Annotated in this window: 54 protein-coding genes and 1 riboswitch (1 of these 55 only partly in view); of the genes, 20 read left to right on the top strand and 34 right to left on the bottom strand. The window is 37.9% G+C overall.

Annotated elements, in window-relative coordinates; genetic code table 11:
• Positions 1-62 precede the first annotated feature (62 nt).
• The 11 genes from J7E57_RS14680 to J7E57_RS14630 form a co-directional block, all read right to left on the bottom strand.
• Positions 63-422: a hypothetical protein gene (locus J7E57_RS14680; RefSeq protein WP_215165267.1), complete on the bottom strand. Its 360-nt coding sequence runs from the start codon at positions 420-422 to the stop codon at positions 63-65.
• 161 nt (positions 423-583) lie between these two features.
• Positions 584-1057 (bottom strand): hypothetical protein, encoded by a 474-nt coding sequence (locus J7E57_RS14675; RefSeq protein ID WP_215165265.1) that lies wholly within the window; start codon positions 1055-1057, stop codon positions 584-586.
• 11 nt (positions 1058-1068) lie between these two features.
• A complete protein-coding gene (locus tag J7E57_RS14670; RefSeq protein WP_215165263.1) occupies positions 1069-1917 on the bottom strand; it encodes a WG repeat-containing protein in 849 nt (282 codons plus the stop codon).
• A gap of 120 nt (positions 1918-2037) precedes the next feature.
• Positions 2038-3819 carry a 7TM diverse intracellular signaling domain-containing protein gene (locus J7E57_RS14665; RefSeq protein WP_215165261.1) on the bottom strand — a complete coding sequence of 594 codons (1782 nt, stop codon included), beginning with the start codon at positions 3817-3819 and terminating at the stop codon, positions 2038-2040.
• Positions 3797-4432, bottom strand: coding sequence for a response regulator (locus tag J7E57_RS14660; protein ID WP_215165259.1), 636 nt, complete (start codon positions 4430-4432; stop codon positions 3797-3799). Before J7E57_RS14660 ends, J7E57_RS14665 begins: the two co-directional genes overlap by 23 nt.
• Positions 4433-4496: 64 nt before the next feature.
• Positions 4497-5171 carry a tRNA (guanosine(37)-N1)-methyltransferase TrmD gene (gene trmD / locus J7E57_RS14655; RefSeq protein WP_215165257.1) on the bottom strand — a complete coding sequence of 225 codons (675 nt, stop codon included), beginning with the start codon at positions 5169-5171 and terminating at the stop codon, positions 4497-4499.
• A gap of 102 nt (positions 5172-5273) precedes the next feature.
• Positions 5274-5708, bottom strand: coding sequence for a DUF4488 domain-containing protein (locus J7E57_RS14650; protein ID WP_215165255.1), 435 nt, complete (start codon positions 5706-5708; stop codon positions 5274-5276).
• A gap of 60 nt (positions 5709-5768) precedes the next feature.
• Positions 5769-5969 (bottom strand): helix-turn-helix transcriptional regulator, encoded by a 201-nt coding sequence (locus J7E57_RS14645; protein ID WP_317196552.1) that lies wholly within the window; start codon positions 5967-5969, stop codon positions 5769-5771.
• Entirely contained in the window at positions 5959-6423 is a 465-nt protein-coding gene (locus J7E57_RS14640; protein ID WP_215165254.1) for a hypothetical protein, read from the bottom strand. The genes J7E57_RS14645 and J7E57_RS14640 overlap by 11 nt, the downstream gene beginning before the upstream one ends.
• Before the next feature lie 130 nt (positions 6424-6553).
• Positions 6554-7081: a ribosome maturation factor RimM gene (rimM, locus tag J7E57_RS14635; RefSeq protein ID WP_215166143.1), complete on the bottom strand. Its 528-nt coding sequence runs from the start codon at positions 7079-7081 to the stop codon at positions 6554-6556.
• A 169-nt stretch (positions 7082-7250) separates the two neighbouring features.
• A complete protein-coding gene (locus tag J7E57_RS14630) occupies positions 7251-7823 on the bottom strand; it encodes a 30S ribosomal protein S16 (RefSeq protein ID WP_215165252.1) in 573 nt (190 codons plus the stop codon).
• A 143-nt stretch (positions 7824-7966) separates the two neighbouring features.
• Here J7E57_RS14630 and J7E57_RS14625 point away from each other — a divergent pair, with 143 nt between their 5' ends.
• Positions 7967-8488, top strand: a complete 522-nt coding sequence (locus J7E57_RS14625; RefSeq protein WP_251029925.1) for a 5' nucleotidase, NT5C type — start codon at positions 7967-7969, stop codon at positions 8486-8488.
• A 172-nt stretch (positions 8489-8660) separates the two neighbouring features.
• Here J7E57_RS14625 and J7E57_RS14620 read toward each other — a convergent pair whose 3' ends face one another.
• Positions 8661-11759, bottom strand: a complete 3099-nt coding sequence (locus tag J7E57_RS14620) for a VIT domain-containing protein (RefSeq protein WP_215165250.1) — start codon at positions 11757-11759, stop codon at positions 8661-8663.
• A gap of 177 nt (positions 11760-11936) precedes the next feature.
• Between J7E57_RS14620 and J7E57_RS14615 the strand changes: the two genes are divergently transcribed.
• Positions 11937-12260 carry a heavy metal-binding domain-containing protein gene (locus J7E57_RS14615; RefSeq protein ID WP_029274899.1) on the top strand — a complete coding sequence of 108 codons (324 nt, stop codon included), beginning with the start codon at positions 11937-11939 and terminating at the stop codon, positions 12258-12260.
• Between the two features lie 86 nt (positions 12261-12346).
• Here J7E57_RS14615 and pfkA read toward each other — a convergent pair whose 3' ends face one another.
• The 4 genes from pfkA to J7E57_RS14595 form a co-directional block, all read right to left on the bottom strand.
• Positions 12347-13330: a 6-phosphofructokinase gene (pfkA, locus tag J7E57_RS14610; RefSeq protein ID WP_215165248.1), complete on the bottom strand. Its 984-nt coding sequence runs from the start codon at positions 13328-13330 to the stop codon at positions 12347-12349.
• Positions 13323-15014: a protein-disulfide reductase DsbD family protein gene (locus J7E57_RS14605; RefSeq protein ID WP_215165234.1), complete on the bottom strand. Its 1692-nt coding sequence runs from the start codon at positions 15012-15014 to the stop codon at positions 13323-13325. The genes pfkA and J7E57_RS14605 overlap by 8 nt, the downstream gene beginning before the upstream one ends.
• Positions 15015-15164: 150 nt before the next feature.
• Positions 15165-15614, bottom strand: a complete 450-nt coding sequence (locus J7E57_RS14600; RefSeq protein ID WP_116250377.1) for a protein-disulfide reductase DsbD domain-containing protein — start codon at positions 15612-15614, stop codon at positions 15165-15167.
• Positions 15615-15621: 7 nt separating this feature from the next.
• Positions 15622-16398 (bottom strand): biotin--[acetyl-CoA-carboxylase] ligase, encoded by a 777-nt coding sequence (locus tag J7E57_RS14595; protein ID WP_215165232.1) that lies wholly within the window; start codon positions 16396-16398, stop codon positions 15622-15624.
• A gap of 44 nt (positions 16399-16442) precedes the next feature.
• On the opposite strand from J7E57_RS14595, the gene rsfS reads away from it, so the two are divergent.
• The 3 genes from rsfS (at position 16443) to J7E57_RS14580 (ending at position 19569) form a co-directional block, all read left to right on the top strand.
• Positions 16443-16817 (top strand): ribosome silencing factor, encoded by a 375-nt coding sequence (gene rsfS, locus J7E57_RS14590; RefSeq protein ID WP_057930976.1) that lies wholly within the window; start codon positions 16443-16445, stop codon positions 16815-16817.
• 27 nt (positions 16818-16844) lie between these two features.
• Positions 16845-18860: an ATP-dependent zinc metalloprotease FtsH gene (ftsH, locus tag J7E57_RS14585; protein ID WP_215165229.1), complete on the top strand. Its 2016-nt coding sequence runs from the start codon at positions 16845-16847 to the stop codon at positions 18858-18860.
• Between the two features lie 64 nt (positions 18861-18924).
• Positions 18925-19569 (top strand): lactate utilization protein C, encoded by a 645-nt coding sequence (locus tag J7E57_RS14580; RefSeq protein ID WP_215165215.1) that lies wholly within the window; start codon positions 18925-18927, stop codon positions 19567-19569.
• On the opposite strand, the gene J7E57_RS14575 is transcribed toward J7E57_RS14580, so the two are convergent.
• The 3 genes from J7E57_RS14575 to J7E57_RS14565 all read right to left on the bottom strand — a co-directional run bounded on the left by J7E57_RS14575 (position 19570) and on the right by J7E57_RS14565 (position 22318).
• On the bottom strand, positions 19570-20676 hold the full coding sequence (locus J7E57_RS14575; RefSeq protein WP_215165207.1) for a lipid A-modifier LpxR family protein: 1107 nt from the start codon (positions 20674-20676) through the stop codon (positions 19570-19572).
• A gap of 27 nt (positions 20677-20703) precedes the next feature.
• On the bottom strand, positions 20704-20994 hold the full coding sequence (locus tag J7E57_RS14570; RefSeq protein ID WP_215165204.1) for a hypothetical protein: 291 nt from the start codon (positions 20992-20994) through the stop codon (positions 20704-20706).
• A gap of 340 nt (positions 20995-21334) precedes the next feature.
• Positions 21335-22318, bottom strand: coding sequence for a hypothetical protein (locus J7E57_RS14565; protein ID WP_215165202.1), 984 nt, complete (start codon positions 22316-22318; stop codon positions 21335-21337).
• A 154-nt stretch (positions 22319-22472) separates the two neighbouring features.
• Between J7E57_RS14565 and J7E57_RS14560 the strand changes: the two genes are divergently transcribed.
• The 3 genes from J7E57_RS14560 to J7E57_RS14550 all read left to right on the top strand — a co-directional run bounded on the left by J7E57_RS14560 (position 22473) and on the right by J7E57_RS14550 (position 26158).
• A complete protein-coding gene (locus tag J7E57_RS14560; RefSeq protein WP_215165195.1) occupies positions 22473-24350 on the top strand; it encodes a 7TM diverse intracellular signaling domain-containing protein in 1878 nt (625 codons plus the stop codon).
• On the top strand, positions 24350-25003 hold the full coding sequence (locus J7E57_RS14555; RefSeq protein ID WP_215165193.1) for a response regulator transcription factor: 654 nt from the start codon (positions 24350-24352) through the stop codon (positions 25001-25003). Before J7E57_RS14560 ends, J7E57_RS14555 begins: the two co-directional genes overlap by 1 nt.
• Positions 25004-25081: 78 nt before the next feature.
• The gene (locus J7E57_RS14550; protein ID WP_215165191.1) at positions 25082-26158 is read left to right on the top strand and encodes a 3-oxoacyl-ACP synthase III family protein; all 1077 of its coding nucleotides are present in this window, start codon (positions 25082-25084) and stop codon (positions 26156-26158) included.
• Here the strand turns inward: J7E57_RS14550 and J7E57_RS14545 are convergent.
• The 3 genes from J7E57_RS14545 to J7E57_RS14535 form a co-directional block, all read right to left on the bottom strand.
• The gene (locus tag J7E57_RS14545) at positions 26155-27642 is read right to left on the bottom strand and encodes a tetratricopeptide repeat protein (RefSeq protein ID WP_215165189.1); all 1488 of its coding nucleotides are present in this window, start codon (positions 27640-27642) and stop codon (positions 26155-26157) included. The genes J7E57_RS14550 and J7E57_RS14545 overlap by 4 nt on opposite strands.
• 175 nt (positions 27643-27817) lie before the next feature.
• Positions 27818-28561, bottom strand: coding sequence for a zinc ribbon domain-containing protein (locus J7E57_RS14540; RefSeq protein ID WP_131526651.1), 744 nt, complete (start codon positions 28559-28561; stop codon positions 27818-27820).
• The gene (locus J7E57_RS14535; RefSeq protein ID WP_215165182.1) at positions 28561-29658 is read right to left on the bottom strand and encodes a Nif3-like dinuclear metal center hexameric protein; all 1098 of its coding nucleotides are present in this window, start codon (positions 29656-29658) and stop codon (positions 28561-28563) included. Before J7E57_RS14535 ends, J7E57_RS14540 begins: the two co-directional genes overlap by 1 nt.
• Before the next feature lie 109 nt (positions 29659-29767).
• Here J7E57_RS14535 and J7E57_RS14530 point away from each other — a divergent pair, with 109 nt between their 5' ends.
• Positions 29768-30292: a hypothetical protein gene (locus J7E57_RS14530; RefSeq protein WP_215165168.1), complete on the top strand. Its 525-nt coding sequence runs from the start codon at positions 29768-29770 to the stop codon at positions 30290-30292.
• Positions 30293-30442: 150 nt separating this feature from the next.
• Here the strand turns inward: J7E57_RS14530 and J7E57_RS14525 are convergent, their stop codons facing one another.
• Complete coding sequence (locus J7E57_RS14525) at positions 30443-30811, bottom strand: TM2 domain-containing protein (protein ID WP_029274914.1); 369 nt, start codon at positions 30809-30811, stop codon at positions 30443-30445.
• A gap of 5 nt (positions 30812-30816) precedes the next feature.
• The gene (locus tag J7E57_RS14520) at positions 30817-31119 is read right to left on the bottom strand and encodes a DUF2752 domain-containing protein (RefSeq protein ID WP_215165166.1); all 303 of its coding nucleotides are present in this window, start codon (positions 31117-31119) and stop codon (positions 30817-30819) included.
• A 230-nt stretch (positions 31120-31349) separates the two neighbouring features.
• Between J7E57_RS14520 and mfd the strand changes: the two genes are divergently transcribed.
• The 3 genes from mfd (at position 31350) to J7E57_RS14505 (ending at position 36136) form a co-directional block, all read left to right on the top strand.
• The gene (mfd, locus tag J7E57_RS14515; RefSeq protein WP_215165163.1) at positions 31350-34688 is read left to right on the top strand and encodes a transcription-repair coupling factor; all 3339 of its coding nucleotides are present in this window, start codon (positions 31350-31352) and stop codon (positions 34686-34688) included.
• 90 nt (positions 34689-34778) lie between these two features.
• The gene (locus J7E57_RS14510; RefSeq protein WP_215165161.1) at positions 34779-35915 is read left to right on the top strand and encodes an ATP-binding protein; all 1137 of its coding nucleotides are present in this window, start codon (positions 34779-34781) and stop codon (positions 35913-35915) included.
• Positions 35915-36136: a DUF3820 family protein gene (locus tag J7E57_RS14505; protein WP_215165154.1), complete on the top strand. Its 222-nt coding sequence runs from the start codon at positions 35915-35917 to the stop codon at positions 36134-36136. Before J7E57_RS14510 ends, J7E57_RS14505 begins: the two co-directional genes overlap by 1 nt.
• 285 nt (positions 36137-36421) lie before the next feature.
• Here J7E57_RS14505 and J7E57_RS14500 read toward each other — a convergent pair whose 3' ends face one another.
• Both J7E57_RS14500 and J7E57_RS14495 read right to left on the bottom strand, forming a co-directional pair.
• The gene (locus J7E57_RS14500) at positions 36422-37138 is read right to left on the bottom strand and encodes a DsbA family protein (protein ID WP_215165152.1); all 717 of its coding nucleotides are present in this window, start codon (positions 37136-37138) and stop codon (positions 36422-36424) included.
• A 196-nt stretch (positions 37139-37334) separates the two neighbouring features.
• Complete coding sequence (locus J7E57_RS14495) at positions 37335-40031, bottom strand: M14 metallopeptidase family protein (protein ID WP_215165150.1); 2697 nt, start codon at positions 40029-40031, stop codon at positions 37335-37337.
• A 128-nt stretch (positions 40032-40159) separates the two neighbouring features.
• Positions 40160-40363, top strand: a riboswitch (cobalamin riboswitch).
• A gap of 198 nt (positions 40364-40561) precedes the next feature.
• Between J7E57_RS14495 and metE the strand changes: the two genes are divergently transcribed.
• The 3 genes from metE to J7E57_RS14480 all read left to right on the top strand — a co-directional run bounded on the left by metE (position 40562) and on the right by J7E57_RS14480 (position 44147).
• Positions 40562-42895 carry a 5-methyltetrahydropteroyltriglutamate--homocysteine S-methyltransferase gene (metE, locus tag J7E57_RS14490; RefSeq protein WP_215165149.1) on the top strand — a complete coding sequence of 778 codons (2334 nt, stop codon included), beginning with the start codon at positions 40562-40564 and terminating at the stop codon, positions 42893-42895.
• Positions 42896-43034: 139 nt separating this feature from the next.
• Positions 43035-43421, top strand: coding sequence for an acyl-CoA thioesterase (locus J7E57_RS14485; RefSeq protein ID WP_025141655.1), 387 nt, complete (start codon positions 43035-43037; stop codon positions 43419-43421).
• Between the two features lie 60 nt (positions 43422-43481).
• On the top strand, positions 43482-44147 hold the full coding sequence (locus tag J7E57_RS14480) for a class I SAM-dependent methyltransferase (protein ID WP_215165147.1): 666 nt from the start codon (positions 43482-43484) through the stop codon (positions 44145-44147).
• 119 nt (positions 44148-44266) lie between these two features.
• Here the strand turns inward: J7E57_RS14480 and J7E57_RS14475 are convergent, their stop codons facing one another.
• The 3 genes from J7E57_RS14475 to J7E57_RS14465 are packed head-to-tail and all read right to left on the bottom strand — an operon-like array spanning position 44267 to position 46234.
• Positions 44267-45076, bottom strand: coding sequence for a phosphatidate cytidylyltransferase (locus J7E57_RS14475; RefSeq protein ID WP_215165145.1), 810 nt, complete (start codon positions 45074-45076; stop codon positions 44267-44269).
• Between the two features lie 44 nt (positions 45077-45120).
• Entirely contained in the window at positions 45121-45327 is a 207-nt protein-coding gene (locus tag J7E57_RS14470) for a putative signal transducing protein (protein WP_029274925.1), read from the bottom strand.
• Complete coding sequence (locus tag J7E57_RS14465) at positions 45308-46234, bottom strand: CPBP family intramembrane glutamic endopeptidase (protein WP_215165143.1); 927 nt, start codon at positions 46232-46234, stop codon at positions 45308-45310. Before J7E57_RS14465 ends, J7E57_RS14470 begins: the two co-directional genes overlap by 20 nt.
• A 43-nt stretch (positions 46235-46277) precedes the next feature.
• On the opposite strand from J7E57_RS14465, the gene dusB reads away from it, so the two are divergent.
• Positions 46278-47285: a tRNA dihydrouridine synthase DusB gene (gene dusB / locus J7E57_RS14460; protein WP_215165141.1), complete on the top strand. Its 1008-nt coding sequence runs from the start codon at positions 46278-46280 to the stop codon at positions 47283-47285.
• 35 nt (positions 47286-47320) lie between these two features.
• Entirely contained in the window at positions 47321-47707 is a 387-nt protein-coding gene (apaG, locus tag J7E57_RS14455; RefSeq protein ID WP_057930994.1) for a Co2+/Mg2+ efflux protein ApaG, read from the top strand.
• Between the two features lie 531 nt (positions 47708-48238).
• Here the strand turns inward: apaG and J7E57_RS14450 are convergent.
• Positions 48239-48934 carry a zinc metallopeptidase gene (locus tag J7E57_RS14450; RefSeq protein WP_215165139.1) on the bottom strand — a complete coding sequence of 232 codons (696 nt, stop codon included), beginning with the start codon at positions 48932-48934 and terminating at the stop codon, positions 48239-48241.
• 83 nt (positions 48935-49017) lie between these two features.
• Between J7E57_RS14450 and J7E57_RS14445 the strand changes: the two genes are divergently transcribed.
• Positions 49018-50154, top strand: a complete 1137-nt coding sequence (locus J7E57_RS14445) for an NAD(P)/FAD-dependent oxidoreductase (protein WP_215165137.1) — start codon at positions 49018-49020, stop codon at positions 50152-50154.
• A gap of 162 nt (positions 50155-50316) precedes the next feature.
• Here J7E57_RS14445 and purU read toward each other — a convergent pair whose 3' ends face one another.
• Complete coding sequence (gene purU / locus J7E57_RS14440) at positions 50317-51156, bottom strand: formyltetrahydrofolate deformylase (RefSeq protein WP_215165135.1); 840 nt, start codon at positions 51154-51156, stop codon at positions 50317-50319.
• 118 nt (positions 51157-51274) lie between these two features.
• On the opposite strand from purU, the gene J7E57_RS14435 reads away from it, so the two are divergent.
• Positions 51275-52648, top strand: coding sequence for a DNA recombination protein RmuC (locus tag J7E57_RS14435; protein WP_215165133.1), 1374 nt, complete (start codon positions 51275-51277; stop codon positions 52646-52648).
• Between the two features lie 189 nt (positions 52649-52837).
• Here the strand turns inward: J7E57_RS14435 and thiL are convergent, their stop codons facing one another.
• The 3 genes from thiL to nadA form a co-directional block, all read right to left on the bottom strand.
• The gene (gene thiL, locus J7E57_RS14430; protein ID WP_215165125.1) at positions 52838-53878 is read right to left on the bottom strand and encodes a thiamine-phosphate kinase; all 1041 of its coding nucleotides are present in this window, start codon (positions 53876-53878) and stop codon (positions 52838-52840) included.
• 142 nt (positions 53879-54020) lie between these two features.
• The gene (locus J7E57_RS14425) at positions 54021-55250 is read right to left on the bottom strand and encodes a dicarboxylate/amino acid:cation symporter (RefSeq protein WP_215165123.1); all 1230 of its coding nucleotides are present in this window, start codon (positions 55248-55250) and stop codon (positions 54021-54023) included.
• 102 nt (positions 55251-55352) lie between these two features.
• Entirely contained in the window at positions 55353-56351 is a 999-nt protein-coding gene (gene nadA, locus J7E57_RS14420) for a quinolinate synthase NadA (RefSeq protein ID WP_215165122.1), read from the bottom strand.
• Between the two features lie 451 nt (positions 56352-56802).
• On the opposite strand from nadA, the gene nadB reads away from it, so the two are divergent.
• Positions 56803-57671: the 5' portion of an L-aspartate oxidase gene (gene nadB, locus J7E57_RS14415; RefSeq protein WP_215165121.1), read on the top strand. 718 nt of this gene lie beyond the right edge of the window; 869 of the gene's 1587 nt are visible here — the first part of the coding sequence; the start codon lies at positions 56803-56805; its stop codon lies beyond the right edge, outside the window.

The following is a 57671-nucleotide window of genomic DNA, read 5'->3' as shown; positions in this document are numbered from 1 at the left end:
CCAATATATGGCGAAATTTAGTGTTTAATATCCTGAGGTAAAATATTTACCTATTGATGATATCAAGTGTGAATAATACAATTAGGCAAAGTTTCTTCCGCTTTTATTATCTTTTCCAAAATAGCATCTCTACTTTCTTCTATACCCTCATCGTGAGGCGATATATGCAGTTCCTTAAGGTTTTTTAAATCTTTTAAAACCCATATATCTTCTAAGCGGATTTTAGTCCTCCAGATATCAAGGTATTCCAGATCCGTCAGTTTGTTCAGATAAGGCAAACATGCTTTAGTAATATTTTCATGCTTCATCAGGGTTAAATCTTTAAGCTGCTTAACATTGCTGATCAATTTCACCCCCTCATCGGTCACCCTCGTTTCTTTTAAATAAATACTCCCCATAACCGAAACTTTTGCAAAAAGCATGGCTAAATACTCATCATCAACCATCGAATCGATACTGGCAAAACCAGGTAGGGGATATTTTTAGCTTCGGTAATTTGTCCAAAATGCCACCAGAACTGTTTTTCTGCGCCTTTGAGTTTCATTTTTATTAAAGTAAGCAGGGCTGGGTTTAAACAACCGTTCTAGTACACACCATAGCCTAAAACGCCAATTTTTTCCTTTTCATCGGCATAAGTAACAAAATTGTACTTCGTTCCGGATTTGCCCCAGATATTTTTATTAACCGGCTGCCCATCTATAGATTGTTTAACAACTTTAGCTGTATATCCTTTATTTTTTAGCTCCATATCGATAAATGCCACATTAATCGCTCCTGAAAAAATGCAAACTATAGTCGAAATTTTACCATTTTTCGCGTAAGACACCTCCATCATGTCAAATTTGGAGTCGAAAGCCAGTATTTCTTTAACATCGCCTTCTCCTTCTTCAACATCCCCTTTTTCAAAACCTTTATCCTTCATAAAGGAGTTAATGTTTTGCCTGGTGCTTTTATAAAAAACATCGTTAATAAGCGCTAATTTCTTGTTCTCGTAAGTCTCCTGACCAAAGGCAAAAGAGCCATAAAACAAAAAAAACAATATTGTTAATTTTTTCATGTCTATGTTTATTATCGTGTAATTTCTTTACCTGTTTTATCCATCGCTCCCCATCTGCCGTTTAATCTAAACCTGGCAACCCCATTTTCAAAACTGCCAACCGCATCGTATTTAATCGCAATAACTTCTTCGCCTGTTCTGTTTATAAAGCCCTCTCTTCCATTAAGTCCAACTTTAGCCAAACCATCCTCAAAATCAGCAATGAACCTATACTTGAAAGGGATGATTTCGTTTCCGTTTTTATCAATGGCGCCATAGAGTTTATTCTTTTCAACAGGAGCAACCCCATCATTAAAATCTTTTGCATAGTCGTATTTAAACTTTGTAAATTCTTTGCCTGTTTTATCGATAAAACCCCATTTGTTTTTTAGTTTCACACTTGCATAACCATTTTTAAAGTTATTTCCGTCTTCGTACTTTAAAGGAGTGATTTCTCTGCCCGTAACATCAATAAAACCATATTTCTCGTCTAGTCTCACCTTGGCAATACCTTCATAAAAATCGAAGGCAACATCGTATTTTAGGGCGGTGATTTCCTTACCCTTTTTATCGATATAACCCGATTTCTTATTTAGCTCAACCTGCGCAAAACCATCTTTAAAGTAAATGGCATCATCATATTTGAATGGGATAACTACCTTTCCTGTTTCATCTATAAAGCCATATTTCCCATCTAGTTTAACCGCAATTAATCCTTCGTGGAAGCTGTATCCGGCCTTTTCGTATTTAAAAGGGATCACTTCTTTTCCCGCCTTGTCTACAAATCCGTATTTTCCACTTTCGTTCTTTTTTGGACTTAAGTCTTGCGCATAACCTGCAATAGCCAGCACACTTAGTACTGCAGTAAGTAATTGTTTCATTTCCATTAATTTAAAGGGTGTATTGCTTTTATTAAGCTAAAGTATGCTAAAGATACCCGGACAGAAATACCCAATAAAGGGTATATTTACATATACAGAATTAATGAAAAAAGTTACAGACTAGCGATTGGATGGGATGTTGATCTGAATAATTGTGCCTTCGTTTTTAACACTACTGATTTCGAAATTACCTTTGTAGTAATTTACTCTCTTTTCGATGTTTTCGAGCCCAAAGCCCCTGCTTGTTTTCTGCAGATCGAAGCCGAGTCCATCATCCGTAAATTGAAAATGGTAATTTTTGGGATATTTATAAAGTTCGATGGTGATTAACTCAGCGCTACCATGCTTAATGGCATTATTTATAACTTCCAGTGCGATAAGATAAAAATCGTAAATCCATTTTTCATCAATTTTATCAGGAAAATCATAACAGAAAAGCTCAATTTTTGCATCCGTTAAACCTGCGTTCAAGCTTGAGATCTGGCTTTGTAAGCTAGACATCAAAGCACCTTCATCAAGTGCTTTCGGCAGTATTTTATGAGATATTTCTCTGATATCCTCAGCCAGCTCGTTAATCGTTTGTTTGGCAAGCTCGGCATTCTTCATGTCAAAAAGATGAATAATATGGGCAATCTTGCTTCCTACATTGTCGTGAATAATGTTAGCGATGTTTCTCCGCTCACGTAGCTGAACCTCACTAATGGCCCTCAATGAGCTTTCCTTTTCGAAAATAACCTGTTGCATCAGCTCGTTGTTCTTCAAAAAAATATCGATGTAATTTCTTGATAAAACGTAGCCGAACAAAAACACTTCATAAAGACCGATAAACAACATCCAATTATCGCCCAGTGATTTTGGAATAATTTCAAATGTCTTTAAAATTAAGCAAGCGCCCCATACAAACTGTGGAGCAAAGGCAAGAAGCGCATAAATAGCCTGGGTTTTTTCAATTTTTAGATGCGTTAATGCCGCCCAGAAAAGTACGACGATAGAAGCCAGGAATATGATGTAACCTAATACAAAAAAGTAACGAAATTCAAAACCCTTATAAAACACCAATAAGGAAATAGAGATTAAAATCAACAAAAAGTTTATGCCACCAAGCACTATGATTAACTTATGCTTAACGGGCTGGTTTTCTTTTAACTTTAAAAAATATCCAAGAAAAATACTCAAGGCAATATACCAAAGTGCTCCAGTGTAAACCCGGCCCTCGCTAAAAAACCTAAACCCCGGAAATAAAACGTGCTTGGCGAAATTGGTTGTAATTGCTGTGTAAAACACCGTTAATACAGAATAGCCGATGTAATATCCGTATAACTTGTTTTTAGTCATGAAAAACAATATCCCATTGATCATGAGCAGCAAAAACACCATACCAATAAAAAAAGATGTCAATGCTGTTTTTTGAGATGATTTGCTTTCTAAATAAGCTTGATCTTCCAAACTATAAGAAAAATCTAAAAAGGAAGTCTCTTTTTTAACCCGTACCCAAAGTAATCTTTCTTCACCTGGCTGCAGATTAAGCTCAAATGCCAGGGTTTCAATAAACGGACTCTGACCAACCGTTCTATCGCCAATGGTTTTAATTAATCTACCATCATAAAGGCTAAGGCTATCGATATGGTTGTTGTTAAAACACAACCATGTTTTAGTACTTTGTGAAGTGCTTATATTTTTTACAATAAATCTGCACCATACTGCCGCATCTTTGTTGTAGCCGATATTAACCTTGCTATTCTGCTTAAACGGCTGAAATTTTTGTTTTTGGAGCATCCCGCTCGTCCACGATGAATTTTGGTCTACAGCGTAGCTGGATACTACCGATATTGATTTGTTTGCGATTTGTGCACAAGAGAGTAGCGGGAATAGCAGAAAGCTAATCAAGTAGATTATTCTCATGAGCAAATTTAATGAGCGAACTGCTATTATTGATTTCCAACTTCCGGTGGATGTTCTTCCGATGGGTTGTTACCGTTGTTATGCTGATAAATAGGACTTCAGCAATTTCCTTACTGGTTAATCCTTTGATAATTAATTTAATAATCTCTTTTTCCTGTCTGGATATCCGGAATTTATTGACAATTGAACCATCAATGGCACTATACACACTCTCGCCTTTTTTATAACTCTTATTGGTATAAAACGTTGTATCTTTATTTGATTCGATGATACTGATAAGCTCTTCGGCAGGTGTTTCTTTTTTCAGGAAAGCATTCACACCTAGTTTCTTTGCTTTTTGAATCAGAAAATCTTCGTAATAAGCAGTGAGAACAATTATTTTGGTGTTTTTTAGTTGGGATCTGAGTTCTTCGATCAATACAAATCCATCAAAGTGGTTAATATTTAAATCACAGATGAAAACATCAGCAATGTTATGCATTAAATGGTTTCGGCAGGAATGTACATCGCTGAATTTAAAAATGCCATAGTTCTTCCCGGTATTTTTAAGCAATTCGGAAATGCCGTTTAAAAAAAGTAAATGGTCATCACAAATAACGATCTGTTTGGGCATATTATCAGGAACTAGAAGCGTTTCTCCTAAAATAGAATTTACCTTTATAATTTACAAGGAAATTTTACTCTAAAAGGTCAGGACGGCGGATTTTAGTTCGCTCCAGTGCTTGTTCATGCCTCCATTCGTTCACCTTAGCTTCATGACCGCTTAATAAAACATCGGGTACTTTATGTCCACGCCAGTCTGCCGGGCGGGTATAAACAGGAGCATCAAGCAGTTCTCCCTGAAAACTATCAGATAGGGCAGAAGTTTCATCATTTAAAACACCCGGGATTAAACGCACAACAGCATCTACCACAATCGCTGCAGGAAGCTCGCCACCGCTTAAAACATAATCACCAACTGATATCTCCCTGGTAACAAAGATATCGCGTATACGCTGATCTATGCCTTTGTAGTGGCCACACAAAATAATGATATTCCTTTTAATAGATAATTCATTGGCCGTGCTCTGGTTTAAAGTAACACCGTCGGGGCTCATGAAAATAATCTCATCATATTCTCGTTCTGACTGAAGCTTTTCGATACAGGCCGCAAAAGGCTCAATACTCATCACCATACCGCTACCTCCGCCATATTGGTAATCATCAACACTTTTCTGTTTGTTGGTTGCATAATCCCTCAGGTTATGCACAACAATTTCGGCTATGCCTTTTTTTTGTGCACGTTGCAAAATAGAATGAGCAAACGGACTTTCTAGTAAAGCGGGCAAAACTGTTATAATATCGAAACGCATGGTGCAAAGGTAAGCCTTTAGTCTGAAGTCTATAGCCTGAAGGAGAATTTTGCTATACTCAGTATCAATTTTGGCTATTATAGAAACTCATTGTGGTAAATATTAATCCAGCGTATTAACCTTTATCAGATCGCTCGCCCATTGCAACGGCTTTCTACCGTTCCGTCCGTCAACAACACCGCTTACTTTCATTGTTTTTTTGTCATTACTCAAGGTGTAATAGTTTGCATATTGCCTGCCTTTAAGATCGTAAGTAGCATCGGCCCTTGCATCCGAAATATTTAGCACATACATGTTGTTTGACAAAATTTTAAATGTACCGCTATGCGTGATGATCTGTACACCACCTTCATTGGCGATATTGTAAAAACTTCCATCCGCTTTAAAAACGATCTTACTCCCAGGGTTGGTGGTATCGCTCCAGATGCCAACAAATGGTTTGATTTCTTTTAAATTAGCCTGTTGTACGGTTTTACAAGAAAAGATGGCCAGCACTGTAAGGAAAATTACAGCAATTTTTGATATTCTTTTGAGCATGTTAATTTTGGTTGGTATGAGATCTAAATTAACAATTTTTCCTTAAAAAAACATTACCTGTTAATCGCCCTCCTCCAGCTCAAATATTTCCTCGACCGGTTTATTAAAAACCCTTGCCATTTTTAAAGCCAATACTGTTGATGGAACATACTTTCCTGATTCGATCGTATTAATGGTCTGTCTCGAAACCTGGATCAGGTCTGCAAGTTCTGCCTGTGTAATGTTTTTAATGGCACGTTGTACACGGATATTATTTTTCATCAGAGAACCTTTCCTTTTTTAATCGCTGCAAACTATAATTAAATTTGGCTAAAAAAACTATGGGTATTGTCCATATATTATACACCAAAATCATCAAAAATGAAAGCCCGTAAAAACAAAAATTTATGGCTAACAGTATAACATAACTGACCAAAACGGCCCACTGTAAACTCTTTAGCCTAAGTACAGCAATATATTCGTCATCAATTTTCTCTTTAGAAAAGATTATCATTAGTAATCCTATGGTAATACCTAAAATTGCAAACTCATTGGTTAAATTATAATCAGCGAAATTAATTGGTGAATTTTCATTTATATTCTTTAATGAATAAATTTGAAACCCAGGGATTCTAAATTCTTTAGTTAAACAGAAGAATCCCAAGATACAAAAGACTAAAAAAATTACCCAACCAATTACCTTGAATTTGTTTGGGATCAAAAGCGAATTTTTCATATATCAAATATTTTTTACTAAATGTAAAGTATTTTTGATATAAATGTCAAGTATTTTTTACTAAAAGAATGTTTTATTTTACAAAAACTAGCTTAATAGTGTAAAAAGACGAGAAAATATTTTTGATTTTTTAGCTATCCAAATAAACATCAAGCAGGCCTTCAGGTAAATCCAGCGTGAGCACCTTTCCTTCGTCGTCAATTTCTACAATAAAATCTTCATTTAACGGAAAAAGGATTTCGGTTTCCTTATACATTACCGTAGCAACAAATTGTTGTGGATATTCGTTTACTTCCAGAATTTCGCCAAGCTGGCCAAGTGTTTCATCAATCGCCATAAAGCCTTTTAAATCAGTGTAGAAGAACTCACTTTCATCGCGCTCAGGCATTTGGGTAATAGGCAGATAGAGTTTCTTCTTTAATAAGGGCTGTACTTTATCGATATGATCAGCATCATCAAAGTTAAAATAGCCTGTTTTATTGGCCTGCAGTTTTGCCGAAGCCACAAAATAGGGAACAAGCTTACCATTCATATCGGCAAATACCACATCAAACTCGAGCTGTTCGTACTCGTCAAATTCGAAAAATACCTGAACTTCTCCCTTTAAACCCCTCGTTTTAGTAACGTAACCGATATAAAATGCTTCTTCGTGTTTCATAATCACCCCTAAAGGTATCTTTAATAGTAACGTCATCCTGAATTTAGTTCAAGATCTCATAGGATGCTGAAACAAGTTCAGCATGACGCACCGTAAATAATAATATCTTTTAAATAAAAATAGCGTTCCGAAATTCGGAACGCTATTTTATGAGACAAAATAATTAAAATTATTCTGCTCCTTCTTCTTTAGTAGCTTCTGCTGCAGGAGCCTCTTCAGTTGCTTCAGCCTCAACAGCTGGTGCTTCTTCAGTAACCTCTTCTTCAACAACTTCTTCTGCAACCGGTGCATTTTTAGCTGCGATAGCTGCTGCTTTATCTTCTTTTTTCTTAGCTTCTGCTGTTAATGCCGCTTTACGCGCATCCGCTTTAGAAGTAGCTAAACCTTCTGATTTACCAGAAATTTTACCTGCTTTAGCATCTAACCAAGCTGCAAATTTTTCATCTGCCTGTTCTTGAGTTAAAGCTCCTTTTTTAACACCGCCTTCTAAGTGTTTTTTGTACAAAACACCTTTGTAAGAAAGGATAGCACGAGCAGTATCAGTTGGTTGTGCACCACTGTTAACCCAAGCTAAAGTTTTTTCGAAGTTAATTTCGATGGTTGCAGGATTGGTGTTTGGGTTGTAAGAACCTAAACGCTCAATAAATTTACCATCACGTGGAGAGCGGGAATCTGCTACCACAACGTGGAAAAAAGGTTTTCCTTTTTTACCGAATCTTTGCAATCTGATTTTAGTTGCCATTTCTTTTTGTATTTATGTATTCAACATAGTTCCCGGAGCTTCATGCTGCGGGGCTGCAAAGATAACTAAAATACTGTAAATTAAAAACATAGTTTAATTTCTTTGTTTTCAGGATATTTGCGCCGTAATATTTGCTGGTACAAATGGAAAGAATTGCGATTGATATGGACGAGGTAATTGCCGATGCCCTTGGAAAATTTATTAAACTATATAACCGGGATTTTAACGTTCCTTTAGATTTAAAAATTGATGCCGGAAACGAAATCTATCACCATGTTCCGCAAGATGTTAACCAGAAATGGTTCGAATATATAAATGAACCTGGTTTTTTCCGAGATCTTGAAGTTATCGAAGATAGTCAACGCGTAATTAAGTCCTTACAAGAGAAATATGATGTTTATATTGTTTCGGCGGCGATGGAGTTCCGAAATTCATTGATTGATAAGTACGATTGGATGACCGAACATTTTCCTTTCATCGATTGGCAGCACATTATGTTCTGCGGAAATAAAATTGTGAATGTTGATATTATAATTGACGACCGCACTAAAAACTTTGTCAATTTTGCTGGTCGCCCTTTATTATTTACATCGCCACATAATTTGCTTGTAACCGAATATGAACGTGTAAATACCTGGGAGGAAGTAGCGGGGTTGTTGCTATAATTTCAAAAAAGGTTCGTCATTTCGACTGAAGCATAGCGAAATGGAGAAATCTAATCTCTAATAACTATATAAATTGATAGTTATTAGATTTCTCCACTGCGGTCGAAATGACGATTACTTGCACAATAGATTGTCCTATTAATGTAACCCTTTTATCCGTGTAGTCACATTTCTAAAAATTAAATTCCCCAACCAAATTCCCCCCGCTACTTCCAGTCGCCATAGGCAATACAATTACTTTTCTTTGTTGTTTACCTGTGGCATATCGGGTATAAATCTCGGCAGTTACGGTTGTTGGTCCGCTAATGTTAATCTGCCGATCGCCGTAATAGTTAACTTCGATTTTATATTTTCCCTTTATTGCTTTTTTGATCATAAATTGTTCAGGGCCATAACCTGAAGTGAAATCGTTGCTGATCCTGCCACCTATTTTTGTTCTCGAATTTCCATAAAATCCTTTTTCACCAGTTGGGTCGGTTAGCCATAGATCGATATCAGTATCATTTTTATTCCAGTTGAGCACCACGCGCACATCTACTGGCAAAGGCTGGATTAACCTTTTATCAATCCCTTTGGTACTTAAGCTACTGTTATGTTTTGCAATCAGGTTATTGATTTCGGATATCACAATCTCCTCGATTCCTTGATCTCGATCGGCAATCTGACTGTTATAACTTTGGGTGAGTACCTTATATAAATGATCAAGTGCAGCCTGGTATTGCCCGTTATCTGCTAGTGCCAAAGCATAATCGCGGTAACTCTGCGCATCCATAGGCCTCCATTGCAAAACCTTCTGCGTAATAAAAAGTTCATCTTTATAATTTCCGGTCTGCTTTAATTTATAGGCCAAAGTTTTATATAAATCGGCATTTTCGAGGTCCAGATCGGCAATATTACTTAAAATGGTGAGTGCCTTAACACTATCTTTCTGCTGATAAAACCAATTGGCCACATCAAAATAAAACATTGGTGTTGAAATGTATTTCGAGCGCATTTTCAAATAAGCCTGATAAGCACTGTCTGGTTTTCCAACCAGGTTTTTCATATAATCTTTATCACTTTTAAATTCGGGGATAACGATGGCGGGCTGGGTTTCTACCATTCCTGTGGATCGTGTAATATTAAGCCCCGCTAATTTTCCCTGCAACAGACTCATTGTTTCATTTGATGAACCTTGCTGTAACTCTTTTCCACTAATGGTTACTGCTGAGCCTGTAACGGATGATTTTCGCTGAGTACCGTATCCCACGACCACAACTTCATTAAGGGCGTTGTTTTCGCTAGCGGCCAATTCCTGCTTCGCAGCCGCAGCTGGCATTCTCATCTGACTTGCCGATTCTGCTCTTCTTCTCTCGCGTACTTGCTCAGCAACAAGCGTGCTTCTTCTTCCTTCGCCAACTGGATCAGAAATTGCAATATTGCCTGTGGGATCTCCATTTACACCCCTTTGCCCTGGATCAGGATATCTCTCTTCCCTCTTTCCTGGTTCTTTATAGTAGAAATCGGTATTCCACCAGATTTTCAGTTCTTTGGTCATTGCTATCGCAGCATTGATTAAATCCTGCTTACGTTCCAGAATTGCTGTTCTGCGCTGCTTTAAAACCGCATTGTAGGCCTGTTGCAATTCAACAGGAGGCACAATATCATAACGCAGGTAATCATCAAGATTTTCTAACACGATGAGGCTGGTATTACGGGTAACAATGCCAAACTGTTTGCTCAAAACACTAATATCATCCTTATGATCCTCATATTGAATGTCCATTTCAGCAATTTTCTTCTGTGCCCAAACACGGCTAACATCAATGCTGCTCAAAGTATGCTCCGTAGCATTTAACCGAACAATTTGTTCTGAAACAACAGTATTTCCAAAACCAAACTGCAACGTAAATTCCGTATTAAATGCATTCATAATACCGGCTAAAGAGAAATGTCCATTTACATTTACTTTCATTGAAGGATAAGTTTGCCTTACATCTGCTCCATTTTTAATCCCTAAAAACTGAAGGTTTTGGTGGTTCAATTGTTTAAAAGCGTCGCCTACCGAAACGGAGTTCAGGTTAACAAATTGTCCCCCAGTTTTCATACTGATAAATTTCAAGGTGCTATAATCAGCTTTAAGTGAAGTATTGATACAATGAACCGGTTTATTTAAGCTGACCGTATTTTTTCCGAATGTCGAAAGTCCATCAGTAAATAAAATATATTCGTCGGCCTGCAGGCTTTTAGTGTTTATGGCGCTGAAATTTGTTCCCCCATCATAAACTAGATTCTTCAGTTTATCTTTTAACTGTGTCCAGTTACCATTTGAGATGACAAAAGTTCCTGCGTTTTTAAAACCGTTATTAACCAAACCTAACTGGATGGTTAAATTTTGTTTTTGCCTGATGATTAAATCCAACAGTTCTATTTCCTTCTCGTTATTGCGCTGCAGACCACTTAAAGAGGTATCCCAGATTAAACCAATTTGGTTAGCCCATTGCTTTTGACGGCTTTCGGTTTTAGGAAAAACATTAACCAGAAAATAATAACCTGTTGATGCTTTTTGCATTTGCACCTCAGTCAGATCATTTCTCTTTGGAAGATTAATAGTCAAACCATTTTTAGGCTGATAGTTGGTTTTATCGATCTGTCCAACATAGGTATTTCCATTGGCTTTTAAATCAAAACTCCCATCTGGCTGTTCGCCCAGCTCAGGTCTTATTATACTTTCGAAAACGGTAGTTTTTAATGTAAATTTTTCAATTGCCTGGTTATAATCTAAAGGCAAATGATACTTTAAAACATTCTTGCTGTTAAAACTGAGTTCTTCTTCATAACCAACAATTATGGTTCTGCTTCCATTGGCCGGCAACGGATAAATCCTGGTGCGGAAATTATTTCCTTCTACTTTCTCCAGCAAACCCGGATCCACTCTTCTCCGCTCAATGCTTTCGAAAACCTCAGTTGCTTTGGCTTTTTCTACCGGAACGGCTTCGCGCATTTTCCCATTAATATCTAAAGCGTAATGGCTTATGCTTACTCCTTCGGGCAGAGGGAATGTTAATTCGCCCTCTAAAATTCGGTTACTGTTATTGTGAAAGGTCATCGTCATTACCGTTGTGGCCACATTTCCTGTAATCTGTACATCAATATTTAACTTTTTAAGTTTAACAGCATCTTTTTGTTCGCTGGTTTCGGCTTGCTGCACTTTTAAGACAGGCATTTGCGCCTGAACAAAAAATGTGGCCAATAATAAAGGAAGGATGAATAAGGTTTTAGATGGTCTCATAACGGTAATTTTAAATAGTGATGCAAAAGCACTAGCGATTACATAAATTTATTTTCGGCTCCCCTCCTTTTCTATGATTTTGCAAGTAAAATGCCCTTTCAGAAAACATAAAATGGACTTTTCTAAAAAGATGTAACATTTCTAAAAAAAATTGTTCTAATTATTAAAACTGAAACTATGTTAGTAACTACAACGCCTTCAGTTGAGGGCAGAAAAATTGTAAAATATATAGGTCTTGTTACCGGAGAAACCATTATTGGCGCAAATATTTTTAAAGATTTATTTGCCGGAATAACAGATATAGTAGGGGGCAGGTCGAGTTCTTATGAACGCGTTTTAAGGGAGGGAAAAGATACAGCGGTTAACGAAATGCAACAGTACGCAGCCGCGTTAGGTGCAAACGCAATTGTTGGCGTAGATTTAGATTACGAGACTGTGGGTAGTGGCGGCAGCATGTTAATGGTGAGCGCCAATGGTACTGCTGTGATTTTAGAAGATTAAGATATTGCTTATTGCGAAAACTAAGCAAAAACAAGAAAGTCTTTCCGGTGCGGGAAAGACTTTTCTTTTTATATCCTGTTTTTCGATTAAAACGAAAGAATGTCGATTAGCTTAAGCCATTTAGAGCTCACTTTTTCAGCATTGATGTGTTTAATGGCATGATCAAAAGGTGTAAAAACAATTTCACGGTTGATCTGGCCAGCCATTACGCCGCTTTCGCCATTAATTAAACCCTCTACAGCAGCAACACCTAATCTACTCGCCAATACACGATCCATGCAGGTTGGTTTTCCACCACGCTGAATGTGTCCTAAAACTGAAACTTTAGTATCGTAATGCGGGTATTTTTCCTGCAAAATTTCGCCAACCTTAAATGCGCCACCAGTATCGTCACCTTCAGCAACAATAATAATTTTCGAGGCCTTATCTTTACGGCTATGCTCCAGTTTATGCAAAATGTCATTCGCATTCATGTTAGCTTCCGGAATCATAATGGCTTCGGCACCAACGCCAATTCCGCTTCTTAAAGCAATTAATCCCGAGTCGCGCCCCATTACTTCAACAATGAAAAGTCTGTCGTGCGATTCGGCTGTATCTCTGATTTTATCTACTGCGTCGATAACAGTATTAATGGCAGAGTCGTAACCAATGGTAAAATCTGTTCCGGCTAAATCGTTATCAATAGTGCCAGGCAAACCAACAATTGGGAAATCGAACTCTTTTGAAAAAATATTTGCGCCTGTAAATGTTCCATCACCACCAATTACAACCAAGGCATCAATTCCATTGGCTTTTAGGCTTTCGTAAGCTTTTTTTCTGCCCTCAACGGTTTTAAAAGCTTCGCTGCGTGCGGTTTTTAAAATGGTTCCTCCGCGCTGAATAATATTTGCTACAGATTTGCGGTCCATAGGGATAAAATCATTGTTGATCAACCCTTCGTACCCACGGATAAACCCGGTTACTTCAATATCATAATAAATTGAGGCTCTTACTACGGCCCTGATTGCGGCATTCATGCCTGGCGAATCTCCGCCAGAGGTTAAAACGCCAATATTCTTAATCTTATTCATTTGTTTGTTTCTTAGCAAATTCTGATAATCCATTGTCCAGATATTGCAAATATTTATCTATATTAAATTCTACTCCGATAGGAGGCGAAACTAATTCTTTTTCATCAGTACCCAAAAGTACATAATATGGTTGCGAAATGGTATTAAATCTTTCGGCCTGCAAATGTTTAAATTTTTTACCAACCGTATTCACTTTTGTGCCTAAAATTTTAGAATCAAATTGTTCAGCAACTGGTAAATCAGTTTTATCATCCGTGTAAAGCGACACAACAATATAGTCTTCTTTCAATTTTTTAAGCACTCTCGGGTCAGACCAAACTCTTGCCTCCATTTCGCGGCAATTTACACAGCCATGGCCTGTAAAATCAAGGAATAACGGTTTTTTTACCTCCTTTGCATAAGCCAACGCTTCCTGGTAATCAAAAAATCCATCAATATTATGCGGAATGTGCAGGAATTCAGCATATTTACGTTTAGCATGGCCGGTTGTTGTTTGGTTTGATCCATTACCACTATCTTGTCCTATCACAAAATCCTGAGTAGAAAGCGGAGGTACCAGCGCACTTACGGCTTTTAAAGGAGCTCCCCATAAGCCCGGAATTAAATATATTGCAAACACGAAAGTGGCGGTTGCAATAAATAACCTTGGCACTGAAACATAAGGAAGATCACTATCGTGAGAAAATTTGATTTTTCCCAATAAATAAACGCCTAAGATTAACGCGAGTACAATCCAAATGGCCAAGAAAATCTCTCTATCCAATATGCCCCAGTGATAAGCCAAATCGGCTGTTGAAAGGAATTTTAAAGATAAGCCCAGCTCTAAAAAGCCAAGAAAAACTTTAATGGAGTTTAACCAGCCGCCAGATTTTGGCAGTCCCGTCATTAAACTAGGGAAAATGGCAAACATGGTAAAAATTACCGCTAGCGATAATGAGAAACCAAACATTACCACAACAGGTGTTAGCAAATCGGTATTAATGGCAACTAAAGAAGTTCCGATCAGTGGACCCGTGCAAGAGAAGGAAACAACCGCTAAGGTTGCTGCCATGAAAAAGATCCCGCTTAAACCTTTAGCATCCGATTTTGCGTCAAGTTTATTTACAAAGGAACTTGGCAGGGTAATTTCGAATGCACCTAAAAACGATACGCCGAAAACAATGAGTATAAGAAAGATGAAAATATTAAAAAATCCATCGGTAGATATTTCATTTAATGCGCTGGCGCCCCAGATCAAGGTAATAATTACGCCTAAACCAACATAAATTACAATGATCGATAAGCCGTAAATAATGGCACTTCTGATTCCTTTTGCTCTGCTTTCGGCTCTTTTGGTAAAAAAACCAACAGTAAGCGGAACCATAGGAAAAATACATGGAAGAAAAAAAGCGGCAATACCGGCCAAAAGGCCTAAACCAAAGGTTACCCAAAGCGATTGTTTCGGTGCATCCTTACCAGCTACCGCAGCTTTTTCTACTTTGGCTGTATCCTTTTTTAGGGTATCTTTTTCCGTTTTTACCTGGCTATTGGCTGCACTATCCTGTGCAGAACCTACTTCGGTAAAAACAATATCATCGGGAGGAGCAGTTGTTGTGGTATCCTGGGTTACCAGGGCATAACTCTTAAGGGCTGGCAATGCAATAAACATTGTAGCCATTAACAACAATAATAAAACCTTTTTCATTTGTGTGTTTTGTGTGTGTATTTTTTGAAACCGTGAAATTAAGAATAATTTTAGAAACGATTTTTTTTAAACCAATACTCCACGTAGATTTTACTTTAAAAAGAAACAGTCCCGAAAATTCGGGACTGCTTGTAAATATTTTGATGTCAACTATTTAACCGGAACACTGAACTCAACTTCTTCTGGCGGAAGACATTGTTTATCGTTACAAACCATAAACTCAACTTTTCCTTTAACAGCAGTTGTACCCTTATTTAATTTCACCTTTTGCTGGAAAATTACTGCTTTTTCGAAATAACTTACATTCATTTTAAATGTACTTTCGTATTTAACAATTGCTTTGGGCTCGATTGTTTTACCAACCAGACTAAAATCTTTAGAAGGGGCAAAAGTAAATGTAGTTTTTACCGGACCACCGTCTTTCACATTTTGCGAATAGATATGCCACCTGTCTTCGATTGTAGCCTTTAAATATATAACGGCTTCATCTTTACTTATTTTCTTTGCAGAATAAGCCCAGGTAACCGGTTTTTCGATTTGGGCAAATGCACCTGCGATGGTAAAAAGTACCATCGAAAGCACTAGGGTGATTTTTTTCATTGTGTGTTTATTTTGTGTGTGTAAATTCTATTTCTTTAAAATTAAAGACTTTTAAGCCGTTCTTTGTATCAACCGTTAGCCTACCATCATCTTCAACTCCTATTATAGTACCTTCAAAAAACGCTCCATTTTGCATATATAACGCCGGAATGTTAAAGTTATAAAGCCTTGAAAGGTAATTATTTTGTAAAATACTATATTTCCCGGTCCTCAAAATTAAGTAGTATTTTTCCATAAATATGAATAATTTATCCATAATATCCATTAAAGACACATCTCTTTGTAAAATTTGAATGACGGAAGTAGCACGTTGGCTAATACTATCCGAAAATTCGGATTGATTAATATTTAAACCAATGCCAATTACTGATGATTTAATAGAATTGCCTGTCAGTGTATTTTCGATTAATATTCCGCCTAATTTCTTATTTTGGTAATACATATCATTAGGCCATTTTACTTTTATCCCTTCCGGTACAAAGCAAGATAAAGCATCACTAACGGCTAAACTAACGGCCATATTTAAGTAAAACTGTTTATTAAGGGGCAAAAAAGAAGGTTTTAAATAAATGCTCGTACTTATATTTTTCCCTGCCTGTGTTTGCCAAACGCTTTCCTGCTGTCCTCTTCCGGCAAACTGATTATCTGCCATAATTACAGTCCCTTCGGCTAATGGCTCGGATTTTGACACCAAATCTTTTAAAAAGTTATTAGTAGAATCAACTTCTTTTAATTTGATTAAATTTTGACCAACAAATAGTGTCGAAAAAGTGTTATTTTGCAAGTGTTGAATTTATAATATTGTAATTCCAAAATTAAAGCATTTTAATGGTAAAAAAGAAAATAGTAGCCCTTTCTACATACCTTTCTGAGTTAGCTGTTCACGGCATACAGGAGAAAAAAGGAGAAGATATAGTGCGGTTAGATCTTAGAAATATTCATACCTCAGTGGCTGATTACTTTATTATTGCGAGCGCCAACTCCGGTACTCAGGTAAAAGCTATTGCTGATAGTGTAGAAAAAGAAATATACAAAGCCACTCAGGCCGATCCAAGACATAAAGAAGGTTTTGAATCAGCAGATTGGATTATTCTTGATTATTTCGATGTGGTTGTGCACATTTTTAAAACCGAAAAGCGCCACTTTTATGGCATAGAAGAACTTTGGGGAGATGCAGAAAGCACAAATTATCAAAGCGCATAACCTATAGAACCATTTTGACAAAGACAAATGAACGACAATCAAAATACCAACGAAAAACAAGGAAAAAGAATTCCAAATATTCCTAAAAAACCACAAAAAGGATCAAAATTTAATATTTTCTGGGTTTATGCAGCCATTATCATTGCGATTATAGCCGCACAGTTTTTATTTACTACCGATGGCGGTAAAGAGGTTACCTATCAAAAGTTTGAACAACAGATGTTACTTAAAGGTGATGTTCAGAAAGTTGTTGCCTATAAATCAGACGATTTAGTCCGTGTAGAGGTTTACATCAAAAAAGATAGCCTAAAAAAACCATTATACGATGCATATAAAAGTAATAACACTTTTAGTGTAAATAACACAGCTAGCCCTGTTGTATATTTCAATGCCGGTACGATGGATGGCCTTGACAAACAACTTGCCGATTCGCAAAAAGATCTTCCTGCTAACCAACCAAGGGTATTGGCGGAAAAAACCAGTCGCAGCAATCCGTTAGCAAGCTGGTTCTTAAGTATCATTTTACCTGTGTTGCTTTTAATTGGTTTCTGGATCTTTATGATGCGCAGAATGGGCGGTGGTGCTGGCGGTGGCGGTCAGATTTTCAGTATCGGAAAATCAAAAGCAACTCTATTTGATAAAGAAAGCCAGGTAAACATTACGTTCAACGATGTTGCAGGTTTAGAAGAAGCAAAAACAGAGGTAATGGAAATTGTAGATTTCCTAAAAAACCCTAAAAAATATACCGATTTAGGTGGAAAAATTCCTAAAGGTGCTTTACTTGTAGGTTCGCCGGGTACCGGTAAAACCTTGTTGGCTAAAGCTGTTGCAGGCGAGGCTCAGGTTCCTTTCTTCTCTCTATCAGGATCTGATTTTGTGGAGATGTTTGTAGGGGTAGGTGCATCTCGTGTTCGCGACTTATTTAAACAAGCAAAAGATAAATCGCCATGTATCATCTTTATTGATGAGATTGACGCTATTGGCCGTGCCCGTGGTAAAAACGGTGTAATGGGTGGAAATGATGAACGCGAAAACACCTTAAATCAACTTTTAGTTGAAATGGATGGTTTTGGCACTAATACACACGTTATTATCTTAGCTGCCACTAACCGTGCTGATGTATTAGATAAGGCATTATTAAGAGCAGGTAGATTCGACAGACAGATTTATGTTGATTTACCGGATGTTATCGAGCGTAAACAAATTTTCGAAGTTCACATCACCCCGCTTAAAAAATCAGAAGAGCTTGATACCGAATTTTTAGCAAAACAAACGCCTGGGTTCTCAGGAGCAGACATTGCAAATGTTTGTAACGAAGCGGCATTAATTGCTGCCCGTAAAAATAAATCGGCAGTTGATAAGCAAGATTTCTTAGATGCTGTTGATAGAATTGTAGGTGGTTTAGAAAAGAAAAACAAAATCATTACACCAGCCGAAAAACGCGCTATTGCGATACACGAGGCTGGTCACGCCACAGTAAGCTGGTTGTTAGAACATGCGGCGCCTTTAGTTAAGGTTACGATTGTGCCACGCGGACAGAGCTTAGGTGCAGCCTGGTATTTGCCTGAAGAACGCTTAATTGTTCGCCCTCACCAAATGCTTGATGAAATGTGTGCAACTATGGGGGGTAGAGCAGCTGAAAAAGTGATGTTTGATACCATTTCTACCGGTGCACTTAGCGATTTAGAGAAAGTGAACAAACAAGCCAGAGCAATGGTTACCATTTATGGTTTGAACGATAAATTAGGAAACATTACTTATTATGATTCATCTGGTCAGAATGAGTATAATTTCTCTAAACCATATTCAGAGGATACCGCTTTAACTATCGACAAAGAAATTTCGGCATTAATTGAAGGCCAATACCAAAGAGCAATAAGTTTATTAGAAGAAAATAAAGATAAATTGATCCAATTGGCTGATATCCTGATTGAAAAAGAAGTTTTATTTAAAGACGATTTAGAAGTGATTTTTGGTAAACGATTATTCGAAAACCAAGGAGAAAGCGGAACTCCCGGACATATTACTCCGGTAGAAGCATAAATAAATAATTTCTATTATTACATTTGCTACCCTAGTTTAATTATTAGGGTAGCTTTTTTTTATAATGAAGGATAATACGACAGCGAAAGAACAAATACTAAAAAAGATAAGGAAAGCACTATTAGAGAAGCGCGAAAACCCTTATCCTAATTTAGAAGAAAGTGCATTGTATAAAAAAAATACAGATGAGCTAGAGGTATTATTTGCCGAACAGCTCACCGCGGTATCTGGCAACTTTATCTTCTGTGAAGACGGGATCGATTTTTTTGAAAACATGCTGCAGCTGGCTGATAAGTTTAAATGGCGGAAAATATACTGCTGGGAACCAGAACTTCAACATTTTTTAAGCAAATATGAATTTCCTTTTTACCAAACCGATAAAGATTTTGAACAAGCCGAGGTAGGCATTACCCTTTGCGAAGCCTTAATCGCCCGTAATGGAAGTGTAATGGTAACTAACCAGGGTGCTGCAGGAAGAAGGCTTAGCATCTTTCCACATCATCACATTGTAATCGCCAAAACCAGTCAGTTGGTTTTAGATCTTAAAGATGCTTTTCTGTTATTGAAGAACAAGTATGGCAATAAAATCCCATCAATGATCAGCAACATTACAGGCCCAAGCAGAACTGCCGATATCGAAAAAACTTTGGTTTTAGGCGCGCACGGACCTAAAGAGCTTTTTGTGTTTCTGATTGATGATTTTAGTTAATTACCATTCGTAATAAAGCTGTAGATCGGCCCAGGAGTGCCATCGCTCGAACGCTTTAACCGTACTAAACTCGGGTGAACGCCCAACAGCCATTACTGACGCTCTGATTGCCCTGTTTTTGCAGAATGGTATTTTGGTACCAACACCTAAATTCCATTCCATAGTGAATTTATTAAACTGCTTAAAACTCAGCGCATAGGGACTCTGCCTAAATTGCCCCATCAATAATGCATTGTAGAGCCAGCCGTTTCCTTTTACCCCACCCATAAAAAATAACTCAAACGGATTTTTTTGCGGAGAAAGGATGCTGTAACCACTACTGAGCGGCAGCGTATTCATTCCCCAGTTTCTTTTATCTAACAAGCCTATTCTGGTATTTATACCCGCACTGCCATTTACATAATAACCTAAGCGTACCTCGGTGTTTGCACTAAGTTGAAAATTGCCTTTATTATTGCCTGAGCCATCTGATTTTCCAACAATTAACCAATCGTATTTTCCAGACACCAACAATGTGGGTTCGCCTCCTTCCGATATCTGATCTTCCCAGCCATAAGGAATGTCGGCTACTGTACCAAACCAATGACCTCTGTGGACGGTTGTCTGAAATGCCTTAGATACATCCAATCCTATAGCACCAACATTTATTCCGACTGACAATAACTCATTCCCCGAATCTTTTTGTACGCCAAAGTTTGTTCCAATAAAATTCAAACTTGAAAAAGGCCGATCATTTTTACGTTTATATTCGCTCTCAGGATCATGTAGGTTACCAAGATAGAGCGGCGTAAATGTAGTATTCGCGAGCATAACTGTCGCATCTGTGAGTTTATAATTGCCTGCCGATTTTCCTAAAATAGATTTGGCCAAAAACCGATGAGGAGCATATACCCATCCTTTCTCGCCCATTTTCGCGTACTGAAAAACAGGCAAAGCGGCACCCATGGTATAATTTCGATCCTGATTTAGTCCTGGTTTAACAAATTTCAAAAAATAGTCCTGATTAGCAACAATACCAAGGCGGTGGATTGATTCATCATTTCCTTGAGCATTGGCGTTATTAATGAGAAAGAATACCGATAATAAGGCAAAAATAACTGTTTTCATAAGAGACATTAATTGTAATGATAGTATTTATAACTGAGTTTGATCTCCTGATGCTGATGTTTTGCTTTCGCCAAATAAACTCATACCTATAGCAAATCCTACCCAAGGCTTACCTTGATAACCCCAGTTTACTGTACTCGACTTATCTATAAAGTCGAGTACAGTAAATATACCAATCTGAAATTTATCATATTGGTACATATATCCAGCAGACAATGAAATTGCTGAGGCAGAATTGTCTTTATCTACTTTAACACCACCTACAGATATGCCTCCCAACAAATTACTGGCAGAATATACAGTATTACATGTTGCCATTTAACACCTGCAGATATCCCAAAATTTATTTTCTCGCTTACTGGCAAACTATCTGACTTTCTTTCAAAACAGGTAACATTTTGTAAAAATCATTTTTTTTCGGAGTCGATTTATAATTCCAAACTGAAACAATGTATCCGCTATCAAATTTCGTATATATAAAACTTAGTTCCATCATTAAGCAAAAAAGAAAAATCTTTGTTTATTTTTTTGCTCAAAGGATTGTAAACCTTTACAGAAATATTGGTTTTGGTTACAAATGACTGCCCGATAATATCGGTACCTTTCGCTTCACTTTGGCCGAAAGATTGGCCAGCTACAAACAGAAAGAATAACTTGATTATCTGGTTTTCTGATAATTTTTAACCACAAGTTCACCTGCATTATTTAAGCAATACACATCTTCGCTATAATTGTTATATCTTCTCATAAGCAAGGGTTTCAATCCTTCATCTTCCAACTTTTTATGGTCAAAAGCCACATAAATCTCAACATAGCGGTGATCCTTATCAAAATTTATCTTTTTCTTTGTTTTAAGGTTGTAAATTTCAACCTCCTGATATCTCCTGTAATTGTATCCCCAGCTAGAATCTTCTCCATAATCCTTACTTCTACACACTACAAAATAATCATCAACCAAGTGGAAAATCGTGCTAATGGTATTATCATTAAAGTATCTTTTTCCCTTCATATCAACCAGATCGGCAATTTTTATGGTCTTGCCATTAGATAAGTTATTCTCTTGCTTAAAGAGTACAACACCTATATTTTTAGGGAAATTGTTCTTATTTTCTCCCGAAACCGCAAATGTTCCATAATAGTCATTGCTTTTTAATATAGTATCGCCATTTTCATTTAAAAAGAAATTTATACGGTTATAATTCATCGACATTGAACCAGCATAATCAGCAAAAAACAATACATCTTTAGTTGGTTTAGTTACCCCTTTCTTCTCCTGTTTGTCAGGCTTTTTGGCAGCAGCGACTGGTATCTTACCCATCGTAACTGATACCTCCGTTACTTTGTTCTTTTTGGTAATTTCTTCCTGCTTCTTTTTAAATGCAATTTCATTCTCTGCCTTCAATCTGACAGCTTTAATCTTTGCAGCTGCTAAAGCTGCTTTTTCCTCTGCTGCTTTTTTCTTTCTGGCATCTTCATCTTCTTTTGCACACGCCGGGCACATCAATTTGCCTTCAGCATTATTAGATCCTTTAGGTGCAAACCTGCAATTATACCGCGCATATTCGCTACGGGATACATGCGATTGTGCATTGGCTACCTGTACCATAAACAGGAGCACAACAATAGTTAAGAAATTTTTCATTTTTAAGTTCGTTTAATTCACCGTAAAAATAACCGATCGGTTAGGAGGTTTATATACCCTTTACTCGGTATATTTAGTAAGCAGTTAATCTACTATATTTATGAAATATTGACTGTTACCTTAGGTTTAAACATTACCGCTAATTCGCTCATCAATGAATAAAGTTTTCTTGCTATTTTTATTTTTCCTACATCCGTTCATGGTATGCTTTGCGCAGCAGGGCAATCCAATTTTAATCGATACGGCCAAAAAATTCAATATCAGTGAACACGGTTATTTCTATGAGGACAAAAATTTAAACCTAAGCATCGATTCCATTGTAAAATATAAGCAAGCCAATAAACTCACCCCACTAAAACCTGGCAAAGTTTTTAGTAAGGGTTACACTCAATCTTACTACTGGGTTGCTTTAGATATCGAAAACACACTAAATCAATCTGTTCACTTAATGTTTAAGGAGCAAAGTTCGAGCATTAACCAGCTTCAGCTATTTAAGGTTGATGAAAATGGAAAAATACATCCGCTGGGTTTAACAGGAGATCATTTCCCTTTCAAGCAGCGCCCTTACCACAACAGAAGCTTTATTTACCCCGTGGTGCTTGCCCCTCATGAAAAAGCTACTTTTTATTTGTGGGCTGATAAACGCGGGCAGAACATGTACATGCCGATGTCTATCGGACGTGATGTTGATATTATTCAGGCCGAAATTCCACAGCATACTTTGTTTGGGTTTTACACCGGAATCTTTGTTTTTGCGGTGATATTTAACCTGTTATTGTATGCTTCAGTAAGGGATAACATCCACCTATATTATGCGATTTACATTTTTTGTACCCTCATTTTTATCCTGGAAGAAGAAGGATTGGCTTTCCAATGGTTCTACCCAAATTTACCGGGCCTTCAGGATTATATGCGGCTAATTATGGCATCGCTCAGCTGTGGCTTATTAATCCAGGTGATGCAACTGTTTGTCAACCAGAATCGATCCAACAGCCGCTTGTACCGTTTTACCAACTATTATAAACGGTTCTGCTGGACCATGTCAATTATCCCCGTGATTATGCTGTTCAAATCGTTTATCATCCTCGAAAAAACGGTTTTTTATATCAATAACTTTCTGGCACTGCTCACTGTAATCGTGATTATTATTTGTGTAGTGGAAAGGATCAGGGCGGGATATAAACTGGGCTGGTACTATTTTATCGCAACCGTGATGTTGTTATTTGGCGTTTTTAACTATGTTTTCAATACGCTAGGCTTAACCAATTTTAACCTGCTAAAACCAAATGGCTTAGTGGTGGGTTTAACGGCCGAAATTATCTTCCTTTCATTTGCTTTAACACAACGTTATAACTTTCTAAAAAAAGAAAAAGAAATTCTGCTCGAAGAAAAGAGCAAACATCAGGTAGACATGGCAGATGGTATTTTCAATGCACAGGAAGATGAACGCACTCGCTTAGCGCGTGATTTACATGATGATTTGGGCGGTACACTATCGATTATTAAGTTAAACGTCACCGCTTTTCAGCACAAGGTTTTAAAACTTACAGAAAACGAACGCGTATTTTACGATCAAACTATTGGCATGATCGAAAAGGCATGTGCCGATTTAAGGGAAATATCGCACAATTTAATGCCAAAAAACTTTGAACAGTTTGGTTTGATCGAAACGCTGAACGAACATTTTAGAACTTTAAACCATTCTGGTAAAATTGCATTCGAATTTGTTTTCCAGGTTGAACACCCTATTGAAAGTGGAATGGAGATTACCATATACCGGATTGTTAACGAACTGGTAAATAACATCATCAGGCATTCTTTTGCCTCAAAAGCAACTATACAGATTTTATCTTTTGATGAAAGAATTAGCATTATGGCCGAAGATAACGGCATTGGTTTTAATCCCGATAAAGATAAAAAGGGTTTAGGTATCCAAAATATTCTATCGAGGGTAAATTATCTTAACGGTAAAATCCAGGTAGACAGTAATCAAAACGGTACAACAACAACTATTGATATTCCGCTAAAATAATGGACACGATTCAACAGAGACCCATAACGATTATGATTGCCGATGATCATAAACTATTTGCTGAAGGGCTATCAGCAATCCTTTCTGAGCAGTCAAACTTTAAGGTAATTGGAATGGCTGCAAATGGAAAAGAAATTTTGCACCTACTTAATCATCAGCTGCCGGATGTTTTAATACTCGATTTAAACATGCCTGTTCTAGATGGAGAAATAGCCTCCGAAAAAGTGAGTCAGCTATTCCCATCTGTAAAAATAATGGTCTTATCCATGTATTATACAACCAAATTATCTGCCAAGCTCGAGGGCATAGGCGTAAAGGCTTTTATTCAAAAGGATACCGATGCGGATACATTATTTAAAATTATAACGGGCATACAACAGGGAGAAAAATATTTTCAAAAAATAAAATCTGATAGCCCTGCATCATCGCCATTTAACGATGGCGATCATTTCCAAAAAAGTCATAATTTAACCGCCCGGGAAATGGAAATATTGAAATTGATCAGTGACGACTATACTTCACAGCAAATTGCTCAAAAATTATTTATAGCTTTAAACACTGTTGATACGCATCGTAAAAATATGGCGCAAAAGCTCAACATAACCGGAAAAGCAGGATTATTAAAATTCGCAATTGAAAATAAGCTCCGTTAATATTTAATTTATTTTCGTTTCTCGAATATAATTGATATTTTTATACTACATACCGTTTTAGTATGCGGTATTATAATTATGAGCAGATCAATAAATACGGTAATAACCGGTACTGGAAGTTATATCCCACAGAATATTATTTCTGGTAGTGAATTCCTAAATTCTACGTTTTTTGAGAATGGGAATCTATTGGAGAAAGAGAATTCGGAGATCATTAATAAATTCTCTGAAATTACGGAGATTGTAGAAAGGCGCTACGCCTGCCCTGAGCAGTTAAGCAATCATATTGGCGCAAAGGCTGCAGAAAAAGCCATTGAAAATGCAGGTATAGATAAAGAAACATTAGACTATATTATATTTTGTCATAATTTTGGCGACATCCCTTTGGGTAGCAACCGCATTGACATTTTGCCGTCTTTAGCTTCAAAGGTAAAACAACAACTAGGCATTGAAAATCCAGACTGCGTTGCCTACGACATCATTTTTGGTTGCCCTGGATGGGTTCAGGGTGCAATACAGGCAGATTATTATATTAAAAGTGGTGATGCAAAACGCGTTATGGTTATAGGCGCAGAAACCTTAAGCCGTATTATCGATCCGCACGACCGTGATAGCATGATCTTTTCGGATGGTGCAGGCGCCGTAATTTTCGAGGCAGAAAAATCAGAAGAAAAAAGAGGAATACTGGCACATAAGACAGAAACGCATGCCGTAAACCATGGCAATTTATTAACCATGGGCAAGAGCGCTCACCCCGATGAAACCAATGGAAACCTCTATTTAAAAATGAATGGGCGTAAGCTGTACGAGTTTGCGGTAGTTCAGGTGCCTCAGGTGATTAAAAAGGCCATTGATAAAGCAGGCTTAAGCGTTGAAGATATAAATATCGTATTTGTTCACCAGGCTAACGGAAAAATGGATACGGCTATCATGAAACGTTTGTTTAAGCTTTATGGTAAAGAGACAGTGCCAGAAAACTTAGTCCCGATGACGATTTCATGGCTAGGAAACAGTTCAGTTGCCACCGTACCAACCTTATTAGACCTGGTATTAAAAGGCGAAGTTAAAGGTTATAAAGTTAAACCCGGCGATGTAGCTGTTTTTGCTTCAGTAGGAGCAGGGATGCACATTAATGCCTTTATACACCGCTTCTAATTCGCTAACCGTTTTAATCCGGCCCTGGCCTGGCTTTCAATACTGCTTTCAAATTCATGATTTTTCATGGCAATGGCTGTATTGAAAGCCTCTTTCGCTTTCGCGTTATTTCTCCTTCTTTCGTAAACTTTACCCATCTGCACTGCTGCATTGGCAGCAAAATAATATTTTAGGTTTTTGCCTTCATTAATTGTCTCCTGATAAGCTGTTAATGCTTGGTCGTCTTTCCCTAAATCATCATAAATCCTACCTAATCGGTAATTGAATTCTGTTTTGTCCTTATCATTAGTGTAATCCTTTACTTTCTTATCATCAAGGATCTGTAAGGCCCTGTTCAAATAACCACCATCAAACAGTAACCGGGCTTTTAACAGATCAATTGTTGGCGTTCCTGAAGCAGCTTCAGCTTTCGCCTGTTTGTCTTTTTCCATGTAAGCATATCCGTTTTTAACTGCCTTGGCTGCAAACGCCGCGTAAGCCGCTTTATCTCCTTTCAGCAGGGCGATCCACCCCAAATGAAGATAAGCATCCTTCACAAAATTTACGCCCTTGGTTGCCTGCAAAAAGCGGTTAAAATAGGTTCCTGAATTAAGATCCAGTTTATTCAGGTGCGCAATACCTTCCAGGTAATCTAAATAAGGAAAAGGCTGATACACGCCTCCTTCAGGCCGCTTGGCCAAAATGGCGATAGCTTCTTCACTATGCCCGTTTTTGATGCATACATAACTCTGTAAATAACTTTTTAATAAACTGGTATCAGCAATCCGTTCGGTATATTTTATTGTTTTTGCATAGGCCTGTGGGCTATGCGCCACATCTGTTAATACATAGGCATAATAAAACACCACTTCTTCGTAAAAAGGCTCGTAGGAAGATTTCGGTAGATTATCGGCCAGTTTTTCGAACATATTCAGTCCATTCTGGAGGTTTCCTTTGATTCCAAAGGTAGATAATGCCGTTTTTAATGCCCCATCCGGAAGATTGCCCAAAACCGCATTAATCAAACCCAAACCTTTAAGGTTAAGGTGAAAGTTTGGGAACTTCTTATTGTTCTCCTGCAAAAGGCTGTTAGCCTTTTTAACCTCCATTGCAGCATTAAAATATTCACCAAAACGCCCGCGGATCAGCGCCCATTGCAAATTAATTTCTGCCTGTGCATACAGGTAGTACGGCGAATTTTTATCATCATCACTTATTTGATCCAATCGTATAGATTTATTGCCTTTTAAGCGATCAAAATCAGCTTTGCTCTCAGAAGTTAAAACCGTAAAATAATCTACATAGTTCTCTAAAAGCGGAATAATGGAATTATTGGGGTGCTGCTTTTTTTCAGTAGAGATATAAGCCCTTGCATTGCCTAACTTAAGTTCGAATATACTTTTATAGGCATTTAAGCAATTGTTGTTAAAATCGAAATTTGCAAATAAAGACGCTGGAAGCAGGAGAAGAGCAGAAAACGCAAAAACAGGGAAGATTTTAGTCATTCGGGAATATATTTCAGTTTGATTCTGCGCTAATAGCAACAGTAGTTCACATTTAAACAAATATCTACATTAAACGCTAAAATCATATTCTTGTTTTGTGTAAACGCCAGAAAATAGGTCTAAACAAAAAACGTCCCGATGATATCGGGACGTTCTAATAATTTTATGATGCGAATTAAGCTTCTGCTACTTCGTGAGTTAAAGCCTCATCAACCAAAATACGGCCACAATGTTCGCAAACGATAATTTTTTTACGTTGACGGATATCTAACTGGCGTTGAGGTGGAATCTGGTTAAAACAACCAGAGCAAGAATCGCGGTCGATCGTTACTACTGCCAAACCGTTAATCGCATTTTTGCGTAAACGTTTGTAGGCAACCAATAAACGCTCATCAATCTGAGGTTCAGCTTTATCAGCTTTCTTTTGTAAATCTTGCTCTTCTTTTTCAGTTTCGGCAGTAATTACATCAAGTTCGCCTTTTTTCACATCTAAATCTTTCTTTCTGCCATCTAATTCAGCTTTAGCAGCTTCATAGATTTCAGTTTTAGAAGTGATTTCGAAACCGTGTTCTTTAATTTTCTTTTCAGAAACCTGAATATCTAAACCTTGAATCTCAATTTCTTTCGTTAAAGCATCGTATTCACGGTTGTTTTTAACTTCTTTTAATTGAGTATCGTATCTTTTGATGGCAGCTTGCGCATCTTTAATTGTATTTTTACGGGTTACGATTGAATCCTCCAGATCATCAAGTTCACCTTTGATTTTTGCAATTCTAGTTTCTAATCCTAAAACGTCATCCTCAAGATCGGCAACCTCCATTGGTAATTCACCACGTACCTGGCGGATCTTATCAATTTTTGTGTGGATATTTTGTAATTCGTATAAAGCTTTTAGCTTTTGTTCTACGGTTTGTTCCATTAAAACAAGTAATTTATGGGGTTTGTATTTTGCTCCGTTAAACGGATTGCAAAGTTAGTAAATTTTTTCTGAATAATTTCAAGCAATAAATTTGAGGTAAATTGTTCAGTTTCAAAGTGTCCGATGTCGGCAATGATCAATTTTTCCTCCGCATCAAAAAACTCGTGATATTTAAAATCTGCGGTAATAAAAGCATCTGCTCCGGCAGCAATGGCCTCTTTTAACAGGAAGCTTCCTGAGCCGCCGCAAACCGCCACTTTTTTAATTCTTTTGCCAATTACCTCGGTGTGCCTAACCACTTTGGCCTGCATTCTATCTTTTACCAAATGTAAAAAATCATAGGCATCCATATCGTATTCCAACCAGCCTACCATGCCTGAGCCCACCAATTGGTGCTTGTTTTCGAGTTTGTAAATATCGTAAGCGACCTCTTCGTAAGGGTGGTTTTCGAATAAAGCAACCAAAATTTTGCGTTCGGCTTGTGTTGGATAAACCATTTCAATGCGTACCTCTGATTCGCGATGACGGACACCTTTTTCGCCCACAAAAGGATCTGAATCTTCGTTACCCTTAAATGTACCAAAACCATCTGCATTGAAACTGCATTCGCTATAATTACCAATATTGCCTGCTCCAGCATAAAATAATGCCGAGCGCAATTGCTCCGCCTGTGCTTGCGGGCAATAGGTAACCAGTTTTTTTAAAAGGCCTGTTTTTGGTGAAAGCACTTTGGTTCCTGTTAAGCCCAAACGCTCACAAATCCTCGCATTTACACCGGTATGGATACTATCGAGATTGGTATGAATGGCATAAAGCGCAATGTTATTCCTGATCGCCTTTAACACCACCCGCTCAACATAATTTTTGCCGTTGAGTTTTTTTAAGCCCTTAAAAACTATTGGATGGTGGGTAATAATCAGGTTGCAGCCTGTCGAAATCGCTTCATCCACAATCTTTTCTACACAATCTAAAGCCACCAAAGCAGCATGTATTTCCATATTCGGATCACCTACAATTAAACCAGAGTTGTCGTAATCTTCCTGGTAATTAAGTGGTGCTATGCTTTCTAAATAATTTGTAATTTCAGCTAATTTCATTTTCTAAAGATAGAAAAAATGGTGTTTTTGTTAAAAATGAAAATTTAAACTTGGCAGAATGTTTTCAATGATTAAATTCGTGATTTAAATTAGATAACGCCCTCAATTGATGAAAATAAAAGTCCTTAAAATTTCTTTCTTATTATTATTTACTCTAGTAGCTTGCAATAGCTATGGTCAGGTTAAATACAGCGCCAAAGCAGAATTTAGTCATCTCTATTATGGCTCGCAACTCATAAGATATGACAAAGTAGAACCTTATACTGTCGATTTCTTGACAGGCAAAGGAGGGGGTAATGAAATCAACTTGGTTAACGGCCTCATTCTTAATCGTTTTTTATTTGTTGGTATTGGTTTAAGCTACCTCAAATTAAACAACGCCAATGGAGTGGCTCCTAGCTTAGATGTTGAGCTTTTAGCGGATCAAAAAAAGCTGAGTCCACTTTTTAATTTTAAATTAGGTCAAAGTTTTCTAAAAAATGAGCTGGGAAGAAAAAAGAGCTCAACTTTTGGAGAATTCGACTTTGGGTTGAATTATCATTTTATTCCAGAACTTAGTACCTATGTGAAGGTAGGAATTCAAATTACGCAAAATACTAGCTTTCTATCCATTCGTGGAGGTGTGAGGTTTTAGCTGTTTATTGCAATCTATACTTATAGAAACAAAAAGCCCGCAAACCCGATTTTAATCGGGTGCGGACTTGTCGTGTAAGGCGGGGCGAACATTGTTAATTGTTCTGTCTTTGCTTTCCAAAAAATATTAATCCTATTAAAAAATGAAGGCTTACTGAAACCCGCCCATTCTTACCATCTGTAAGCTTTCGAAAACCATTTTCTGGTTATGTTCAAAAGCCAGGGTTTTGTGGTTTACTACATCGATGATCGATCCGATAAAACATAAGCCTGCGGTTAACAGGTACAAAATACCCATCCCGATCTGGCCAATGATAAACCTTTGCAAGCCCGGAACAGCGAATAAACCGATTAGACAAAAAATTAGCATGTCTGATGGATTTTTTCTTTTGCTGCTGTAAACCATTAAGAAATTACGCAACTGTTGTTCGGTTAATCCGGTTGTTGCCTGTTGTAAGTATGAAAATTCTTCTGGCGTTATGCCTGGTAACGACATCAGAGGTGATTGAAATATATCCATGGTTTCTATATATTTGTGGTTGAAATTTTAAACTTATTTTTATTTTTTATCAATGTGTAAATTCTATAAATTATAATCAAAAGTGCCGGAAACCCAAACCAATGTTCGGAAAAGCTTTCGGTAAATTCGCCATGTAAAATATGACTGATTGACCTGCCTATACCACATCCCGGACACCAGTCTTCAAAGCCCAAATTGGCTAGCGGACAAAGTGTGAAGTGATGTTCGTGGCTATTCGCTGTTGCCAGTAATACTAAAGCCGCTACCCAGAAGAAAAGTTCTAGTGGAAAGCTTTTAATGTACTTCATTGTTTCACTTTTTATATAATTTAGAGGTTATAACACCACCTTTGTTACATCAATTTGCCTGTAATCGACGAATGGGGAATATATTTCGACAAAACGAGTAATGGAATCTAACAAAAGATCTTATTTATTTTGTTTTTTGTTTTTCAATACCGTAACCCAGCCAAAAATAGTTAAAAAAACCTTTACACAAATTGCAGGTTAATATTAAAAGATAAGCTTATTTTTGTGCCTTGAACATTCGCGATTTAATAAACCGATACAAAACCGACGATAGGGTAACCCAATTTACCAAAGCGTTGAACAGCAGCAAAAACCCAAAGATACAATTAAAGGGATTGGTGGGTTCTGCCGATGCTATTGTTGCCCTCTCTTCTTATTTTATATTACATAAACCCATACTGTTCGTTTTGCCAGATCGGGAAGAGGCTGCTTATTTTCAGTCTGACCTGGAAAGCGTTTTGGATAAGCAGGTTTTATTGTTCCCTTCCTCTTACCGTAAATCATTTGATTTTACACAAGTAGATACGGCCAACGTTTTGGCCCGTGCAGAGGTTTTGAACGAACTGAACCACGATTCGGAATACGGAAAAATTGTGGTTTCTTATCCCGAAGCCATCGCCGAAAAGGTAATAGATCGTTCTGCCTTAGAAAAAAATACGCTAGAAATTAGTTTGGGGGCCAAGTTGGGCATCGATTTTATCAATGAATTTTTAATTGATTACGATTTCGACAGAAGGGATTTTGTTTACGAACCAGGCCAATTTTCTATCCGTGGCGGTATTGTAGATATATTTTCTTTCTCATCTGATCTTCCTTACCGTATCGAATTTTTTGGTGATGAGGTAGAAAGTATCAGGAGTTTTGAAATTGAAAGTCAATTGTCGGTCGAAGATGTTAAATCGTTAACCATCGTGCCAAACGTTCAAGCAAAATTTTTAACTGAAAGCAATATCAGCATTCTCGATTATATTGATCAGGATACACAGCTTTGGTTTAAGGATGTTGAGTTTACCCTTGATATCATTAAAGCGGGTTTTAAAAAAGCGGTTGAACTTTGGAAAGCTTTATCTGTGGCAGATAAAACGCAAAACCCTGAATGGATCGATCCGAAGTTTGCCTTTACAGACGAAAAATTATTGGGCGATCATCTTCAGGATTTTCCCTTGATAGAATTCGGAAAGCAGTTTTTTTATAAAACGGATAATCGTTTTGAGTTTGAAACCAAACCACAGCCGTCATTTAACAAAGATTTTAATCTCCTGATTCATAATTTAAAGGAGAATGAAAAGGCTGGGATCGTTAATTTTATTTTTACCGATTCGCCAAAGCAGATCGAACGTTTATATGCCATTTTAGAAGATATTGATAAAACAGCCAAGTTTACGCCGATCAACAGCATGCTGCGTGAGGGTTTTATAGATCCTCAGATCCAGACGGCATTTTATACAGATCACCAGATTTTCGACCGATACTATAAATACAAGCTTAAAAAAGGCTATCAGAAAAGTCAGGCCATTACCCTAAAAGATCTTCGAGAACTAAAATCTGGCGATTACGTTACCCACATCGACCATGGCATCGGCAAATATGCCGGGCTCGAAAAAGTTGAGGTAAACGGCAAGACCCAGGAAATGATCCGTTTAATCTATGCGGATAATGACCTGCTTTATGTAAACATCAACTCGCTAAACCGGATTGCCAAATATAGCGGTAAGGAAAGTGGTGTACCCAAGATGAATAAACTGGGTACAGATGCCTGGGACAAGCTAAAAAAAACTACTAAAAAAAAAGTTAAGGATATCGCCAGGGATTTGATCAAGCTTTATGCTTTACGTAAAACCCAGGCTGGAACAGCTTTTTCTCCAGATAGCTATTTACAAACCGAATTAGAGGCCTCTTTCATTTACGAAGATACCCCCGATCAGTTAAAGGCTACCCAGGATGTGAAAAAAGACATGGAATCGCCACACCCAATGGATCGTTTGGTGTGCGGCGATGTTGGCTTCGGGAAAACAGAGATCGCTGTGCGTGCTGCATTTAAAGCGGTAGCAGAAGGCAAACAGGCGGCGATCTTGGTGCCTACAACCATTTTAGCCTTACAGCATTTTAAAACCTTTTCTTCGCGTTTAAAAGATTTTCCCGTTACGGTAGATTATATTAACCGCTTTAAAACCAGTAAACAGATTAAAGATACCCTTGCCGAGGCCGCAGCCGGTAAGGTTGATATTTTGATCGGCACACACCGTTTGCTAAGCAAGGATGTAAAGTTTAAGGATCTCGGCATCATGATTATTGATGAAGAGCAGAAATTTGGCGTTACTGCAAAAGAAAGGTTAAAAGCTGTAAGGGTAAACGTTGATACTTTAACACTTACCGCGACTCCGATCCCGAGAACACTGCATTTTTCTTTAATGGGCGCCCGGGATTTATCGATCATCAGTACACCACCTCCAAACCGGCAGCCAGTGAGTACCGAATTGCACGTTTTTAATGATAAATTGATCCAGGAAGCTGTTCAGTTCGAATTAGACCGTGGTGGCCAGGTTTTCTTTGTACACAACCGCGTTAATGATTTGATGCAGTTAGGTGGACTAATTCAGAAATTGGTTCCAAAAGCGAGGATTGGCCTCGCGCATGGTCAGTTGGATGGCGATGCCCTTGAAGATGTAATGCTCGATTTTATTAATGGAGAAAAAGATGTTTTAGTAGCTACCACGATTATCGAAGCAGGTTTAGATATCCCAAATGCCAATACCATCATCATTAACCACGCACACATGTTTGGCTTGAGCGATCTGCACCAAATGCGTGGAAGGGTAGGACGGAGTAACAAAAAAGCTTTCTGTTATTTGCTTTCGCCGCCATTATCTACTTTAACTTCTGAAGCCCGGAAGCGTTTAAGTGCCATCGAAGAGTTTTCTGATTTGGGAAGCGGCTTTAACGTGGCCATGCGCGATCTGGATATTCGTGGAAGTGGTAATTTATTGGGCGCCGAGCAAAGTGGTTTTATTGCCGAAATCGGGTTTGAGATGTACCACAAGATATTGGATGAGGCTATTCAGGAATTAAAAGAAGCTGAGTTTAAAGGTCTGTTCGAAAATGAACCTGCCCGTCCGTTTGTAGGCTTTACGCAGGTAGATACCGACTTGGAACTATATATCCCTGACGCATACATTACCAATATTACCGAGCGTTACAATTTATATACCGAGCTTTCTAAACTCGAGAACGAAGCGGAGCTTGCCATTTTTGAAAAACATTTAGCCGATCGTTTCGGACCAGTTCCACCACAGGTAAAGACCATGCTCAGCGTAGTACGTTTACAGTGGCTGGGCAAAAAATTGGGTTTTGAGAAAATCAGCTTCAAGAAAAATAGTTTACGCGGATATTTCTTAAGTGATAAACAATCGGCTTATTTTGATTCGAATACTTTTACCAAGATTTTAACCTTTGCACAAAATCATCCACGTATGTGCAATTTAAAAGAGGTAAAAAACACTTTGAGGATAGCTTTTGATAATGTAAGTACCGTTGAAGAAGCGATTCAAACTTTGGAGCTAATTGATTAAAAACGTTAATTCAGTCAGTTCATTGACTCAATTAACGTTAATTCAGTCAGTTCATTGACTGAATTAACGTTTTTTACTATATTTGGCTAGATGGAAAGTCAAATTATTAGATCTTTACAGTCAATTATTCTCGACAAGATTGGGAAGAATAAAGTAATCCTGATCTTTGGTACCAGAAGAGTAGGGAAAACCTGGCTTGTAGAAAATATCATCAAAGATGCTAACATCGACTATCTATCCTTAAATGGAGAAGATCAGGATGTACAAACATTATTATCTACACGAACTGCGGCCAACTATAAAAGAGTTTTAGGAAGTGCCAAATTACTTGTGATTGATGAAGCTCAGGTAATCCCAGAAATTGGAAAAATATTAAAGTTGCTGATTGATACTTTCAAAGACCTGACCATCATTGCAAGTGGATCATCTACTTTTGATCTTTCGAACCAAACAGGGGAACCGTTAACCGGAAGAAGTTTAACCTATTATCTTTATCCTATAGCCCAGGTTGAATTGGACAAACAGGAAAATGCTTTACAAACTGCGCAGAACCTCGAAGAACGCTTAATTTTTGGATCGTACCCAGAATTATTCTATTTAAGTTCTTTGCCTGAAAAATCACAATATTTAACAGAACTGGTTAAATCATACCTGTTAAAAGACATTCTGATGTACGAAAACATCCAGAACAGCACAAAATTACTGGAGTTACTAAAACTTATCGCCTACCAAGTAGGCTCAGAAGTTTCTATAGATGAAATTTCGCGCACCTTGGGTATCAGTAAAAACACGGTAGACCGTTATCTCGATTTACTTTCAAAGGTTTTCATCATCTATAAAGTTGGTGGATATAGTAATAACTTACGTAAAGAAATTACAAAATCTTCTAAATGGTATTTTTACGATAATGGGATCCGAAATGCGATCGTTAATGATTTTAGACTTTTAGCCTTGCGGAATGATCAGGGTCTTTTATGGGAAAATTATTGCTTTAGTGAACGCATTAAAAAAATGGAATATGAACAGCAAAACGCCGCCCATTACTTTTGGAGAACATACGATCAACAGGAAATTGACCTTATAGAAGTTGAAAATGGAAAAATTTTAGCTGCCGATTTTAAATGGGGCAATCAAAAAAAGAAAATCCCCGGATTTTTTGCTAAAAATTACCCACAAGCCACGTTCGCTGTAATTAACAAAGAAAATTATTTAGATTTTATATTATAATGTTAGACCCCACCTTGCTGCTCGATTTAGTAAAAATGCAAATGCCTTATGGAAAATATAAAGGTTATCTGATCTGCAATATCCCTGAAAGTTATTTGCTTTGGTATAAGGATAAAGGCTTCCCCAAGGGTAAATTAGGCGACTTAATGGCTACTATGTTCGAAATACGGGTAAATGGTTTGGAATATCTTTTAACACCGTTGAAAAATGGGCAGCGGTAAAAACAACTTCAAGGGTATTCTACTAAAGTGATCGTCCTCCTGAACTTGTTTCAGGATCTAACCTGCCATAAATAAGTGCAAACATCCCGAGCGATTGTCATCCTAAGCGAAGCCGAAGGATCTAACATGATTTATTATCTTAAAAAGTTATAGCTGTCACCGAATAGATCTCTCCATTGCGCTGCGCTTCAGTCGAGATGACGATTTTCATATAAACGTCCCGCAGATCAAAATGATTTCGCAGAAAAAATATACGGCTATTCCCATAATCTGCGGGAAACAAATTTATATCTCACAACCATTTTCGTCACAAACCGCATCATTATTTTTATTTAACGAGGTTATTGTGACCTTAGGTTGAGCTTCTTTCCATTCGGTAAAACTTTGGGTAAGTGCATCGGTAAAAGCCTGAACAGGTTGAGCCCCCGAAACACCATATTTGCGGTCCATCACAAAATAAGGAACCCCTCTGATGCCTAAATTCTGACTTTCATAAATATCATAACGAACGGCTTCAGCAAATTGATCGCTTTGTAAAACAGCTTCTGCCTCAGCCTTATCTAGACCTATTTCTACGGCAAGATCAATCAAAACAGCAGTTTCGCCAATATTTTTACTGTTTACAAAATGGGCTTCGAATAACTTTTCTTCTGCTAAATCCTGAAGGTTATGTTTTGCCGCCAAATGGATCAAACGGTGAGCATTAAAGGTATTGGCGGGGATATTGGCATCAAAATCAATAGTTAAACCTGCATTTGCAGCCATATCAACAACTTGTTTTGTCATCTGTTTGGCTTGCTCAATAGGCATTCCTTTACTACGCGAAAGGTAATCGTATACCGTTTCGTTATTGGTATTGTGGTACTCAGGGTTGAGCTGATAACTCTTCCAATCCACTTCAATTTCGTTTTTGAAAGGCAATTTTTCTATCGCCTGTTCAAAATGTCTTTTTCCGATATAGCAAAACGGACACATTACGTCCGACCAGATTTCTACTTTCATAACACAAAATTAAGTCGATTTTAATTGGCTATAGTAAGGCCAAAGTAAAAAGCCACTATCGTTCAGGATAGTGGCTTTATATTAATTTAGAACTGTCATCCTGTCCAAAGGACTCCTACGGAGAGCCTGTCGAAGTACCTACATAAATGCGTTTTTCAGCGTTTCGACAGGCTCAACATGACAAACTCGGTTTTAATTACTTATACAGCTGATTAAATATCAGTTTAAAAGTACCATGCGTTTGCGCTCTAAAAGCAATTTCCGGCCCAAAGGCAAGCAATTTACCCTTACCAACCCTTGCTTCAAAAGCGGTTACGCCATCTTGCAAATAAGCCTGGCCCCATGCCCAGCCACTGCGTAGCGGTGTGGCATTTTCAAACCACATTAAAGGTTTAATCTTTCCAGAAGCAATGGCATCTCCTGTGAGCTTAAAAACAGGACTATTATCGAAATAAACATCGGCTTCTTTCTCCATCCCCCAATTTGTTGGCAAGCTGGTATCTACACCAACATTCAAAACACTTCCCGGAACATAATATTTTTCAGCAGGTAACCGCTTTTCCTCTCCGTTTACGATTTCTACCATTGCATTACGCACAGGAAGTTTTAAATGATAGGCTAAATTAGTACTGCTACCAATGGTTACAATATTGCCACCTGCTTCTAAGAATTTCTTTAACTCTGGAATCGATTTATCTGCCGTAATCCTACCTAAACGATTTCTAAACTCCTGCGGAATTTCTTCTGCTTTTGGCCCAAAAGACCTGTTTCCAAACCCTCCTCCTTGTACCGATGGTATGGCACCGCCCACAAAAACAATTACATCGTATTTAGATTTTAAGTTCCCGGCATCTATATCCTGTGGATAAATTACAGTTGCGTTATAATGGTATTGCTCCATTAAAAATCGCACCCACCCTGAGGCCATAGAACCTCCATAGGTATCCCAAAGGGCAATTCTTCCGGCAGAGATTTTAATTTTATCTTTTGGTGCAGCAGCACTTTTCAGTTTGATGTTTGCTTTTTCTAATATTGATTTCCCCGCTGATGAAACATAAAAATCGCCATTTTCAGTCGACCGGTAAACTTCAATTTTATTTTTCAAAAGGTCGTTCACCGCAGTATAGGAATCATTTTGTGCTGCGCTTAACATATAGCTCGATCCACCTGGTAATTTATGATCAGATTTTAATAATTGTCCATAAGGGTTTTTCTCAAAAGGACCAGAAAAATCGTCGAGAATCCGATCAAATTTAACATCCATTAAATACGCTAATGTCCATCCAGCCGCATCGTACGGTGGAATGGGAGCACCTCCTTCGTATTTAAAATCATTTGGGTGATCTTGAGGCTCGAACATATCTAAAACATGCGGACGAAAAGCCTGATCGGTTTTTACGATATAACTTCCCGCAGGATAATTTTTTCCTGCAACGGCAAATGAAGCGGTTGCTTTTTGAATCACAATACCTGTTCTGATCAAGGCGTTTAAAAATTTAACGGCAGAATTAAAATCCGGCTGATCGGCGCTTAAAATATATCCACGCGGATCTCTGTTTACAGGAGCCTTCATCACCGTATCAAAAGCTTTCATGCTAAGCTGACGCCGGGAGCCAAAATCAGCATCGCCTCCAGCAATCGGGCCACCTTTTTCACCTTTTGCCGCATTATTAATGGCTTCTATTTTTTTAGGAGAAAAAGACCAGGTATCTTTTTTACCACGTTCTATCGAATTTCTACCCATCTGGTAAATGTTGTACAACAATTCGTCACGATAGCGTTGCGCATAATTTAAAACGGCATAGTTTAACGATACCGAATAGTCGATAGAGTTTTTAAAGTACCATTTCCTTGGGGTAATCGGATTTGGCGAATCGCCGTTCGGCAATAATCTCGAAGGAACTAAGGGAATTTCAGAAGGTGTAGGGTTTCCGATAATTTCGGTCAAGAGCCCAATCATGTTATGAAAATAAGTCGTGGTTCTCAATCCGCCATTGTACCAGGTAGAATAAACCGATCCTCCTCGTTGGGTATAACCAGGTTTGTTTTCTACATTCATCCGGTTGTGCATGGCCGCGCCAACGGCATCTAAACTGGTTAACAGCGTTGGGTCGAAAACATAATTGAATGGATCGCGGTAGGGTGGACCTGCAACAACGGTTCCTGCCGGACCAGCCTGGTGGTGGTTGTACATAATCTGTGGAATCCATTCTACAAAAAGCTGGCGGCCGATATTCTGCGTTTCTTTAAGGTTTAACATAAAGAAATCGCGGTTGTTATCATGACCTGCGTACTTTTCGTACAAAACAGGCAAACCTGAGGTTATTCTTTTTTTGGGGTCTTTCTCTCTCATGTACCAATTGCTCACCAATTCTTGTCCATCAGGGTTGGCATGGGTAAACAAAATGATTACGTTATCCAAAATACGCAGGGTTTCAGGGTCTTTTCTAGAGGCAAACTCATAAGCAGTTTCGATCAGCTGATGCGCACCCACCACCTCGTTGGCATGCAAGCCACCATCTATCCAAACTACTGCTTTACCTTCCTGGGCTAATGCTTTTGCCTGCTCAGGTGTAATTTCTGCATGCGCCAGCTGTTGCGAAATTTCCTTGTAACGCTCTAATTTCTTGAGGTTTTCTGGTGAAGAAACAATCAACATATATTGACTTCTACCTTCTTCGGTTTTGCCAATATCAACTAGTTTAATGCGGTCAGAACTTGCCGCGAGTTTCTTAAAATAAGCTTCTGTTTGGGTATAATTGGCCAATTGATAATCGTCACCGATGTCAAAACCAAAATGCGATTTTGGCGTTGGCACTTCCTGCGCCAGCACCGCACAGCTATTTACCATTAAAAAAGCAATACAGAGCCTTTTAAAGTAGATTTTTATCATAATAAGGGTGTTTAGTTAGGTAATCAAATATAATAGAGAATAGACTCCAAAAGCAGCTTGCTGTAAATTTGTTACAAGTTTTAAATCCTAATCCATACATTTGCCCTGATGTAAGTTCTTAACTTTATTTTTCATCAACCGATACAGGTTCCCGGAATTACACCGGGATTAATAGGGAATCGTGTGCAAATCACGAGCTGTCGCGCAACTGTAAATTCTGTCTTTAAAAGGACAACGGTCTTATCATTCATGCCACTGTGCCGTTTACCGGTATGGGAAGGCGATAAGACCGGGAATAAGTCAGGAGACCTGCCTATATTGAATTGACGGTGCTTTCGCGTTATAAAGTAATTGGTCAGGTCTGATTGTACACCATAAAATTAACCATTTTATATGCTTGCTTTAAGCTTTTTGCTGATGAGTAGGCTGTGTGCGCGCTAACCTTTCCTTTTTTATTTCTAACAAAAAAACATTACAAAATATTGCTTTAAGGGCTTTTAAACGATTTATTTACTTAATCTTTAAAAGAGATGCTAACGCAAAATCTGGGCTATCCGCGAATAGGTAGCCAAAGGGAATTAAAGAAAATCTGCGAAAATTACTGGGCAGATAAAACTGGGTACAAAAATGTACTTCAGGTGGGAAAAAACATTCGCCACGAAAACTGGAACCTTCAAAAAGAAGCCGGAATTGATATCATTCCTTCGAACGACTTTTCTTTTTACGATCATGTGCTCGATCATTCTTTAACTTTTGGCGCGATCCCGAAAAGGTACAACGAAGTGATCCTGAAAAAAGGAAATTCAGAGCTTGATCTCTATTTTGCTATGGCACGAGGTTATCAAAAAGAAGGATTGGATGTGGTAGCGATGGAAATGACCAAATGGTTCGATACCAATTACCATTATATCGTTCCTGAGTTTTACAAAGACCAGCCTTTTAAACTTTTCTCTACAAAAATTATCGATGAGTTTTACGAGGCAAAACAATTGGGCATCACCACCAAACCTGTTTTAATCGGCCCTGTTTCTTACCTTTTATTGGGAAAAGAAAAGGAAGCTGGCTTTGAAAAAATCGATCTGATCAAAAATCTCCTTCCGGTTTATATCGAGATATTATCCCGCTTAGATGCTTTGGATGTAGAATATGTTCAGTTTGATGAACCTTTTTTGACTTTAGACCTTACCGAAAAAGACAAAAAAACTTACGAATATGCCTATAAAGAGATCAGAAAAGCTTTTCCCAGGTTAAAAATTGTTTTGGCTACTTATTTTGAGGGCTTGGGCAATAATTTAGCGCTAACTACATCACTCCCGGTAAATGTTTTACATATCGACCTGGTCCGTGCTGAAGGTCAATTAGCGGATGTTTTAGCTTTGCTAAAAGAAGGTACCATCCTTTCGTTAGGTTTGGTAGACGGAAGAAACATCTGGAAAAATGATTTCGAGAAATCTGCTTCAATCATTAATCAAGCTGTAGAAAAAAGAGGCTTCGATAAGGTGTGGATCGCTCCATCTTGTTCCCTAATCCACTCACCGGTAGATTTAGACAATGAAACCAATGCACAAAACCTTTCGGCCGAAATTAAACAGTGGCTGGCCTATGCGAAACAAAAAATTGCAGAGGTAGCTACCTTAAAAAAACTGATCACCAACGAAAGCCCTGCATCTACCCTGCAAAAACTTGAGGAAAATAAGATCGCGATTGCTAACCGTAAAATTTCTAAAATCATCCACAATCCTGAAGTTAAACAACGTGTTTTAGGATTAAAAGAGCAGGATGCAGAACGTTTAAGTCCTTTTTCGAGCAGAAAAATTAAACAACAGGAACTCAATCTGCCAAGTTACGCTACTACAACCATCGGGTCGTTTCCGCAAACGGCAGAGGTAAGAAGCTGGAGAGCAAAGCTTAAAAATGGAACTTTTACAGTTGAAGAATATGATGATCTTATTGCGAAAGAAACCGCAAAAGCCGTAAACTGGCAGGAAGAAATCGATCTGGATGTTTTGGTTCATGGCGAATTTGAGCGTAACGATATGGTTGAATACTTCGGTGAGCAGCTAGATGGTTTTGCTTTCTCCAAAAATGGCTGGGTACAGAGTTATGGCTCACGCTGTGTAAAACCACCGATCATTTTTGGTGATGTTTCGCGTCCGAAACCCATGACGGTAAAATGGACGGCCTATGCACAGTCGCTTACTTCGAAATATATGAAAGGTATGCTCACAGGTCCTGTAACCATCTTACAATGGTCGTTTGTACGTAATGATCAACCAAGGTCAGAAACCTGTACTCAAATTGCCCTGGCCATCCGCGATGAGGTTTGCGACCTGGAAAATGCAGGCATAAAAATCATTCAGATTGATGAGCCAGCCATTAGAGAAGGTTTACCATTGCGCAAAGCTGATTGGCAAAACTATTTAAACTGGGCGGTTAAAGCCTTTAAAATTTCGGCGAGCGGTGTGAAAGATGATACGCAGATCCACACGCACATGTGTTACTCGGAATTTAACGATATCATCCAAAACATTGCCGATATGGATGCCGACGTAATCACCATCGAAACCTCACGTTCGCAAATGGAATTATTAGACGCATTTGCCGATTTTAAATATCCAAACGAAATTGGCCCAGGTGTATACGATATTCACTCTCCAAGGGTTCCGAAGAGGGAAGAAATGGTTCAGTTGCTCAAAAAAGCAAAGGCTGTTATTCCCTCCGGGCAACTCTGGGTTAACCCCGATTGTGGTTTAAAAACCCGCGGCTGGGACGAAACTAAAAAGGCCTTAATAGAAATGGTTGAAGCCGCTAAAGAAATGCGTAAAACCGAAGCGGTACTTGCTGCAGACCTTCAGGTGAATTAATTCTATTTTGCCACGGAGATAGGGGAGCAAAGCATTTTTACTAAACCCTATCATAGTGACCAACCTTTTACTTTGGCAATTTTCTACTAAAAATAACTAGAAAGTTGCCAAAGCTTTTTACAGCACCTATATTTAACCCATGACCCTAGAAGAAAGAATAGAAAATTCTAAAACCAGCATTTTTAAAGCCGTTTTCCCAAATACAACAAACCATTACGATACCCTTTTCGGCGGAACAGCTATGCATTTAATGGACGAAGTTGCTTTTATTACTGCAACCCGTTTTAGCCGTCAGATTATGGTTACCGTAAGCAGCGACAGGATAGATTTTAAAAAACCGATCCCAGCAGGTACAATCGTAGAGCTTATCGGTAAGGTAAACCATGTGGGCAATACCAGTTTAAAGGTTAATGTAGAAATTTATATCGAACAGATGTATGCCGAAGGAAGAGAATTGGCCGTTCATGGCGATTTTACTTTTGTGGCCATTGATGAAAATAAAAAGCCAGTTCAGGTAATTAAATAATCTATAAGCTTTGGCCAAAAAGATGTAAAAATCATAATGCCTAAATTTTTAAATTTGATTATGGAACAGCAACTTTCTGAAGAAGATTTAAAAAATATTGCCAGGCAACTGGCTTGTCCTGAAGGCGAACACGGCATTAAAACAGGTGAAATGATGCATGCCAATAATATCGGCATGACTACTTCTGCAATTGAGGCATTAAACCTTCAAAGCGATGAAACTGTTTTGGAAATCGGTCATGGTAACGGCGGGCATATTGCCCACTTATTATCACAAGCCGAAAACCTCCATTATTTCGGTGCTGATATTTCTGCAACCATTATTGCCGAGGCTGAAAAGATCAATCAGGATTTCATAACAAAAGGAAAGGTTTACTTTCAGCTAACGGATGGCATTACATTGCCCTTTGAGAATGATCGGTTTGATAAAATTTTTACGGTTAATACGATCTACTTTTGGACAAATCCAAGTGAATACCTCAACGAAATTAAGCGAACACTAAAACCTGACGGCACTTTGGCTATATGTTTTGCTGATAAAAAATTCATGAAGAATCTACCTTTTACACCTTACGGCTTTACACTTTATGAGGTAGAAACAGTAAAAGAACTGTTAGAAAAAGCGGGACTTACCATTAAAAATACGCTTCAAAAATTAGAGCAGGTACAAAATAAAACCGGTGAAAAGATAGAAAGAGAATATTACGTTATAACGGCTACTGCATAATCATAGTCCTCGTTTTTAACGAGGATTAGGGAGAATAGCGATTGTATTGCTTATGAGTATGATCTGCTTTAAGATTCCCGCATGCGCGAGAATGATGCCAATGCAGAGACCTCGTTGGCTTAATACAAAATCAAATACAGATAGGCATAAACCACAGGAGCAGAAAGCAACAAGCCATCAAAACGATCTAACAAACCACCATGCCCTGGTAATAAGCCACCACTATCTTTCGTATCCAAACTGCGTTTAAGCATCGATTCTACTAAATCGCCCAACGTACCAAAACTAGCAATCAATACAGCCATACCGATCCAAACCCAAGCTGGACTTTCGGTAAACAGAAATGATAAGCCAAAAGCGACCAAAACGCTGGTGAACATGCCTCCAAAAAATCCTTCCCAGCTTTTCTTTGGAGAATGGCGTTCGAACAATTTACGTTTACCGTATTTTACACCAAAAAGGTAAGCGCCTGTATCGTTTGCCCAAAGCATCAGCAAAAATGCCAGAGGAAAATGAAAGTTATATTCGTTCCAGTTTTTCAAAAAGCCCAGGGCATGAAAAAAACAGAAAGGGATGGTTACATAAACAAAGCCAACAAAAGTGTACGATATGTTGGCGAATGGAATTTTGTTCTTTTTGTATAACTCCGTAATAAAAACCGAGAAAATTAGCGGGATACAAAGCAACAGGTACTTCACATCGTATTTGAGGTAATGTAAGCCCGCTGCCATCAAAAATATTAATGAACCGGCTGCCAAACCAATATTTCGGTGTGGCCTGATGCCAGAATTTTTAATCAGCTTGTAAAATTCAAACAAAGCCAAAACACTTAAAACAAGATAAAAAATGGTAAAAGTGTAGCTCCCCAGAAGGATAGAGCCAAGCATTACGATGGTAAAAAAGAAAGCGGTTATTGCCCTGGTTTTCATTTAAGGAAAGAGGTAAAAGAGTGTAAAGTTTAAGGTCATCATCACTATTCAATTTCGTTTTCAACGATGTATTCTATGGCTTTATCGAAATCTACCTTATTCACCAAAACATTTATTTCGCCAATATTATATGCCGAGAGCTGTTTATTTATCGTTACTGCCGGAATTCCGGCTTCTGTTAATCCCTGTTTTAATACCTCGGCCGCAAAGGCATCGCTGGTGGTATATACTTTAACCCAATTTTCGCTCACGTGTTGCGCTATCTTTAAAAATTTTAAACAAAGCTATAGTAATTATTGCACTAATTAAATAGCCATACCATGGAAAACCGATCGGTTCATCTGCTTTATCAAGTGGCATATGGTGTTTTTGCATATAAAAAGCTGCACAAACCGCATAGGCGTTGTTTATAAAGTGCGCCAGCATGGCATACCAGATGCTTCCGCTATAATAATATAGGTAGCCAAAACCCGCACCCAATAACATACGAGGCACGAAACCATAAAACTGCACATGGATGGCACTGAAAATTATGGCCGATAACCAAATAGCTAGATGTGGATTCTCAAAAGCCCTGTTTAACGATCGTTGCACACCACCACGAAACATTAATTCTTCGCCAATTGCAGGTATAACAGCAATCATAACGAGGTTTACAATGAAATCGAAGTTACTGCGCACAGTAATCAATTGAATGGTCATTTTCATTGCAATAGCCTCCTTTTCCTTCATCCACTGTTCTATCTTATGCAAAAAATCAGGCAAAACCATTTTTTGGTTCCATATCACTGTCCATTCCATAAATGGCATACTCAATATCATAATGGCCAGAACAAGCACAACTAGCAAGAATTTGGGTTGCTTGAAAAGATAAAATTCTGTTACTTTTTTCCTTTCTGTTAAGGCCAGGGCAATTGGAGGTAAAATAAATGTTCCGATCGAACTTAATATTTGTATCACTTTAAAACCAGCAATATACTTAGTATCACCAGCTAAAAGCATATCCAAATTACTTACTATTCCTAAGCCATACATCAGTAAAACAATGACAATAGCCAGAATACCAAACACAAGTCCGCCCGTAACTGCGTAAAATAAAAGTAAAAGTAATTGTAAGAAAGGATTGATTTCCTCCTTGTTAGGTGTTACAAAATTCATTATTTGTACCTTTGTATGTTTTATTAATCGTTGAAGATAGAAAATGTCTGTTAAGATAGGAAATATAGATTTAGGTGAGTTCCCGTTATTACTGGCTCCAATGGAGGACGTGAGCGATCCGCCGTTCCGTTATGTATGCAAAAAAAACGGGGCTGATATGATGTACACCGAATTTATTTCTTCGGAAGGTTTGATCCGCGATGCTGCAAAAAGCAGACAAAAGCTTGATATTTTCGAATATGAAAGGCCAATTGGTATCCAGATTTTTGGTGGCGATATCGATCATATGCGTGAAGCCTCAGAAATTGCCTCTGCAGCAGGACCTGATCTGGTTGACATCAATTATGGCTGTCCGGTTAAAAACGTTGTGTGTAAAGGTGCGGGTTCTAGCCTTTTACAGGATATCGATAAAATGGTAAAAATGACAGAGGCCGTAGTTAAAGCTTCACATTTGCCTGTTACCGTTAAAACCCGCCTTGGTTGGGATGATAACACCAAAAATGTTTATGAAGTGGCCGAGCGGCTTCAGGATGTAGGCATTCAGGCACTTACCATTCATGGCAGAACAAGAGCGCAGTTATATAAAGGCGAAGCAGATTGGTCGCTTATCCGCGAGATTAAACGCAATCCACGTATCAAAATACCGATTTTTGGTAATGGTGATGTAGATAGCCCTGAAAAAGCAGCAGCCTGGCGTATGGAATATGAGATAGATGGCATTATGATCGGTCGTGCGGCAATCGGTTACCCATGGATTTTCCGCGAGATAAAACACTTTTTTAAAACTGGTGAACATCTTGCCGGACCAACTATTGAAGAGCGTATTGAAGTTTGCCGTACACACTTAGATAAATCGTTAGAATGGAAAGGCCCTAAAACCGGGATTTTCGAAATGCGCCGCCATTATGCAAATTATTTTAAAGGTCTGCCAGATTTTAAACCTTACCGCATGCGTTTGGTGGCCGAGCCAGATATCAACAACATTTACAGCATTTTAGAAGAAGTGGCAGAAAAATTTGCCGACTACGATGCCACTAAGGTACTGGCTTGATTTTTGAAAGGTTTTTTTATACATTCGTAAATATCATGGTTACAGCTATTACAGACGGAGTTAAAGTTTCAGTTGAGACAGTTTACCAGCCAGAATATTCAAATCCGGCGAACGAACATTATATGTTCGCTTATCGTGTAGAAATTTCTAATCTTTCTGATTATGCTGTGCAATTAATGCGCCGCCAATGGTTTATTTTCGATTCGAACAGTAGCCGAAGAGAGGTAGAAGGTGAGGGCGTTGTTGGTTTACAGCCCATTATCCAGCCAGGCGAAACACACGTATATGTTTCAGGCTGTAATCTAAAAACCGATATGGGCAGCATGAAAGGTGCCTATTTAATGAAACGTGATATAGATGGATCTGAATTCGAGGTTGATATTCCAGAGTTTCAATTGGTTGCTCCTTATAAACTGAATTAATTTTTCCTTATTGTTTTCACCCTGAGCGAGCCTGCACTGAGCGAAGTCGAATTGAGGGGTAAAACCAAGATTCTTTTTTAGAAAAGCAATTTCAGCATTTCATTTTAATGTTTGTCCAACTTTTTGGGGGCAGTCCAGTCCAACGCTGTGGGCTTTTCACATCAATCAGGTTTAAACCATAGTGATACTGCAATTATTAAAGGGTTAACAGCATTCGCAAATCATATTTTCTGTTCCCAGCAACCCCACATAGCACAACTAACCTCGCCACCTAAACCCGATCAAAGCGGGATGCCGATATTTCCATCGGCAGAAGCGGGAGCGGGACCGAAGCCTACCGAAGCACCACAAACCTGCTTTCCAAAACTGGATATATCCTGTCACTAAAAAACTTAATACCTATGTTTGATTAATATATTTTACATATATCAATCTGCTAAAAAGACCCTGAGATGAATCCAAGGTGACGGCAAACCAAAAACGGCCAGGATTACCCGGCCGTTCTGTGCTTTTCATAATTAGATATCTCTTTTAATCTCTGCTTCTTCCAAAAAGCATTGATGCGTAATACAATAAATTGGCTAATGCACCAACAGCTGCTACCACATAGGTCATGGCTGCCCACCAAAGTGCATCTTTAGCCTGCGCATTTTCTTCTTGTGTTTGCATTACACCGTTATTATTTTTTAGCCAGGTCAATGCGCGGTTACTGGCATCAAATTCGACTGGTAGGGTAATGATACTAAATATGGTTACAAGCGCTAAACCTACTACGCCAATAGCCAAAACAACTGGATTTCCAGTAAAGCCTATTAACAATACACCAATTAATAATACCCACTGTAAAAGATTAGATGAAATACTTACCACCGGAACCATACTGCTTCTTAACTGTAACCAGTTATACGATTTCGCCTGTTGTACGGCATGTCCACATTCGTGGGCCGCTACAGCCGCGGCAGCTACACTTCGGCTATAATATACATCTGTACTTAAATTAACGGTTTTATCTGATGGATTGTAATGATCTGTTAGTTGTCCTTCGGTACTCATCACCTTCACATCGTATATCCCATTATCATGTAGCATTCTTTCTGCCACCTCTTTGCCCGATAAACCAGAGCTAAGTTGCATTTCGGCATACTTAGAAAACTTATTTCTAAATCGCCATTGTACAAACATGCTCAGCAATAATACCGGGATGATTAATATTAAATAAACTCCCATTTTCTTCTGTATGTTTTTCGTTTAACATATATCAAAAAGCGTTCCCATATTATTTGACTGTTAAAAAATAGTACATTTATACTATGCCACCAGCGTTTTCATATTGGGAGAAGGAGTCGTTTTTTACTTACGATACCATTGTTATCGGTAGTGGAATTGTGGGTTTAAATGCTGCCATCCGACTTAAAAAAACTGCTCCAACTTTAAAAATTGCCATACTTGAAAGGGGCTTTTTACCAACAGGCGCCAGCACCAAAAATGCGGGTTTTGCATGCTTCGGTAGCATTTCTGAACTCATTGAGCAAGAAGAATGTGCCGGTTTAGAAGGCTTGGCACTTCTTATAGAAAAACGCTGGAAGGGCCTACTCAAACTTCGTAATTTATTAGGCGATAAAACCATTGATTACCAATGTTTAGGCGGCTACGAATTATTTAAAAATGATGACATTTTTCTGGCCGACACATGTGTATCCAAAATTGAACATTATAACCGTCTCATTAACGATGTTGTTGGCCCCAAGGCCTTTGGCCTTGCCAATAAGAAAATTACTTCCTTTGGTTTTAAAGGCATCAACACCTTAATCGAAAACCGATACGAAGCACAGATTGATAGCGGTAAAATGATGTTTGCTTTAATTCAATATGCGCAAAAACTCGGCATTAACATATTTAATAACTGTATAGTAGATCAGATTCAGGAAGAAAACAAGCGTACGCAATTGATAACCAAAAATGGAAGTTTTTTCTGTAAACGGCTAATTGTAACCACCAATGCTTTTGTAAAAGACTTATTGCCTGATGTTGATATTAGTCCTGGCCGTGGCCAGGTTTTAATTACCAAACCCATTAAAGAGCTAAAAATAACAGGCACCTTCCACTACGATAAAGGTTATTATTATTTCAGAAATATAAATAATAGAATTTTGCTGGGTGGTGGTAGAAACATCGATTTTAAAGCCGAAGAGACCACCAAATTTGGCCAAACTGAACCAGTCCAGCTGGCGTTGGAAGGTTTATTAAAAAATGTAATCCTCCCTAAAGTCAATTATGAAATAGATTACCGCTGGAGTGGTATTATGGCTTTTGGAAAAACTTTGGAACCACTTATAGAAGAGATTAAGCCAAATATCTTTTGCGCTACCAGGTGTAATGGCATGGGTATAGCAATTGGTGCACAAACAGGAGAAGATGTGGCAGAGATGTTGTTGAAGCGTCTATAATTTTTAAACGCAGAGTTCACTGAGTTGGTTTTAATTTAAAAGATCCTTCTAATGGTTACGTCATCTCGACTGAAGCACAGCGGAACGGAGAGATCTGTAAAATAGATTTCTCGACTTCGTTGCACTCCACTCGAAATGACGATTTGTGGAATAACGCCTCAGTTATTTAAACACAATCGTCTTATTCCCACTTACAAAAACCCGATCTTCAAAAATAAGCTCCAAGGCTTCTAACAATACTTTTTTCTCTATTTCTTTTCCTGCCCGAACCATTTCTTTTACACCAAAATTATGATCTATATGATTGGTATGTTGCGTAATAATCGGGCCTTCATCCAGGTTATCGGTAACAAAATGGGCAGTAGCACCAATAATTTTTACCCCACGTTCAAAAGCCTGGCGATAAGGATTAGCACCTATAAAAGCCGGTAAAAAGGAATGATGGATATTAACGATTTTACCTGCATAATCTTTTACAAAATCAGCTGAAAGGATTCGCATAAATTTAGCCAACACTAAATAGTCTACCTCAAACCGGTTGATAATAGCTTTAACTTCGGCTTCGAATTCATTTTTATCCTTATTGGTATGGTCTACATAGAAATAAGGAATACTCAATTTTTCGGTAAAATCTCTCAGGCTTTCATAATTACCAATTACACACTTAACATTGGCTCCTAAAGTTTTAAACTGGTTTTTGATCAGTATTTCTGCTAAACAGTGGTACTCTTTCGTTACCAAAACCGCGATCTGTTTTTCTTGCTGGGTAATTAAATTTACCTCGGCAGCATTTGGAAGATTTTCTAAAAGTTTTTCCTTTAATTTATCGGCATCCCCTAAATTTCCGGTACAGGCAATGCGGGTAAAAAACGATTTATTGGCTTCATCTACAAACTCGCGCATGGCGATAATATTCAATTGGTGTGCAGCCAGCACGCGGGTAATATTTGTAACTAACCCAACTTGATCGGGACAGGATATCAGGACTGTTAATGCATTCATTTATAAAAAACTAATGCCCAATTATAGAAATTTTTTTCCGTTATATCCCGTTCATATTGACTAAAATTTTTTGGTATATCTATTTTAAATCTCCATTTTTGCTAAAATTTTTATCATTATGGAGATTGCTGGCATTGCTTTACTAATTGTTATTTTAATTGTTTTGGTGCTTTTATTCTTGAAGAAACCCCAGGCTGCTATTTCTATTATTTCGGTGGAAGACTTCGAAAGAACAAAAAGTGAAAATGAATCGTTAAAAATCAGCCTGGCCAAAGCAGACGAACGTGTTTCTAATTTATCTGCCGAAAAAGAGCACATTACTGCGTTACTTAAACAAGAACAGCAGCGCCTAATTGATGAGTTGCAGGCTGAGCGCGACCGGCTTGCCGATGCCAATCGCGAATTGGAAAGTACCAGGTCTTTTTACTTGGCCGAAAAAGAAAAACTTGCCGAACAAAAAGTTAGTTTTGAACAATCGCAAGAGAAGCTGAACAAAGACTTTGAATTAATTGCCAATAAAATACTAGAAGAAAAATCGAGCAAATTTATTGAGCAGAACCGAACTAATTTGGATATCATCTTAAATCCTTTAAAAGAAAATATTAAAGCTTTTGAAGATAAAGTAGAAAAGGTTTACAAAGCCGAATCAGATGAAAGAAATACACTGAAAGGTGTGATTTCTTTATTGATGGACCAGAGCAAACAGATTCAGGAAGATGCCAATAATTTAACAAAAGCTTTAAAAGGCGATAGCAAAAAACAAGGGAATTGGGGAGAGGTGATTCTGGAAAAAGTTTTAGAACGCTCGGGGTTAGTGCGCGATCAGGAATACCGCATTCAAGCTTCGCATACATCCGCCGAAGGCGGTCGCTACCAGCCCGATGTGGTAATCGATCTGCCAGATAACAAACATCTTGTGGTCGACGCTAAGGTATCTTTGGTTGCTTATGAACGTTCTGTATCCGCCGAGACAGATGAAGAGCGTGACGGCTTTATAAAAGCCCATTTAGCCTCAATTAAGAATCACATCCAAGAGCTGTCTTCAAAAAATTACCAGGATTTATATAAAATCAATTCCCCGGATTTTGTTTTGCTATTTGTACCAATAGAATCTTCTTTTAGTATTGCGGTTCAAAAAGATGCTGAACTTTTCAATTTTGCATGGGATAGAAGAGTAGTGATTGTGAGTCCATCAACACTTTTGGCTACTTTACGCACCATTGCCAGCATGTGGAAGCAGGAGCGCCAAAACCGGAATGTAATGGAAATTGCCCGTTTAAGTGGCAGTATGTATGATAAGTTTGTGGGCTTTATTTTGGATATGGAAAATATTGGTAAACATATTAAAAACGGACAGGAAGCTTATGATAAAGCCATCAATAAACTATCTGTAGGATCTGGAAATTTAACCAATACTTCTGAAAAGATTAAAAAATTAGGTGCAAAAACAACCAAACAGATTGATTTAAAATATTTAGAGGATGGTGAGTAAAATTTAAGCTAAAAATTAGTCATTGCGAAGAAGAATGAAGAAGCAATCTTCTTCGCAATGACGATTAGAAAGTAAAGTCATCATCTCGACTGTAGCACAGCGAAATGCCTGCCCGTACAGGTGGGGAGAGATCTACTTATATAGATTTCTCGACTTCGTTTCACTTCGCTCGAAACGACGAAATATTATCTATTTATTAAAAGCATTCCAGCCCTGAGCTTTCAGTTCGTGTACTTTTTCTGATTTAGAAACCATTTTACAACCCGAGTTTTTATCAGTAACATGTCCAATCACAGTAATATCTACATCATGTTTCAGTTTTTTATAATCATCCTGACTAATGGTAAACAACAATTCATAATCTTCGCCACCACTTAATGCACAAACGGTTGGATCTAAACCTAACTCGCGTGCGGTTTCATAAGTCATTGGATCTAAAGGAATTTTCTCCTCGTAAATGGTCATTCCTTTATCTGATTGTTCTGCCAAATGCAAAATTTCGGAAGCTAAACCATCCGAAACATCAATCATCGAAGTTGGTTTTATATTCATTTCATCTAAAAGTGCAATAATATCCATCCTCGCTTCTGGTTTCAATTGTCTTTCGATGATATAATCTTTACCTTCTAAATCTGGTTGGATCTGTGGGTTTTCCAGGTAGATTAATTTCTCTCTTTCTAAAATCTGCAAGCCTAAATAAGCGCCACCCAAATCGCCGGAAACACATAATAAATCATGTTCTTGAGCGCCATTTCTGTACACTACTTTATCAGCATCGGCATAACCTATACTGGTAATACTAATTACCAGGCCTTGCTTGCTTGATGAAGTATCTCCACCAATTAAATCAATGTTATATTTATTGCAAGCCAGTTCGATTCCTTTATAAATTTCTTCAACAGCCTCTAAAGGAAATTTGCTCGACAAACCCAGCGAAACTGTAATCTGACTTGCTTTTCCGTTCATGGCATAAATATCACTTAAATTTACCTGAACAGCTTTGTAACCTAAGTGCATTAAAGGCACATAAGCCAAGTCAAAATGGATTCCTTCCAACAATAAATCAGTCGAAATTAAGGTCTGTTTTCCTTTGGCATCTAAAACAGCAGCATCATCGCCAACACCTTTTACCGAATAATCGTTTTTAATTTTAAAATTAGCGGTTAGGTGTTTAATCAACCCAAATTCGCCTAATTCATTAATATCTGTACGCTCTTTATTTTCAAACATATGCAATAGTTAGGGGCGAAGCCCCAGTTTTTATTTTTAATTATCGTCACGCTGATCCGATAGCTATCGGATTTGTTTCAGCATCTTAACATAAATAAGGCCCTGATCCCGATGTAAAATCGGGACAGGGTGACGGATTTGTCTATTTAATATTTTCCATCCAATTCTTACCTTCGGTAAACCTGGCAATTAACATCGCCGCAACATTATCACCAGTAGCATTTAACAAAGTAGCCATCGGATCAACCAAAGTTCCGATAATCATAGCTGGTGGCAGCGCTTCTGGTGGTAATTGGTAAGCCGAAATCATTAATAATTCACCAATATAACCGCCATTTGGTATTCCACCTTCTACAATACTGACCAAAACAGTAATACCCAATGCCAAAATAATGGTATCAACATGTACTAAATCTTTACCAAAAATGGCAAAAACAACCGCAATTTTAACAATAGAGCTTATACTCGATCCATCTTTATGCAAGGTTGAACCCAATGGAATCGTCACATTGGTAATATAATCTGGTACGCCCATTTTTCGTGCACCTTCTAAATTTGCCGGAATAGTGGCAATACTGCTACAGGTTCCGATTGAAGTTAAAGATGGCACAATGTTATTTTTCCAAAATACTTTTATCGCTTTAAACCCTCCTGCAACAAAAGCATATAAGGTGAAAAAGACTATAAAATAAAATGCGCCAACTCCATAATATAAACCTAAAGCTTTTGCATAGGTTCCAAAAAGCTGTGGACCAAAAACACCAACCTGATAAGCAAAATAAGCACCCAAACCAATAGGGCCTAATTTCATAATCAAAATGATGAGTTTTTTCATCACTTCGTTACCCGAAACCAGGAAGTTTTTAAAACCATCGCCCTCTTTACCAGAATATAGCGTAGAAAAACCAACTAATACTGAAAAAATAATCAGTGCAAGCATGTTTTTCCTACTTCCTATCTCGAAAAATTCTCCTACTGTTAAAAGTTGGGTCATTTGTTCTCCGAAAGACTGTATTTTTTCAGTTTCAGCTGGTAAAGGTGTATTTCCTAATTGCTGGTGGATAGGAAAAATCCAGGTAGCAAACAAGGTTAAAACAGCAGAAATTAATACCGTTGATAGAAAAACCAAAACCATTACGGTCAGTAATCTTCCTAGTTTCTTTGTCCGATCTATATTGGCAATTGCCGATGAAACTGCAAAAAATACCAATGGAATAACAGCTGTAAACAACAGGTTTAAAAATATATCACCCAACGGTTTTATACTTTCAACACTTTTCCCAAAAATTAAACCCACAATACTTCCAACAGTTATTCCCGCCAAAAGCCATAATAAGCCTGAGTAATTTTTAAGGATGTTGTTTTTTTTCATATACTTATTTTTTCGTCATTGCGAGGCACGAAGCATCTTAATGCGTTCGCTGGTAGCGATAGTTGTAAGATTGCTTCGTGCCTCGCAATGACGATTTATTTACTATAATCCCAATTCTGCAGAAATATCCAGCATTCTTTGTATTGGTTTACGGGCAAGCTCAATAATATGCTCTGGTACAGTTACTTCTGGCAAACCATTTTTAATACATAAATATAGTTTTTCTAAAGTATTTCTTTTCATGTACGGGCAATCGTTACAAGCACAGCTGTTGTTCGGCGGCGCCGGAATAAATGTTTTTGTTGGATTCGCCTTCTCCATCTGGTGGATAATCCCACTTTCGGTAGCCACAATAAATTCGGTAGCCGGATTGGTAATCGTATATTTTAAAAGTCCGGTTGTTGAACCGATATAATCAGCCATTTTCAAAACCACTTCTTCACATTCCGGGTGCGCAATAAACTTAGCATTCGGATGGCGTTCTTTCAGTTTTGTAATTTTCTCCTGTGAAAAAATTTCATGAACCATACAGGCACCATTCCACAACACCAAATCTCTTCCGGTTTTCTTGGCTACATAAGCACCTAAATTTCGATCGGGACCGAAGATTATTTTTTGGTCTTTAGGTAAACTCTCTACAATTTGAACCGCATTGGTACTGGTACAAACAATGTCACTTAAAGCTTTTAATTCGGCCGTGCAGTTTACATAAGTGATGACCAGGTGATCTGGATATTTTTCTTTAAACTTTCTAAACAAATGCGGCGGACAACTATCTGCTAATGAGCACCCTGCTTTTACATCTGGTAATAAAACTGTTTTATTAGGCGATAAAATCTTTGCCGTTTCGGCCATAAAATGCACGCCTGCAAACACAATTACATCAGCATCTGTTTTTGCAGCTTCCTGAGATAAGCCTAAACTATCGCCAATATAATCTGCAATATCCTGAATGTCAGGTTCTTGATAATAGTGTGCAAGAATAATGGCATTCTTTTCCTTTTTTAATTTCTCAATCTCCGCAAAAAGATCGAGGGTAGGATCAATTTCTTCTTCTACGAAACCTTTTTTATTGATTTCTTCTAAGACATCTATGTTCATTTTAAAATTTTCCTTTTTTGAATTTTGACGTTGGTCCAAAGATAAAGCTTTCAACGTCTCAATAATTAATAAGTATTTTTAAATAAATAAATCTTGTTTGTTTATTAGTGTGTTAGTATTGTTGGCAAGTTTCGAAAAAAAGTTCTTTTATATAAGTTGTTAATCGTTTACTAACATTTAGATTACATTTCTTTAATATCATAAGTTTGATTTTCAGCACTATCGAAAAGTCGCTCAATTTTTATCAATACCCGAATGTTAATTGTTTATAAGTGGGTAAAAAGTTAATTACTTGTACAAAGGTGCTCAAAAATTACTTAAAAGATTGTGGCAAATTGTCTTTTTAGAGTAGCTTTAAACATTCAAATTTATTTGTTAGGATAATTTAGACACAGAGTTAACATTTATCAACTAGTTGTTAACATCGTGGATAAAGTAAATGTTTTTATTAATGAGAAAAGTAGATTTTCTGGTAATTGGTTCAGGTATAGCGGGTTTGAGTTTCGCACTTAAAGCTGCAAAGTTTGGTAAGGTTTTAATTGTTACTAAATCGAACGAAGACGAATCGAATACAAAATACGCTCAGGGCGGTGTTGCAGTTGTGGTAGATAAAGGTGATTCTTTTGAGAAACATATCGATGATACTTTGATTGCGGGCGATGGATTATGTGATGAAAAAATTGTGGAAATCGTTGTAAAAGAGGGGCCTCAGCGTATTCAGGAGATCATTGATTATGGTATTAACTTCGATAAAGATAACTCGGGTTTTTACGATTTAGCTAAGGAAGGTGGGCACTCTGAACACCGTGTTTTACACTATAAAGATATCACGGGATATGAGATAGAAAGGGTGTTACTGAATGAAATTCATGAGAATAACAACATAGAGATATTAACACATTACTTTGCACTCGAGTTAATTACCCAGCATCACCTGGGTGAATTTGTGGATAAACGTACCGAAGATATTAACTGTTATGGTATATATGCCTTTAACACAGAGCTTAACGATGTGGAAAAGATTGTGGCAAATGTAACAGTAATGGCTTCGGGTGGTGCCGGACATGTGTATTCGGCCACAACAAATCCGGTTATTGCAACAGGTGATGGTATGGCAATGGTTTACCGCGCAAAAGGAAAAGTGAGGAATATGGAGTTCATTCAGTTCCATCCAACAGCTTTGTATCATCCTGGAGAGTACCCATCGTTCCTAATATCGGAAGCTGTTAGGGGTTTTGGTGGTGTTTTAAGACGTAAGAATGGAGAGGAGTTTATGCATGAATATGATGAACGTAAATCATTGGCACCACGTGATATTGT

Source organism: Pedobacter sp. ISL-64 (assembly GCF_018613605.1).
Classification (GTDB): domain Bacteria; phylum Bacteroidota; class Bacteroidia; order Sphingobacteriales; family Sphingobacteriaceae; genus Pedobacter.
This window is presented reverse-complemented; position numbering and strand designations above follow the sequence as displayed.

Bases quoted from the DNA above. Each gene is read 5' to 3' on its own strand.
- J7E57_RS14680 (WP_215165267.1), bottom strand. From the start codon at position 422: ATGCTTTTTGCAAAAGTTTCGGTTATGGGGAGTATTTATTTAAAAGAA.
- J7E57_RS14675 (WP_215165265.1), bottom strand. From the start codon at position 1,057: ATGAAAAAATTAACAATATTGTTTTTTTTGTTTTATGGCTCTTTTGCC.
- J7E57_RS14670 (WP_215165263.1), bottom strand. From the start codon at position 1,917: ATGAAACAATTACTTACTGCAGTACTAAGTGTGCTGGCTATTGCAGGT.
- J7E57_RS14665 (WP_215165261.1), bottom strand. From the start codon at position 3,819: ATGAGAATAATCTACTTGATTAGCTTTCTGCTATTCCCGCTACTCTCT.
- J7E57_RS14660 (WP_215165259.1), bottom strand. From the start codon at position 4,432: ATGCCCAAACAGATCGTTATTTGTGATGACCATTTACTTTTTTTAAAC.
- trmD (WP_215165257.1), bottom strand. From the start codon at position 5,171: ATGCGTTTCGATATTATAACAGTTTTGCCCGCTTTACTAGAAAGTCCG.
- J7E57_RS14650 (WP_215165255.1), bottom strand. From the start codon at position 5,708: ATGCTCAAAAGAATATCAAAAATTGCTGTAATTTTCCTTACAGTGCTG.
- J7E57_RS14645 (WP_317196552.1), bottom strand. From the start codon at position 5,969: ATGAAAAATAATATCCGTGTACAACGTGCCATTAAAAACATTACACAG.
- J7E57_RS14640 (WP_215165254.1), bottom strand. From the start codon at position 6,423: ATGAAAAATTCGCTTTTGATCCCAAACAAATTCAAGGTAATTGGTTGG.
- rimM (WP_215166143.1), bottom strand. From the start codon at position 7,081: ATGAAACACGAAGAAGCATTTTATATCGGTTACGTTACTAAAACGAGG.
- J7E57_RS14630 (WP_215165252.1), bottom strand. From the start codon at position 7,823: ATGGCAACTAAAATCAGATTGCAAAGATTCGGTAAAAAAGGAAAACCT.
- J7E57_RS14625 (WP_251029925.1), top strand. From the start codon at position 7,967: ATGGAAAGAATTGCGATTGATATGGACGAGGTAATTGCCGATGCCCTT.
- J7E57_RS14620 (WP_215165250.1), bottom strand. From the start codon at position 11,759: ATGAGACCATCTAAAACCTTATTCATCCTTCCTTTATTATTGGCCACA.
- J7E57_RS14615 (WP_029274899.1), top strand. From the start codon at position 11,937: ATGTTAGTAACTACAACGCCTTCAGTTGAGGGCAGAAAAATTGTAAAA.
- pfkA (WP_215165248.1), bottom strand. From the start codon at position 13,330: ATGAATAAGATTAAGAATATTGGCGTTTTAACCTCTGGCGGAGATTCG.
- J7E57_RS14605 (WP_215165234.1), bottom strand. From the start codon at position 15,014: ATGAAAAAGGTTTTATTATTGTTGTTAATGGCTACAATGTTTATTGCA.
- J7E57_RS14600 (WP_116250377.1), bottom strand. From the start codon at position 15,614: ATGAAAAAAATCACCCTAGTGCTTTCGATGGTACTTTTTACCATCGCA.
- rsfS (WP_057930976.1), top strand. From the start codon at position 16,443: ATGGTAAAAAAGAAAATAGTAGCCCTTTCTACATACCTTTCTGAGTTA.
- ftsH (WP_215165229.1), top strand. From the start codon at position 16,845: ATGAACGACAATCAAAATACCAACGAAAAACAAGGAAAAAGAATTCCA.
- J7E57_RS14580 (WP_215165215.1), top strand. From the start codon at position 18,925: ATGAAGGATAATACGACAGCGAAAGAACAAATACTAAAAAAGATAAGG.
- J7E57_RS14575 (WP_215165207.1), bottom strand. From the start codon at position 20,676: ATGAAAACAGTTATTTTTGCCTTATTATCGGTATTCTTTCTCATTAAT.
- J7E57_RS14570 (WP_215165204.1), bottom strand. From the start codon at position 20,994: ATGGCAACATGTAATACTGTATATTCTGCCAGTAATTTGTTGGGAGGC.
- J7E57_RS14565 (WP_215165202.1), bottom strand. From the start codon at position 22,318: ATGAAAAATTTCTTAACTATTGTTGTGCTCCTGTTTATGGTACAGGTA.
- J7E57_RS14560 (WP_215165195.1), top strand. From the start codon at position 22,473: ATGAATAAAGTTTTCTTGCTATTTTTATTTTTCCTACATCCGTTCATG.
- J7E57_RS14555 (WP_215165193.1), top strand. From the start codon at position 24,350: ATGGACACGATTCAACAGAGACCCATAACGATTATGATTGCCGATGAT.
- J7E57_RS14550 (WP_215165191.1), top strand. From the start codon at position 25,082: ATGAGCAGATCAATAAATACGGTAATAACCGGTACTGGAAGTTATATC.
- J7E57_RS14545 (WP_215165189.1), bottom strand. From the start codon at position 27,642: ATGACTAAAATCTTCCCTGTTTTTGCGTTTTCTGCTCTTCTCCTGCTT.
- J7E57_RS14540 (WP_131526651.1), bottom strand. From the start codon at position 28,561: ATGGAACAAACCGTAGAACAAAAGCTAAAAGCTTTATACGAATTACAA.
- J7E57_RS14535 (WP_215165182.1), bottom strand. From the start codon at position 29,658: ATGAAATTAGCTGAAATTACAAATTATTTAGAAAGCATAGCACCACTT.
- J7E57_RS14530 (WP_215165168.1), top strand. From the start codon at position 29,768: ATGAAAATAAAAGTCCTTAAAATTTCTTTCTTATTATTATTTACTCTA.
- J7E57_RS14525 (WP_029274914.1), bottom strand. From the start codon at position 30,811: ATGGATATATTTCAATCACCTCTGATGTCGTTACCAGGCATAACGCCA.
- J7E57_RS14520 (WP_215165166.1), bottom strand. From the start codon at position 31,119: ATGAAGTACATTAAAAGCTTTCCACTAGAACTTTTCTTCTGGGTAGCG.
- J7E57_RS14510 (WP_215165161.1), top strand. From the start codon at position 34,779: ATGGAAAGTCAAATTATTAGATCTTTACAGTCAATTATTCTCGACAAG.
- J7E57_RS14505 (WP_215165154.1), top strand. From the start codon at position 35,915: ATGTTAGACCCCACCTTGCTGCTCGATTTAGTAAAAATGCAAATGCCT.
- J7E57_RS14500 (WP_215165152.1), bottom strand. From the start codon at position 37,138: ATGAAAGTAGAAATCTGGTCGGACGTAATGTGTCCGTTTTGCTATATC.
- J7E57_RS14495 (WP_215165150.1), bottom strand. From the start codon at position 40,031: ATGATAAAAATCTACTTTAAAAGGCTCTGTATTGCTTTTTTAATGGTA.
- metE (WP_215165149.1), top strand. From the start codon at position 40,562: ATGCTAACGCAAAATCTGGGCTATCCGCGAATAGGTAGCCAAAGGGAA.
- J7E57_RS14485 (WP_025141655.1), top strand. From the start codon at position 43,035: ATGACCCTAGAAGAAAGAATAGAAAATTCTAAAACCAGCATTTTTAAA.
- J7E57_RS14480 (WP_215165147.1), top strand. From the start codon at position 43,482: ATGGAACAGCAACTTTCTGAAGAAGATTTAAAAAATATTGCCAGGCAA.
- J7E57_RS14475 (WP_215165145.1), bottom strand. From the start codon at position 45,076: ATGAAAACCAGGGCAATAACCGCTTTCTTTTTTACCATCGTAATGCTT.
- J7E57_RS14465 (WP_215165143.1), bottom strand. From the start codon at position 46,234: ATGAATTTTGTAACACCTAACAAGGAGGAAATCAATCCTTTCTTACAA.
- dusB (WP_215165141.1), top strand. From the start codon at position 46,278: ATGTCTGTTAAGATAGGAAATATAGATTTAGGTGAGTTCCCGTTATTA.
- apaG (WP_057930994.1), top strand. From the start codon at position 47,321: ATGGTTACAGCTATTACAGACGGAGTTAAAGTTTCAGTTGAGACAGTT.
- J7E57_RS14450 (WP_215165139.1), bottom strand. From the start codon at position 48,934: ATGGGAGTTTATTTAATATTAATCATCCCGGTATTATTGCTGAGCATG.
- J7E57_RS14445 (WP_215165137.1), top strand. From the start codon at position 49,018: ATGCCACCAGCGTTTTCATATTGGGAGAAGGAGTCGTTTTTTACTTAC.
- purU (WP_215165135.1), bottom strand. From the start codon at position 51,156: ATGAATGCATTAACAGTCCTGATATCCTGTCCCGATCAAGTTGGGTTA.
- J7E57_RS14435 (WP_215165133.1), top strand. From the start codon at position 51,275: ATGGAGATTGCTGGCATTGCTTTACTAATTGTTATTTTAATTGTTTTG.
- thiL (WP_215165125.1), bottom strand. From the start codon at position 53,878: ATGTTTGAAAATAAAGAGCGTACAGATATTAATGAATTAGGCGAATTT.
- J7E57_RS14425 (WP_215165123.1), bottom strand. From the start codon at position 55,250: ATGAAAAAAAACAACATCCTTAAAAATTACTCAGGCTTATTATGGCTT.
- nadA (WP_215165122.1), bottom strand. From the start codon at position 56,351: ATGAACATAGATGTCTTAGAAGAAATCAATAAAAAAGGTTTCGTAGAA.